General features: G+C 68.0%; 42 protein-coding genes and 2 pseudogenes. 23 read left to right on the top strand and 21 right to left on the bottom strand.

The features are described 5' to 3' along the window. Positions 1-19: 19 nt before the first annotated feature. Positions 20-979, bottom strand: coding sequence for a LysR family transcriptional regulator (locus PMI12_RS10270; RefSeq protein WP_007831791.1), 960 nt, complete (start codon positions 977-979; stop codon positions 20-22). A 148-nt stretch (positions 980-1127) separates the two neighbouring features. On the opposite strand from PMI12_RS10270, the gene PMI12_RS10265 reads away from it, so the two are divergent. From PMI12_RS10265 to PMI12_RS10220, 10 genes are all read left to right on the top strand, one after another. Next, positions 1128-2582: an aldehyde dehydrogenase family protein gene (locus tag PMI12_RS10265; protein ID WP_007831789.1), complete on the top strand. Its 1455-nt coding sequence runs from the start codon at positions 1128-1130 to the stop codon at positions 2580-2582. A 50-nt stretch (positions 2583-2632) separates the two neighbouring features. Then, positions 2633-3598 carry an ABC transporter substrate-binding protein gene (locus PMI12_RS10260; RefSeq protein ID WP_007831786.1) on the top strand — a complete coding sequence of 322 codons (966 nt, stop codon included), beginning with the start codon at positions 2633-2635 and terminating at the stop codon, positions 3596-3598. A 12-nt stretch (positions 3599-3610) separates the two neighbouring features. Continuing rightward, positions 3611-4681 (top strand): multiple monosaccharide ABC transporter substrate-binding protein, encoded by a 1071-nt coding sequence (chvE, locus tag PMI12_RS10255; protein WP_007831785.1) that lies wholly within the window; start codon positions 3611-3613, stop codon positions 4679-4681. Positions 4682-4707: 26 nt separating this feature from the next. Then, the gene (gene mmsA / locus PMI12_RS10250) at positions 4708-6234 is read left to right on the top strand and encodes a multiple monosaccharide ABC transporter ATP-binding protein (protein WP_042673160.1); all 1527 of its coding nucleotides are present in this window, start codon (positions 4708-4710) and stop codon (positions 6232-6234) included. Further along, complete coding sequence (gene mmsB, locus PMI12_RS10245; protein WP_007831782.1) at positions 6221-7432, top strand: multiple monosaccharide ABC transporter permease; 1212 nt, start codon at positions 6221-6223, stop codon at positions 7430-7432. Before mmsA ends, mmsB begins: the two co-directional genes overlap by 14 nt. A gap of 6 nt (positions 7433-7438) precedes the next feature. Beyond that, on the top strand, positions 7439-8962 hold the full coding sequence (locus PMI12_RS10240; RefSeq protein ID WP_007831780.1) for a sugar ABC transporter ATP-binding protein: 1524 nt from the start codon (positions 7439-7441) through the stop codon (positions 8960-8962). Between the two features lie 117 nt (positions 8963-9079). Then, positions 9080-10114, top strand: coding sequence for an ABC transporter permease (locus PMI12_RS10235; protein WP_007831778.1), 1035 nt, complete (start codon positions 9080-9082; stop codon positions 10112-10114). After that, positions 10111-11142 carry a galactofuranose ABC transporter, permease protein YjfF gene (yjfF, locus tag PMI12_RS10230; protein ID WP_007831774.1) on the top strand — a complete coding sequence of 344 codons (1032 nt, stop codon included), beginning with the start codon at positions 10111-10113 and terminating at the stop codon, positions 11140-11142. Before PMI12_RS10235 ends, yjfF begins: the two co-directional genes overlap by 4 nt. 4 nt (positions 11143-11146) lie before the next feature. Next, positions 11147-12883 carry an IlvD/Edd family dehydratase gene (locus PMI12_RS10225; protein ID WP_007831767.1) on the top strand — a complete coding sequence of 579 codons (1737 nt, stop codon included), beginning with the start codon at positions 11147-11149 and terminating at the stop codon, positions 12881-12883. 23 nt (positions 12884-12906) lie between these two features. Next, positions 12907-13824 carry a dihydrodipicolinate synthase family protein gene (locus PMI12_RS10220; RefSeq protein ID WP_007831766.1) on the top strand — a complete coding sequence of 306 codons (918 nt, stop codon included), beginning with the start codon at positions 12907-12909 and terminating at the stop codon, positions 13822-13824. Between the two features lie 94 nt (positions 13825-13918). On the opposite strand, the pseudogene PMI12_RS29385 reads toward PMI12_RS10220, so the two are convergent. Beyond that, positions 13919-14173, bottom strand: a pseudogene (locus tag PMI12_RS29385) (LysR family transcriptional regulator); the annotation flags it as partial. A 38-nt stretch (positions 14174-14211) separates the two neighbouring features. Here PMI12_RS29385 and PMI12_RS28110 point away from each other — a divergent pair. Continuing rightward, a pseudogene (locus PMI12_RS28110) lies at positions 14212-14355 on the top strand (short-chain dehydrogenase); the annotation flags it as partial. 26 nt (positions 14356-14381) lie between these two features. Here the strand turns inward: PMI12_RS28110 and PMI12_RS10210 are convergent. The 5 genes from PMI12_RS10210 to PMI12_RS10190 form a co-directional block, all read right to left on the bottom strand. Then, complete coding sequence (locus PMI12_RS10210; RefSeq protein WP_007831762.1) at positions 14382-14636, bottom strand: hypothetical protein; 255 nt, start codon at positions 14634-14636, stop codon at positions 14382-14384. Positions 14637-14769: 133 nt separating this feature from the next. Then, a complete protein-coding gene (locus tag PMI12_RS10205) occupies positions 14770-15249 on the bottom strand; it encodes a hypothetical protein (RefSeq protein ID WP_007831761.1) in 480 nt (159 codons plus the stop codon). Between the two features lie 68 nt (positions 15250-15317). Further along, positions 15318-15728, bottom strand: coding sequence for a hypothetical protein (locus PMI12_RS10200; RefSeq protein WP_007831760.1), 411 nt, complete (start codon positions 15726-15728; stop codon positions 15318-15320). 157 nt (positions 15729-15885) lie between these two features. Further along, a complete protein-coding gene (gene cphA / locus PMI12_RS10195) occupies positions 15886-18453 on the bottom strand; it encodes a cyanophycin synthetase (RefSeq protein WP_007831759.1) in 2568 nt (855 codons plus the stop codon). Then, entirely contained in the window at positions 18450-20702 is a 2253-nt protein-coding gene (locus PMI12_RS10190; RefSeq protein ID WP_237726067.1) for a cyanophycin synthetase, read from the bottom strand. Before PMI12_RS10190 ends, cphA begins: the two co-directional genes overlap by 4 nt. Before the next feature lie 139 nt (positions 20703-20841). Here PMI12_RS10190 and PMI12_RS10185 point away from each other — a divergent pair, with 139 nt between their 5' ends. Next, a complete protein-coding gene (locus tag PMI12_RS10185; RefSeq protein ID WP_042673152.1) occupies positions 20842-23157 on the top strand; it encodes a cyanophycin metabolism-associated ABC transporter in 2316 nt (771 codons plus the stop codon). Beyond that, positions 23154-23633, top strand: coding sequence for a cyanophycin metabolism-associated DUF1854 family protein (locus PMI12_RS10180; RefSeq protein WP_007831749.1), 480 nt, complete (start codon positions 23154-23156; stop codon positions 23631-23633). Before PMI12_RS10185 ends, PMI12_RS10180 begins: the two co-directional genes overlap by 4 nt. A 3-nt stretch (positions 23634-23636) precedes the next feature. On the opposite strand, the gene PMI12_RS10175 is transcribed toward PMI12_RS10180, so the two are convergent. The 3 genes from PMI12_RS10175 to PMI12_RS10165 all read right to left on the bottom strand — a co-directional run bounded on the left by PMI12_RS10175 (position 23637) and on the right by PMI12_RS10165 (position 27465). Next, positions 23637-24308 (bottom strand): hypothetical protein, encoded by a 672-nt coding sequence (locus PMI12_RS10175; protein WP_237726066.1) that lies wholly within the window; start codon positions 24306-24308, stop codon positions 23637-23639. 113 nt (positions 24309-24421) lie between these two features. Further along, positions 24422-25954, bottom strand: a complete 1533-nt coding sequence (locus PMI12_RS10170) for an alkaline phosphatase (protein WP_007831747.1) — start codon at positions 25952-25954, stop codon at positions 24422-24424. Positions 25955-25986: 32 nt separating this feature from the next. Continuing rightward, on the bottom strand, positions 25987-27465 hold the full coding sequence (locus PMI12_RS10165) for an alkaline phosphatase (protein ID WP_007831746.1): 1479 nt from the start codon (positions 27463-27465) through the stop codon (positions 25987-25989). A gap of 233 nt (positions 27466-27698) precedes the next feature. Between PMI12_RS10165 and queC the strand changes: the two genes are divergently transcribed. Then, complete coding sequence (gene queC / locus PMI12_RS10160; RefSeq protein WP_007831740.1) at positions 27699-28403, top strand: 7-cyano-7-deazaguanine synthase QueC; 705 nt, start codon at positions 27699-27701, stop codon at positions 28401-28403. Here the strand turns inward: queC and PMI12_RS10155 are convergent. Together PMI12_RS10155 and PMI12_RS10150 are read right to left on the bottom strand one after the other, a co-directional pair. Beyond that, positions 28385-30175 carry an ABC transporter ATP-binding protein/permease gene (locus tag PMI12_RS10155; protein ID WP_007831739.1) on the bottom strand — a complete coding sequence of 597 codons (1791 nt, stop codon included), beginning with the start codon at positions 30173-30175 and terminating at the stop codon, positions 28385-28387. The genes queC and PMI12_RS10155 overlap by 19 nt on opposite strands. A gap of 109 nt (positions 30176-30284) precedes the next feature. Then, positions 30285-30845 (bottom strand): phosphonate degradation HD-domain oxygenase, encoded by a 561-nt coding sequence (locus tag PMI12_RS10150; RefSeq protein WP_007831738.1) that lies wholly within the window; start codon positions 30843-30845, stop codon positions 30285-30287. 187 nt (positions 30846-31032) lie between these two features. On the opposite strand from PMI12_RS10150, the gene PMI12_RS10145 reads away from it, so the two are divergent. The 6 genes from PMI12_RS10145 (at position 31033) to PMI12_RS10120 (ending at position 38378) form a co-directional block, all read left to right on the top strand. Further along, a complete protein-coding gene (locus PMI12_RS10145; RefSeq protein WP_007831737.1) occupies positions 31033-32067 on the top strand; it encodes a putative 2-aminoethylphosphonate ABC transporter substrate-binding protein in 1035 nt (344 codons plus the stop codon). Positions 32068-32185: 118 nt separating this feature from the next. After that, positions 32186-33268 carry an ABC transporter ATP-binding protein gene (locus tag PMI12_RS10140; RefSeq protein WP_007831736.1) on the top strand — a complete coding sequence of 361 codons (1083 nt, stop codon included), beginning with the start codon at positions 32186-32188 and terminating at the stop codon, positions 33266-33268. Between the two features lie 3 nt (positions 33269-33271). Then, complete coding sequence (locus PMI12_RS10135) at positions 33272-34987, top strand: putative 2-aminoethylphosphonate ABC transporter permease subunit (protein WP_007831733.1); 1716 nt, start codon at positions 33272-33274, stop codon at positions 34985-34987. Continuing rightward, positions 34987-36117 (top strand): TIGR03364 family FAD-dependent oxidoreductase, encoded by a 1131-nt coding sequence (locus PMI12_RS10130; protein WP_007831732.1) that lies wholly within the window; start codon positions 34987-34989, stop codon positions 36115-36117. The genes PMI12_RS10135 and PMI12_RS10130 overlap by 1 nt, the downstream gene beginning before the upstream one ends. Before the next feature lie 49 nt (positions 36118-36166). Next, positions 36167-37000 carry a phosphonoacetaldehyde hydrolase gene (gene phnX, locus PMI12_RS10125; protein WP_007831730.1) on the top strand — a complete coding sequence of 278 codons (834 nt, stop codon included), beginning with the start codon at positions 36167-36169 and terminating at the stop codon, positions 36998-37000. Positions 37001-37112: 112 nt separating this feature from the next. Beyond that, positions 37113-38378, top strand: coding sequence for an MFS transporter (locus PMI12_RS10120; protein WP_007831727.1), 1266 nt, complete (start codon positions 37113-37115; stop codon positions 38376-38378). Here the strand turns inward: PMI12_RS10120 and PMI12_RS10115 are convergent. Next, positions 38326-39744, bottom strand: a complete 1419-nt coding sequence (locus tag PMI12_RS10115) for an aminotransferase-like domain-containing protein (RefSeq protein ID WP_007831725.1) — start codon at positions 39742-39744, stop codon at positions 38326-38328. The two genes, PMI12_RS10120 and PMI12_RS10115, sit on opposite strands and share 53 nt — an antisense overlap. 99 nt (positions 39745-39843) lie before the next feature. Here PMI12_RS10115 and PMI12_RS10110 point away from each other — a divergent pair, with 99 nt between their 5' ends. From PMI12_RS10110 to PMI12_RS10100, 3 genes are read left to right on the top strand one after another with little or no spacing between them, the layout of a single operon-like run. Beyond that, the gene (locus tag PMI12_RS10110; RefSeq protein WP_042673158.1) at positions 39844-40032 is read left to right on the top strand and encodes a DUF2970 domain-containing protein; all 189 of its coding nucleotides are present in this window, start codon (positions 39844-39846) and stop codon (positions 40030-40032) included. Continuing rightward, positions 40029-40745 carry a c-type cytochrome gene (locus tag PMI12_RS10105; RefSeq protein ID WP_007831721.1) on the top strand — a complete coding sequence of 239 codons (717 nt, stop codon included), beginning with the start codon at positions 40029-40031 and terminating at the stop codon, positions 40743-40745. Before PMI12_RS10110 ends, PMI12_RS10105 begins: the two co-directional genes overlap by 4 nt. Positions 40746-40758: 13 nt before the next feature. After that, the gene (locus tag PMI12_RS10100; RefSeq protein WP_007831720.1) at positions 40759-42042 is read left to right on the top strand and encodes a c-type cytochrome; all 1284 of its coding nucleotides are present in this window, start codon (positions 40759-40761) and stop codon (positions 42040-42042) included. A gap of 18 nt (positions 42043-42060) precedes the next feature. On the opposite strand, the gene PMI12_RS10095 is transcribed toward PMI12_RS10100, so the two are convergent. The 8 genes from PMI12_RS10095 to PMI12_RS10060 all read right to left on the bottom strand — a co-directional run bounded on the left by PMI12_RS10095 (position 42061) and on the right by PMI12_RS10060 (position 52506). Beyond that, positions 42061-44070: a lipoxygenase family protein gene (locus tag PMI12_RS10095; RefSeq protein WP_007831718.1), complete on the bottom strand. Its 2010-nt coding sequence runs from the start codon at positions 44068-44070 to the stop codon at positions 42061-42063. 174 nt (positions 44071-44244) lie between these two features. Beyond that, entirely contained in the window at positions 44245-45639 is a 1395-nt protein-coding gene (locus PMI12_RS10090) for an 8-oxoguanine deaminase (RefSeq protein ID WP_007831716.1), read from the bottom strand. A gap of 20 nt (positions 45640-45659) precedes the next feature. Continuing rightward, on the bottom strand, positions 45660-47930 hold the full coding sequence (locus PMI12_RS10085; protein ID WP_007831714.1) for a phosphocholine-specific phospholipase C: 2271 nt from the start codon (positions 47928-47930) through the stop codon (positions 45660-45662). 20 nt (positions 47931-47950) lie between these two features. Beyond that, entirely contained in the window at positions 47951-48148 is a 198-nt protein-coding gene (locus PMI12_RS10080; protein ID WP_007831712.1) for a hypothetical protein, read from the bottom strand. Positions 48149-48354: 206 nt separating this feature from the next. Beyond that, positions 48355-49254 carry a 5'-nucleotidase gene (locus tag PMI12_RS10075; RefSeq protein WP_007831710.1) on the bottom strand — a complete coding sequence of 300 codons (900 nt, stop codon included), beginning with the start codon at positions 49252-49254 and terminating at the stop codon, positions 48355-48357. Between the two features lie 15 nt (positions 49255-49269). Beyond that, positions 49270-49845, bottom strand: a complete 576-nt coding sequence (locus PMI12_RS10070; protein WP_007831709.1) for a DUF7822 domain-containing protein — start codon at positions 49843-49845, stop codon at positions 49270-49272. 16 nt (positions 49846-49861) lie between these two features. Beyond that, the gene (gspF, locus tag PMI12_RS10065) at positions 49862-51100 is read right to left on the bottom strand and encodes a type II secretion system inner membrane protein GspF (protein WP_007831708.1); all 1239 of its coding nucleotides are present in this window, start codon (positions 51098-51100) and stop codon (positions 49862-49864) included. A 14-nt stretch (positions 51101-51114) separates the two neighbouring features. Further along, positions 51115-52506, bottom strand: a complete 1392-nt coding sequence (locus tag PMI12_RS10060) for a GspE/PulE family protein (protein WP_042673156.1) — start codon at positions 52504-52506, stop codon at positions 51115-51117. Between the last annotated feature and the right edge of the window lie 139 nt (positions 52507-52645).

Genomic DNA, 52645 nt, shown 5'->3' with positions numbered 1-52645 from the left:
AGTGCGCGAAGACTGGGGGTTAGTCCAGTTCCAGCTTCCGCCCGTACACGCTCACAGCCGCCGTCTTCAGCGCCTTCATCATCACCTTCGCCGCCGGCGACGGCAGCCGGTCGGTGCGCGTGATGATGCCGAAGGCGTCCATGTGGCAGGGCATGTCCAGCGGCAGCAGCGACACGATGCCGTGCGCGGCGTAGTAGCGCGCCACGTCGGTCGCCAGCACCGCCACCATGTCGCTCTGCTGCAGCATGCGCGTGATGAAGAGCAGCGCCGGGCTCTCGATGGTGTTGGTCGGCGGCGCCAGGCCTTCTTCCTGGAACATCAGCTCGAAGCGGTGCCGCAGCACGCTGCCCGCGGGCGGCACGATCCAGCCTGCGCTCACCACGTCGCGCAGCGTGAGCCCGCTCACGCCCAGCAGCGGATGGCCCGGCCGCACCAGCGCGCACACCGGCTCTTCGCTCAGTGCTTCGTAGCGCAGCTGCGACTTGTCGTGCTCGGCGAAGAGGCGTGCCACCAGGATGTCGAGCTTGCCCTGCTCGAGCCGCTCGATCAGCACCGGGCTGGTCTCGATCTCCAGCGACACGCGCAGATCGGGCTGCTCGCGCTTGACCATGGCCACGGCCGGTGGCAGCAGTGTGAGCCCGGGCGCGGTGATGGCGCCCACGCTCACCTGGCCGAAGCGCCCGGCCTTGAGCGCGGTGAGCTCGTCGTGCGCCTGGTTCAGGCTCGCGAGCGCCACACGGGCGTGGCGGATCATGGTCTCGCCGTACCAGGTGGGGCGCATGCCGCGCGGCAGGCGGTCGAACAGCGGCACCTCCAGCACGTCTTCCAGGTCCTTCAGCAGCTTGGAGGCGGCGGGCTGCGTCATGTTGAGCACCTGCGCAGCGCGGTGGATGTTGCCTTCCTCGGCCAGGGCCACGAGCAGCAACAGCTGCCGGGTCTTGAGGCGGGCGCGGATGAACCAGTGGTTGTAGTTGGTCATGTCTCTTTGACTTGAAACGAAGGACTGATCGGGTTTTCCAGAATCCAATGATCGATATCCATTTTGCTTAAAAAACAATTGGATTGATATCAATTTTGTTTCTAGACTCGCCGCACATCCAGAACTACAGAGACAAGGCCCCCGCCCGGTGATTCACGGCGAGCTCCATCAGAACGTGCGGCAGTACATCAATGGCCGCTGGGAAACCAGCGCGACCACGGGTGTGAGCGCCAATCCCTCGGACACCAGCGAAGTGGTGGCCGAGTACGCACGCGCCGATCGCCGCCAGGCCGAGGCCGCCATCCGGGCGGCCACCGAGGCCTTTCCTCATTGGAGCCACAGCACGCCGCAGCGGCGCGCCGACGTGCTCGACCGCATCGGCGCAGAACTGCTCGCACGCAAGGACGACCTGGGCCTGCTGCTGGCACGCGAGGTGGGCAAGACCCTGCCGGAGGCGGTGGCCGAAGTGGCGCGGGCGGGCCAGATCTTCAAGTTCTTCGCGGGCGAGGCCCTGCGTGGCGGCGGCGGCGAGAACGTCGCCTCGGTACGCGCGGGCGTGCAGGTCGACGTCACGCGCGAGCCGGTCGGCGTGGTCGGGCTCATCACGCCGTGGAACTCGCCGTTCGTCATCCCGGCATGGAAGATCGCGCCCGCGCTGGCCCACGGCAACAGCGTGGTGTTCAAGCCGGCCGAACTGGTGCCGGCCTGCGGCTGGGCGCTGGCCGAGATCATCAGCCGCGCCGCCTTGCCGGCCGGCGCCTTCAACCTCGTGATGGGCAGCGGCCGTGAAGTGGGGCAGGCGCTGGTCGACAGCGCGCTGGTCGATGCGCTGAGCTTCACAGGCTCGATGGCCAACGGCGAGCGCATCCTGCAGGCGGCAGCTTCGCGCCGCGCCAAGGTGCAGCTCGAGACCGGCGGCAAGAACGCGCTGGTGGTGCTGGCCGATGCCGACCTCGACCGCGCCGTCGACTGCGCGGTGCAGGGCGCCTATTTTTCCGCCGGCCAGCGCTGCACCGCGTCGAGCCGGCTCATCGTCGAGGCAGCGGTGCACGACGCTTTCGTGGCCAGGCTGCGCCAGCGGCTCAGGACGCTGAAGATCGGCCATGCGCTGGAGCGCGGCGTCGACATCGGCCCGGTGGCCGACGAGGAGCGCCTCGCGCAGAACCTCGCCTGGGTCGAGGTGGCGCGCGAAGAGGGCGCCGAGCACGTGTGGGGTGGCGAAGCGCTCGAACGCGCCACCGCCGGCCACTACATGAGCCCCGCGCTGTTCCTGGCCAAGCCGGCGCACCGCATCGCGCGCGAGGAAATCTTCGGCCCGCTGGCCTGCGTGCTGCGCGCCGACAACTACGATGAAGCACTCGCGCTGTGCAACGACACGCCCTTCGGCCTGTGCGCGGGCATCTGCACCAATTCGCTGAAGCACGCGATGCATTTCAGGCGCCATGCCGTGGTCGGCATGACGATGGTCAATCTGCCGACCGCAGGGGTGGATTTCCACGTGCCCTTCGGCGGCCGCAAGGGGTCGGGCTACGGGCCGCGCGAACAAGGGCGCCACGCCGCGGAGTTCTACACGACGGTGAAGACCGGCTACATGCTGGCCTGAACCACAAAAAAACCGTTCTCAACAAGCAAGTCAACAGAAGGAGACATCCCATGACGATGAATCGCCGCACGCTCAACACTGCACTGGCCGCCGCCGCCCTCGGCGGGCTGCTGCCCGCTTCCGCGCTCGCGCAGAAAAAACTCGTGCTCGGCTTCGCGCAGGTGGGCGCCGAGAGCGAATGGCGCACTGCCAACACCGAGTCGATCAAGTCGTCCGCGAAGGACGCCGGCATCGAGCTCAAGTTCTCCGATGCGCAGCAGAAGCAGGAAAACCAGATCAAGGCCATCCGCTCGTACATCGCGCAGAAGGTCGACGTGATCGCGTTCTCGCCCGTGGTCGAGTCGGGCTGGGAAACCGTGCTGCGCGAAGCCAAGGCCGCCAAGATCCCGGTGGTGCTGACCGACCGCTCCGTCAACACCAAGGACGACTCGCTCTACGTGACCTTCATGGGCTCGGACTTCACTGAAGAAGGCCGCAAGGCCGGCCGCTGGCTGGTCGAGAAGATGAAGGACCAGAAGGGCGACGTGAACATCGTCGAGCTGCAGGGCACCGTGGGTTCGGCGCCGGCCATCGACCGCAAGAAGGGCTTCGAGGAAATCATCAAGGCCGACCCGAAGTTCAAGATCATCCGCTCGCAGACCGGCGACTTCACGCGCGCCAAGGGCAAGGAGGTGATGGAAGCTTTCCTGAAGGCCGAGGGCAAGAAGATCAACGTGCTCTTCGCGCACAACGACGACATGGCCATCGGTGCGATCCAGGCCATCGAAGAGGCCGGCCTGAAGCCCGCGAAGGACATCACCATCATCTCCATCGACGGCGTGAAGGGTGCGTTCGAAGCGATGATCGCGGGCAAGCTCAACGTGTCGGTCGAATGCAGCCCGCTGCTCGGCCCGCAACTGATGAGCGCCGTGAAAGACATCAAGGCAGGCAAGACGCTGCCCAAGCGCATCGTGACCGAAGAAAGCATCTTCCCGATGGAAGTCGCTGCCAAGGAATTCCCCAACCGCAAGTATTGAGAGCCCACACCCATGAAACGCAAATTCCTCAAAGCATCGCTCGCGGGCATCGCATTCGCCATCGTCGGCTTCACGCCGCTGGCCAATGCGCAGGACAAGGGCCTGATCGCGATCTCGATGCCCACCAAGTCGTCGGCCCGCTGGATCGCCGATGGCGCCAACATGGTCAAGTACTTCAAGGACAAGGGCTACAAGACCGACCTGCAGTACGCCGACGACGACATCCCCAACCAGCTCGCGCAGATCGAGAACATGGTGACCAAGGGCTCGAAGGTGCTGGTCATCGCGGCCATCGACGGCACCACGCTGTCCGACGTGCTGCAAAAGGCAGCCGACAAGGGCGTGAAGGTCATCGCGTACGACCGGCTCATCAAGGGCTCGAAGAACGTCGACTATTACGCCACCTTCGACAACTTCCAGGTTGGCGTGCTGCAGGCGCAGTCGATCGAGAAGGCGCTCGACCTGAAAAGCGGCAAGGGCCCGTTCAACATCGAGCTGTTCGGCGGCTCGCCGGACGATAACAACGCCTTCTTCTTCTACAACGGCGCGATGTCGGTGCTCGACCCGTACATCAAGAGCGGCAAGCTCGTGGTGCGCAGCAAGCAGATGGGCATGGACAAGGTCGGCACGCTGCGCTGGGACGGCGCGGTGGCGCAGGCGCGCATGGACAACCTGCTGTCGGCCTACTACACCAAGGACCGCGTCGACGCGGTGCTGTCGCCGTACGACGGCCTCTCCATCGGCATCCTCTCGTCGCTCAAGGGCGTGGGCTACGGCTCGGGCTCGCAGCCGATGCCGGTGGTGTCGGGGCAGGACGCCGAGGTGCCTTCGATCAAGTCGATCCTGCGCAAGGAGCAGACCTCGACCGTGTTCAAGGACACGCGCGAGCTGGCCAAGGTGACGGTGGCCATGGCGGACGCCATGCTCTCGGGCAAGCAGCCCGAGGTGAACGACACCAAGACCTACAACAACGGCATCAAGGTCGTGCCCTCGTACCTGCTGAAGCCGGTGAGCGTGGACGCGTCGAACTGGAAGCAGGTGCTGGTCGACAGCGGCTACTACAAGGAAAGCCAAGTCAAGTGAGTCAAGGCGAACGCACGATCCTCGAAATGCGCGGGATCACCAAGACGTTTCCGGGGGTGAAAGCCCTCAGCAACGTCAACCTCGCCGTGCGCGCGGGGGAGATCCACGCGGTGGTCGGCGAGAACGGCGCGGGCAAGTCGACGCTCATGAAAGTGCTGAGCGGCGTCTACCCGTGCGACTCGTACACCGGCGAGATCCATTTCGAGGGCGAGCTTCGCCGCTTCAAGGGCATCGCCGACAGCGAGAAGCTCGGGATCATCATCATCCACCAGGAGCTCGCGCTGGTGCCGCTGCTCTCGATTGCCGAGAACATCTTCCTCGGCAACGAGATTGCGAACGGCGGCGTGATCGACTGGTTCGCCGCCTATGCGAAGACGCGAGAGCTGCTTGCCAAGGTGGGCCTCAAGGAGTTGCCCACCACGCTCGTGACCGACCTCGGTGTCGGCAAGCAGCAGCTGGTGGAAATCGCCAAGGCGCTGGCCAAGGAGGTCAAGCTCCTGATCCTCGACGAGCCGACCGCGAGCCTGAACGAGAACGACAGCGATGCGTTGCTGATGCTGCTGCTGGAGCTCAAGCGCCAGGGCATCGCGTCGATCCTCATCTCGCACAAGCTCAACGAGATTTCCAAGGTGGCCGATTCGGTCACCGTGCTGCGCGACGGCGCGACGGTCGAGACCATGGACTGCCGCGGCCAGCCGATCAGCGAGGACCGCATCATCCGCGGTATGGTGGGGCGCGACATGGCGCACCGCTATCCGCAGCGCCATCCGAAGATCGGCGAGACCGTGTTCGAGGTGCGCGACTGGCGCGTGCACCATGCGCTGCACGCCGACCGCGAACAGATCAAGGGCGTGAACCTGAACGTGCGCAAGGGCGAGATCGTCGGCATCGCGGGCCTCATGGGCGCGGGGCGCACCGAGCTCGCCATGAGCGTCTTCGGCAAGTCCTACGGCCAGCGCATCAGCGGCTCCGTGCTCATGCACGGCAAGCCGGTGGACGTGGGCACGGTGCGCAAGGCCATCGACCACGGCATCGCCTACGTCACCGAGGACCGCAAGGGCCTGGGGCTGGTGCTGGAGGAAGACATCCGCAAGAACATCAGCCTGGCCAACCTCGATGCGATCGCCGATTCGTCGGTCATCGACAACGGGCGCGAATTCAAGGTGGCCAACGAGTACCGCAAGGCACTCAACATCCGCTGCTCGGGCATCGAGCAGCTGGTGGTCAATCTGTCGGGAGGCAACCAGCAGAAGGTGGTGTTGAGCAAGTGGCTCTTCACCAAGCCGGAACTGCTGATCCTCGACGAGCCCACGCGCGGTATCGACGTGGGCGCCAAGTACGAGATCTACACCATCATCGACCAGCTTGCGAGCGAGGGCAAAGGCATTCTCATGATTTCTTCGGAACTGCCGGAACTGCTCGGCATGTGCGACCGCATCTACGTAATGAACGAGGGGCGCTTCGTCGCCGAATTTCCGGTGGCCGAGGCCTCGCAGGAACGCATCATGCACGCCATCGTGAGCTCGGGGAGTTCGATCCATGTCGCAGCCTGAAGTCAACGCGGTGAAGGCCGCCGTTCCCGCCTCCGAGGCGCCGAAGCTGCATGTCGGCTTCCTGAAGAACAACCTGCGCGAATACGGCATGCTGATCTCGCTGGTCGCGATCATGGTGCTGTTCCAGGTGCTGACCGACGGCACGCTGCTGCGGCCGCTGAACCTCACCAACCTGCTGCTGCAGAACAGCTACGTGGTCATCATGGCGCTGGGCATGCTGCTGGTGATCGTGGCGGGGCACATCGACCTGTCGGTGGGCTCGGTCTGCGGCTTCATCGGGGCGCTTGCAGCGGTGCTGATGGTCGAGTACGAATGGCACTTCGTGCCGACGGCGATCGTGAGCATCCTCGCGGGCGCGGTCATCGGCGCCGCGCAGGGCTGGTTCGTCGCGTTCCGCAAGATCCCGTCGTTCATCGTCACGCTCGCGGGCATGCTGGTGTTCAAGGGGCTCACGCTGGCGCTGCTGGCGGGGCAATCGGTGGGCCCGTTCCCGGTGGAATTCCAGCGGCTCAGCTCGGGCTTCATTCCCGATCCGCTGGGCGGCGACGCATTGCGCACCACCTCGCTGGTCGTGGGCGCGCTGGCCGCCGCGGCGCTGGTGTTCTTCAAGTTGCGCGGGCGCGCCAAGCTGGCGGCGCACGGCATGGAGCAGGAGCCCTACGCCTTCTTCCTCGTGAAGAACCTGTTCTTCGCGGCCATCATCCTGTTCTTCAGCTACCTGCTGTCGACCTACAAGGGCCTGCCCAACGTGCTGATCGTGATGGCGGTGCTGATCGTGGTGTACGACTTCGTCACCAACCGCACCACCGTCGGCCGGCGAATCTATGCGCTGGGCGGCAACGAGAAGGCGGCGCGGCTGTCGGGCGTGAAGACGCAGCGGCTCGCCTTCCTCACCTTCGTGAACATGGGCGCGCTGGCGGCGCTGGCCGGGCTGGTGTTCGCGGCGCGGCTCAATACCGCGACGCCGAAGGCCGGCCTGGGCTTCGAGCTCGACGTGATCGCGGCCTGTTTCATCGGCGGCGCCTCTGCCTCGGGCGGCGTGGGCCGCGTGATGGGCGCGGTGATCGGCGCCTTCATCATGGGCGTGATGAACAACGGCATGTCGATCCTGGGCATCGGCATCGACTACCAGCAGGTCATCAAGGGCCTGGTGCTGCTGGCCGCGGTGTTCATCGACGTCTACAACAAGAACAAGTAGCCGCGCATGACAGACGGCAGCCTCAGCCCCGTGCTCGAGCTTCGGGGCATCCACAAGCAGTTCGGCAGCATCCAGGTACTGCGCGACGTACGGCTCAACCTGTACCCGGGCGAGATCCATGCGCTGATGGGGCAGAACGGCGCGGGCAAGTCGACGCTGATCAAGGTGCTGACGGGCGTGCTGCCGTCGAGCGGCGGCGAGATGTTCCTCGACGGCCAGCCGATCCAGCCGCACTCGCCGCTCGACGCGCAGAAGCTGGGCATCAGCACGGTCTACCAGGAGGTGAACCTGTGCCCGAACCTGTCGGTGGCGGAGAACGTGTTCGCGGGGCGCTATCCGCGTTGCGGCGCGGCGCAGGGCTTTCGCATCGACTGGGCCGCGGTGAACCGCCGCGCCGAAGAGCTGCTGGGGCGCATCGGGCTCGACATCGACGTGACGCGGCTGCTGTCGAGCTACTCGGTGGCGGTGCAGCAGATGGTGGCGATTGCGCGTGCGCTGGGCGTGTCGTCGAAGGTGCTGATCCTCGACGAGCCGACGTCGAGCCTGGACGACGACGAGGTGGAAAAGCTGTTCGAGGTGCTGCGGCGCCTGCGCGGCGAAGGGCTGGCCATCGTCTTCGTGACGCACTTTTTCAACCAGATGTATGCGGTGTCGGACCGCATCACGGTGCTGCGCAACGGCAGCTGGATCGGCGAGTGGCGTGCCGCAGACCTGGGGCCGCAGGCGTTGATCGCAGCGATGCTCGGGCGTGAGCTGGCGGCGCAGTCGGCGCGTCCCGCCGCCTTGCCTTCGTTCGATGAGGCCGCACCCGCATTGCTGCAGACCGAAGGATTGGGGCAGGCGGGCCAGTTGCAGGCGACGGATTTGCGTGTGCGTGCCGGCGAAGTCGTCGGCATCGCGGGCCTGCTGGGCGCGGGCCGCACGGAACTCGCAAGGCTGCTGTTCGGGCTGGAGTTGCCGGACCGCGGCGTGCTCAAGGTCGATGGCCGCACCATGAGCTTCTCGAACCCGGCCGATGCCATTCGCGAAGGTCTTGCGCTGTGTCCCGAAGAACGCAAGACCGATGGCATCGTTGCCGAGCTGTCGGTGCGCGAGAACATCGCGCTGGCGCTGCAGGCGCGCCTGGGCACGCGGCGCTTCCTGTCGCATGCCGAGCAGACCGAGATGGCCGAGCGCTTCGTGAAGTCGCTCGGCATCAAGGCCGCGAGCGTCGAAACGCCCATCGGGCTGCTGTCGGGCGGCAACCAGCAGAAGGCCATGATCGCGCGCTGGCTCGCGACCGAGCCGCGCCTGTTGATCCTCGACGAGCCCACGCGCGGCATCGACGTGGCGGCCAAGCAGGAGATCATGGAAGAGATCCTGCGGCTCGCGAAGGCGGGCATGGCGGTGATCTTCATCTCGTCGGAAATGAGCGAGGTGGTGCGCGTGGCGCACCGCATCGTGGTGCTGCGGGATCGGCAGAAGGTGGGCGAGCTGCCGGGCGGCTCGACGGAGGACGAGGTCTACGAAATGATTGCAGCGACAACATGACTCTCCCCCAGTCTTCGCGCACTTCGTGTCGCTTCGCCAACCCCCTTCCGGGGGCGACACCAGCGGCCCGGCAAAGCCGGTTCCGCGGTATCTCCCGCATCAAAGAAGCGCTTTGACATGAACCGCCTTTCATCCTTCATGAGCCACCGCCTCGCCTGGCCTCTCGTCACATTGTTCCTGCTGCTCGCGGTGAACATCGCCTTCAACACCAGCTTCCTGCATCTCGAATGGCGCGAAGGCCATCTGTACGGCAGCCTGATCGACATCCTGAACCGCGCGGCGCCTCTGGTGCTCGTGTCGCTGGGCATGACGCTCGTGATCGCGACGCGCGGCATCGACATCTCGGTGGGCGCGGTGGTGGCCATCGCGGCGGCGCTCGCGGCCTGGATGATCGGCGGCTCGGTGGCCAATGACGTGAGCCGCTTCCCGATGCCGCTCGCCATCCTCGCGGCCATCGGCATCGCATTGCTGTGCGGGCTGTGGAACGGGCTGCTGGTCGCCAAGGTCGGCATGCAGCCGATCATCGCGACGCTGATCCTCATGGTGGCGGGGCGAGGCATCGCGCAGCTCATTGCCGACGGGCAGATCATCACGATCTACTACAAGCCCTTCTTCTTCCTCGGCAGCGGCTACCTTCTCGGGCTGCCGTTCTCGCTGTTCATCGTGGCGGCGGTGTTCGTGCTGCTGTACCTGGCGATCACGCGCACGGCGCTGGGCCTGTTCATCCAGGCAGTGGGGATCAACCCGACGGCGGCGCGCGTGGCGGGCGTGCAGGCGCGGCGGCTGATCGTCGGTGCGTATGCGTTCTGCGGTGCCTGCGCGGGTGTGGCGGGCTTGCTCATCAGCTCCAACGTGAAGAGCGCGGACGGCAACAACGCGGGGCAGCTCATCGAGCTCGACGCGATCCTGGCGGTGACGCTGGGTGGCACGGCGCTGACCGGCGGGCGCTTCAGCCTCGTGGGCAGCGTGATCGGCGCGCTGATCATCCAGACGCTGACCTATGCGATCTATTCGCTGGGGGTGCCGCCGGAGATCAACCTTGTCGTGAAGGCGGGTGTGGTGTTTGCCGTGATGCTGCTGCAGTCGCCGGAGTTCAGGTCGCAAGTGCGGGCGCTGGCGCAGCGGCCGGTGCATGAAGAGGGGCGGGCATGAGCGCGGTGATCGATACGGGACCCTCACCCCAGCCCTCTTCCGCAAGCGGGAGAGGCGGCAAGAGGGGAGGGCTCAATCCAAAGTACCTGCCGTTGGCGGCGACGATTTCGCTGTTCGTGCTGGTGGCTACGCTGGGTTCTGTTTTCTACGATGGCTTCTTCTCGGCGCAGGTGTTCCTCAACCTGCTGATCGACAACGCCTTCCTGATCGTCGTGGCCGTGGGCATGACCTTCGTGATCCTTTCGGGCGGCATCGATCTGTCGGTGGGCTCGGTGATCGCGCTGACCACCATGGTCTCGGCCTCGCTGGTCGAGAAGCACGGCTGGAGCCCCGGCATCGTGATTCCGCTGGTGCTGGCGATGGGCACGGCTTTCGGCGCGTTCATGGGGCTGCTCATCGAGCGCTTCCGGCTGCAGCCTTTCATCGTCACGCTGGCCGGCATGTTCCTGGCGCGGGGGCTGTGCTACCTGATCAGCATCGACTCGATCAGCATCACCAACGAGTTCTACTCGGAGGTCTCGCAGATCCGCATTCCGATCTGGGGCGAGGCCTCGGTGTCGATCAGCGCGGTGATCGCCGTCGTGGTGCTGCTGGCGGCGATCTTCATCGCGCATTGCACGCCCTTCGGCCGCGCGGTGTACGCCATCGGCGGCAGCGAGAATTCGGCGATGCTGATGGGCCTGCCGGTACGCCGCACGCTGGTCGGCGTGTACACGCTCTCGGGCTTCTGCTCGGCACTGGCGGGCGTGATCTTCACCTTCTACATGCTCTCGGGCTACGGGCTGCATGCCATCGGGCTGGAGCTCGACGCCATCGCGGCGGTGGTGATCGGCGGCACGCTGCTCACGGGCGGCGTGGGCTATGTGGCGGGCACGCTGTTCGGCGTGCTGATGCTCGGGATCATCCAGACCCTCATTTCATTCGACGGCACGCTGAGCTCGTGGTGGACCCGCATCGTGGTCGGCGCGCTGCTGTTCGTTTTCTGTTTGTTGCAACGCTTTTTCACCTCGCGCACTCCGCGCCGCTGACTCAATGACAAAAAAACTGCGCTCGACCGAATGGTTCGGCTCCGCCGACAAGAACGGCTTCATGTACCGCAGCTGGATGAAGAACCAGGGCATCCCGGACCATGAGTTCGATGGCCGCCCGATCATCGGCATCTGCAACACCTGGTCGGAACTCACGCCGTGCAACGCGCACTTCCGCAAGATCGCCGAGCACGTGAAGCGCGGCATCTCGGAGGCGGGCGGCTTTCCGGTGGAGTTCCCTGTTTTCTCCAACGGCGAGTCGAACCTGCGGCCCACCGCGATGCTCACGCGCAACCTCGCGAGCATGGACGTCGAAGAAGCCATCCGTGGCAACCCCGTCGACGCGGTGGTGCTGCTCACGGGCTGCGACAAGACCACGCCCGCGCTGCTGATGGGGGCGGCGAGCTGCGACATCCCTGCCATCGTGGTCACGGGCGGGCCGATGCTCAACGGCAAGCTCGAGGGCAAGAACATCGGTTCGGGCACGGCCGTGTGGCAGCTGCACGAGTCGCTGAAAGCGGGCGAGATCAACCTGCACCAGTTCCTCTCGGCCGAGGGCGGCATGTCGCGCTCGGCGGGCACCTGCAACACGATGGGCACGGCCTCGACGATGGCCTGCATGGCCGAGGCGCTCGGTACCTCGCTGCCGCACAACGCGGCGATTCCGGCGGTCGATGCGCGGCGCTACGTGCTCGCGCAGATGTCGGGCATGCGCGCGGTGGAGATGGCGAAGGAGGGGCTCACGCTGTCGAAGATCCTCACGCGCGAGGCCTTCGAGAACGCCATTCGCGTGAACGCGGCCATCGGCGGATCGACCAATGCAGTGATCCACCTGAAGGCGATCGCGGGGCGCATCGGCGTCGAGCTGGAGCTGGAGGACTGGACGCGCATCGGCAGCAATACGCCGACCATCGTCGACCTGATGCCTTCGGGGCGCTTCCTGATGGAAGAGTTCTACTACGCCGGCGGCCTGCCCGCCGTGCTGCGCCGGCTCGGCGAGAATGGTCTGTTGCCGCACCCCGCTGCGCTCACCGTCAACGGCCAGTCGATCTGGGACAACGTGCGCGATGCGCCCAGCCTCGACGACGAGGTGATCCGCCCGCTCGACAAGCCGCTGATCGCCGATGGCGGCATCCGCATCCTGCGCGGCAACCTGTCGCCGCGCGGCGCGGTGCTCAAGCCCTCTGCCGCATCGCCGGAGCTGCTGAAGCACCGTGGGCGCGCTGTGGTGTTCGAGAACCTGGAGCACTACAAGGCACGCATCGTCGATGAAGACCTCGACATCGACGCAAGCTGCGTGATGGTGCTGAAGAACTGCGGTCCCAAGGGCTACCCCGGCATGGCCGAGGTCGGCAACATGGGGTTGCCGCCCAAGCTGCTGCGCCAGGGCGTGAAGGACATGGTGCGCATCTCCGATGCGCGCATGAGCGGCACGGCCTACGGCACGGTGGTGCTGCACGTCGCGCCCGAGGCGGCCGACGGCGGGCCGCTGGCGGCGGTGCGCGACGGCGACTGGATCGAGCTCGACTGCGATGCGGGGCGATTGCACCTCGACATCAGCGACGAGGAACTGGCGGCGCGCCTCGCTTCGCTGTCTTCTTCGGATGCACAACCGATGAGCACGCGCGGCGGCGGCTACCAGAAGCTCTACGTCAACCACGTGCTGCAGGCCGACGAAGGCTGCGACTTCGACTTTCTCGTCGGCTGCCGCGGCTCGGCCGTGCCGCGCCATTCGCATTGAACCCACGCAAGCAACGAAACATCATGACCCCCAGATACCGCGGCATCTTCCCGGTGGTGCCTACCACCTTCACCGAACAGGGCGAACTCGACCTGGAGAGCCAGAAGCGCTGCGTCGATTTCATGATCGACGCGGGTTCGGACGGCCTGTGCATCCTTGCCAATTTCTCGGAGCAGTTCGTGCTGTCCGACGAGGAGCGCGAGGTGCTCACGCGCACCATGCTCGAACACGTGAAGGGCCGCGTGCCGGTCATCGTGACCACCACGCACTACAGCACCAAGGTGTGCGCCGAGCGCAGCCGCCGCGCGCAGGACATGGGCGCGGCCATGCTGATGGTGATGCCGCCCTACCACGGCGCGACCTTCCGCGTGCCCGAGCCGCAGATCTTCGAGTTCTACGCACGCCTGTCCGATGCGGTGGACATCCCGATCATGATCCAGGACGCGCCGGCCAGCGGCACAGTGCTGTCGGCGCCGTTCCTCGCGCGCATGGCGAAGGAGATCGAGCAGGTCGCGTATTTCAAGATCGAGACGGCCGGTGCGGCCGCTAAGCTGCGCGAGCTGATCCGCCTGGGCGGCGAGGCCATCGAAGGCCCGTGGGACGGCGAAGAGGCGATCACGCTGATGCCCGACCTGGACGCCGGCGCGACCGGCTCGATGACCGGCGGGGGCTATCCGGACGGCATTCGCCCGATCATCGAGGCGCACCGTTCGGGCGACCGCGACAAGGCCTTCGCGCTGTACCAGCAGTGGCTGCCGCTCATCAACTACGAGAATCGGCAGGCGGGCCTCCTGGCCTGCAAGTCGCTCATGAAGGAGGGCGGCGTGATCGCTTGCGAGGCGCCGCGGCATCCGCTGCCCGCGATGCACCCCGCGACGCGCGCCGGCCTGATCGAGACGGCGAAGCGGCTCGATCCGCTGGTGCTGCGCTGGGGGAGATAGCCGGTTCGCCGTCCCGGGCGAAGTAGGCCGCGAGGATCTCGGTCAGCCAGTTCATCACGGCGAGCACGCGCGGCGCGAGGTGGCGGCGGTTGACGTACACCAGCGACACCGGCATTGCGCGGGCGGTGAACGCCGGCATCACCTGCACGAGCGAGCCGGCCGCAAAGCACGGCAGGAGGCCGCCGATCGGCGCCTGGATCAGCCCGAGGCCCGCGACCGCCGCGGCGTTGCAGGCGTCGGTGCCGTTCACCGAGACGATGGAGCGCATCGGCTGTATCCGGTAGCGGCCCTGGGCGTCGAAGTGTTCCCAACCCGCGTCGTGCGGCGAGAGGGTCTGTGCGAAGTGCACGATGCGGTGCTGCGCGCGTAGGCATGCACACGAACTTCGACGCGATGGTCGCGGGCTTTACGGCGCTCGGACGCGCGGGCAAACCCGACGACATCGGCGGTGTGATCGCGGGCTTGCTCGGGGAGGGGAGTCGCTGGGTGAATGCCCAGCGCATCGAGGTGTCGGGTGGGATGCTGATCTGAACACGCGGGGGGTGCCCCCGCGGACTTCAGCTTTTCTCGAGTTCGGTGACTTGCAGCGACAGGTCGAACAGCTTGGACTTGCTGGCGTAGTAGCGGTCGAGCCGCCATTCCTTCAGGATGTCCATCGCGAGCTCGAAGCTCTTGTAGTCGAGGTTGTAGAGCGTGACCAACTCGAAGCTGCGTTCGGACTCGAGAGCCAACACGAGCTGGGCCAGGATCTTGGCCGATTCGTTGGCCGGGTCCGTTTCGATGAATCGGCGAGCGACCTTGATGGCATTCATGGGAAAGGATTCCTCGGTAGGCAGGGACCGAGAACTATAGCTAGCAGGCCTGCGCCTTTTATGACAGTACTGTGACAGTAAGGGCATCGCCAGCCGCCGGCAGCGCCTGGCGATGCTTCTTCAGCGAAGACGCTCAGCGCAGGGGCGCGGGCATCGGCCGGGGCATGGGCATCGGCTCGGGCATCGGGGCCGGCATCGGTTCCGGCGCCATCGCCGGTGCGGGCATCACGATGGTGGTGACCGATTCGCGGATCACGCCCCCACCCATCACGCTGCCGTCGACGCTGGCCGTGCTGTTGCCGCTGCTGCCGAGCACGCGGGCCTCGCAGGCGCTGCGGTCGGCCGGCTGCTGCAGGCCGCAGCGGGCGAGCGCATTGGCGCGGTAGTCGGGTGCGCTGGTCAGGCCCCCGCGCGCGGCTTCCAGGCGCGCAGCGCCGGCTTCGCGGATGCAGGCGGCGCGGTCCTGCTCGTTGTGGCCGCAGACAGCCAGTTCCTGCTGGTAGGTGCCCGAGGCTGCTGCGCCGCGCGGCGACGCTGCCGAGGCGATGCTGCCGGCTGCAAGCCCGCCGGCGGCGAGCATGGTGAAGATGATTGAGCGAGTGGTGCTTTTCATGGATGGCTCCTTGAAGCGAGCTTGAAAACCTGGGAAATATTGGAAGCGCCCGAGGAGGGCGGGTTCCTTCAGCGTGCCGGCATGGTCTGTGGCGCCAGCGGCGTCACGGTTTCGCGGATCACGCCGCCGCCCATCACGCTGCCGTCGGTGGTGGTGCGTGCGCCGCCCTCGATGCGGGCTTCGCAGTCGGGCCGCTCGGCGGCCGGCAGTTCGCCGCAGCGGGCGAGGGCGTTGACCTGCTCCCGGACCGGGCTCGGACTGGTAAGGCCGCCGCGGCTCGCTTCCTGGCGGGCCGCGCCGGCTTCGCGCAGGCAGGCGGCGCGGTCCTGCTGTACACCGTCGCAGGTGGCGCGTTCCTTCTGCATGCGGGCGTCAGACCCCGGCGCCTGCGCGCCGGCGGTCTGTGCGCCGAAGGCCATGAAGCCGCTGGCGGCGAGGCATGCCGCTGCGGACAGGATGGAACGAACTGTTGTTGTCATGCGGGCTCCTTGGTGAAAGCACGCCCTCCCTGCAATGAGGTGCGTGACAGGAGCCTTAGTCTGGCGTGGCCGGGGGCTGCGGGTCTGTGGGACAGCCGCGCCCGTCGACCGGGCCGGACGCGCCCCTGCATGTGGGACGTGTCCGGCAAGAGGGGCTTCAGCCCGCTGCGATGCGCTGTGCCAGGTGAGCGAGCGCTTCCTCGACCTGGTCCACCAGGATCAGGGACAGGTCGCCCGGCTGCAGGCGGGCCAGCGCGGCGTCGATCGCGACGAACTCGCCGCGGATCTCGTCGATCTGGCGGGTGCGGGCCGCACCCTGCAGGCCCTGGCGCAGCAGTGCCATCACTTCGCCGTCGGCGCGGCCGCGCTGTGCAGCATCCTGATAAAGGATCACGTCGTCGAAGGCTTCGCCGAGGATGGCCGTCTGGTCGCGGATGTCCGAGTCGCGCCGGTCGCCCGCGCCGCTGATCACCACCGAGCGCTTCTTCGCCGGCATCGTGTCCACCGCCGACACCAGTGCGCGCATGGCGTCGGTGTTGTGGCCGTAGTCGGCGATCACGGTGGCGCCGCGGTAGTCCATGACGTTGAAGCGCCCCGGCACGCCGGCCGCGTCGTTCATGAAGCTCGCGAGGCCGCTGCGGATGGTGTCCCAGTCGAGGCCCACGGCCCAGGCCGCGGCCACGGCGGCCATCACGTTGTCGACCTGGAAGCCGATGGTGCCGCCGCGCGTGATGGGCACGTCGCGCAGCGCAATGCGCTCGCGCCACGAGCCTTCGGCCGCGACCAGCGTGTCCTGGTCGACGTACACGGTGCGCTTGCCCTGCGCGCGGTGCGTGGCCATCACCGGGTGCATGCGGTCGGCGGTGAAGAAGATCACGTGGCCGGGGCAGCCGGCCGCCATGGCGGCGACGTTCACGTCGGCCGCGTTGAGCACCGCGTAGCCGTCGGCGGCCACATTGCGCACGATCACGCGCTTCAACACCGCGAGGTCTTCGACGGTGGTGATGTAGTTCAGGCCCAGATGGTCGCCGCTGCCGATGTTGGTGACCACTGCCACCTGACAGCGGTCGAAGCCGAGGCCTTCGCGCAGCACGCCGCCGCGCGCCACTTCGAACACGGCCGCGTCGACATCGGGGTGCATCAGCACGTTGCGCGCGCTCTTCGGGCCGCTGCAGTCGCCACTGTCGGTCTGGCGGCCGTCGACGTACACGCCGTCGGTGTTGGTCATGCCGGTGCGCAGGCCGCTCGATGCGAGCAGGTGGTTGATGAGGCGGGCCGTGGTGGTCTTGCCGTTGGTGCCGGTGACGGCGACCACGGGAATGCGGCCGTCGTCGCCGTGGGCGTACAGGGTGTCCATCACCGCTTCGCCGACCGCGCGGCCGCGGCCGAACGAGGGCGAGATGTGCATGCGCAGGCCGGGCGCTGCGTTCACCTCGACCACGCCGCCGTGCTGTTCCTCGAGCGGGCGCAGCACGTTCTCGCAGACCATGTCGACGCCGCAGATGTGCAGGCCGACCATCTGCGCCGCATCGACGGCGCGCGCCGCGACTTCGGGGTGCACCGTGTCGGTCACGTCGGTGGCGGTGCCGCCGGTCGACAGGTTCGCGTTGTTGCGCAGCACCACGCGCTGGCCGCGCGCGGGCACGCTGTCGGGCGTGAGGCCCTGGGCCTCGAGCCGGCCGATGGCGATGTCGTCGAGGCGAATCTTCGTGAGCGAAGTGGCATGGCCCTCGCCGCGGCGCGGGTCAAGGTTCACGGTGTCGACCAGCTGGCGCACCGTGGCGCTGCCGTCGCCGATCACCTGTGGCGGATCGCGCCGCGCGGCGGCCACGAGGCGGTCGCCCACCACCAGCAGGCGGAAGTCGAAGCCGGGCAGGAATTTCTCGACCATCACCTCGCCGTAGACGGCGGCCGAGTCGTAGGCCGCGAACAGTTCTTCGCGCGAGTTGATGTTGACGGTGACGCCCTTGCCCTGGTTGCCGTCCTGCGGCTTCACCACGACCGGCAGGCCGATCTCGTTGGCAGCAGCCCAGCCGTCTTCGGCGCTGGCCACGGGGCGGCCCAGCGGCACCGGCACGCCGGCGGCGTTGAGCAGCTGCTTGGTCAGTTCCTTGTCCTGCGCGATCGATTCGGCCACGCCGCTGGTGCTGTCGACTTCAGCGGCTTGAATGCGGCGCTGCTTGGAGCCCCAGCCGAACTGCACCAGGCTGCCGCTGGTCAGCCGGCGATACGGAATGCCGCGCGCCACGGCGGCATCGACGATGGAGCCGGTGCTCGGGCCCAGGCGCTCGGATTCGTCGAGGTCGCGCAGCTCGGTGATGGCGGCGTTGGCGTCGAAGGCAGTGTCGGCCAGGGCGGCCTCGATCAGCTGCTCGGCCAACTCGATCGCACGGCGGCCGACGGCTTCTTCGCTGTACTGGAACACGACCTGGTAGACGCCTTCTTCCACGGTGGGCGAGGTGTGGCCGAAGTTGACGGCGCAGCCGGCCTGCGCCTGCAGCGCCACGGCGGCGTTCTCAAGCACATGGGCCAGCGCCAGCGGTTGACCCAGCACCATCGGGTGCAGTTCGCCGATGGTCGGGAAGCGCGCGCGCAGGCGGGCTTCGAAGCCGGCCAGCTTGCTGATGGCGTTCTCGTCGCCTTGGCAGGCAACCACCGCTTCGATGGCAGTGTGGCGGCTCCAGAGATTGGGGCCGCGAAGGGCTCGGATGCGGGTGACTCTCATGCGAATTGCTGTTGGGGGTGTTGCGACGAGAGCGGCTGGGTCTGCGACAGCTGCAGCGAGGCGAGCGCCGCCTGCAGGTCGGCCTCGAAGGCCTCCACGCCGGCGCCGATCAGGTTCAGCGGAATGCCCATTGCCCAGGCGGCGGCCACGGCGGCCAGCAGGCTTTCGAGGCTCACGCCGGCATGGGTGGCGCGCCACACGGTCAGCCGGCCGAGGCCGGGCAGGAACGATTCGCTGTTGCCGTTGGCCAGCACCACACGGTCCTGCCGCACCAGCACGGCCTTGCCGCCGGCGCGCTGATGCGCCGTGAGTTCGGCCGCCTGCGGGTCGGCCGAATAGAGGATGACGGCGCCGTCGCACAGCGGCGCGAGGCCGGCCACGCGCGGGTCGCCCGCATTCAGCACGGCCGTGCCTTCGGACAGCACCACGTCGACCTGCGTGCGCAGCACCTTGACCATCTGGTCGCTCTCGGTGATGTCGTAGTCGGCCAGGGCTTCGAAGCCGTCGAGATCGGTGACGATGCCGACTTCGCAGCGGTCGTAGGGGAGACCGTCGCGCAGGATGGTTTCGGCGCCGTTCTCGATCACCACGGCCTGCACGGCGCGGTTCACGAGCAGGCGGTGGCCGGCGTCCCAGTTGGCGCTGTCGCGCGCATCGACGCGGCGGCGTTCGAGGAACAGGCCGTCGCGGCAGGCGAGGCCGGTCTGGCGCCCGCCCAGGCCGATCAGCCAGGCCACGAGGCGCGCCAGCACGGCGGTGTCGCGCGAGCCGGCCACGCCGACCACGGGAATGCGCCCGGGCGCGTCGTTGGGGAACAGGTGGTCGCAGATGGCGCGGCCCACCGGGCGCGGCGAACCGACGGCCGGCTTCAGGTGCATCAGCAGGCCGGGGCCGGCATTGACTTCGACGATCGCACCGCGCTGCGGGCCCAGCGGCTTGGAAATGTCCTGCGCCACGAGGTCGATGCCCGCGATGTCAAGGCCCACCACGCGCGCGGCGAGCACGGCGGCGTGCGCGACTTCGGGGTGGACCTGGTCGGTGCAGTCGTTGGCCATGTTGCCGTTGCGCTGGATCGTGACCACGCGGCCGGCGGCCGGCACGGCGTTGGCGTCCAGCTCCTGGCGCTTGAGCTCGAGCTGCAGCTTGGCGTCGCTGTCGATCACGATCACGTCGAGCGGAAACTCTTCCTCGGCGCCGCGGCGCGGGTCGCTGTTGAGCTGCTTGTCGATCAGGTCGCGCACGCTGCTCTGGCCGTCGCCGGTCACGGTGATGATCTCGCCGCGCGCGGCCGCCACCACTTCGCCGCCCACCACCAGCAGACGGTGCTCGTGGCCTCGGATGAAGCGCTCGACCATCACGTCGCTGCCCTCGGGCTCGGCGACCGCAAAGGCGGCCATGACTTCTTCACGCGTTGTCAGTTCGAGCGACACGCCGCGGCCGTGGTTGGCGTCGGAAGGTTTCACGGCCACCGGCAGGCCGATGTCCTCGGCGGCTTCCCAGGCTTCTTCGGCGTTGGCGACCACCTGGCCTTCGGGCACCGGCACGCCGCAGCTCGCGAGCAGGGACTTGGTCAGCTCCTTGTCGCTGGCGATCGATTCGCCGATGGCGCTGGTGTAGTCGGTCTCGGCGGTCCAGATGCGCTGCTGGTTGGCGCCGTAGCCCAGCTGCACGAGGTTGCCGCTGTTCAGGCGCATGTGCGGAATGCCGCGGTCGGTGGCGGCGGCCACGATGGCCGCGGTGCTCGGGCCGAGGTAGCAGTCTTCCACCTTGGCCTTGACCGCGTCGACGGCCTTCTGCACGTCGGCGGCGCTGAACGGGTCGTTGTTGATGGCCGCCATCAGCAGGCGGTGGCCCTCGGCCAGCGCCACGCGGGCGACCTGCTCGTCACGGGCGCGGAACACCATGCGGTAGACGCCGTGCTCGGAGGTGCTGCGGGTCTGGCCGAAGCCGGTCGGCATGCCGGCGAGGTTCAGCAGTTCGATGACCACGTGCTCCAGCACGTGGCCGGACCACGTGCCCTCGGTCAGGCGCTGGATGAAGCCGCCGCGCTCGCCGACGCCGCAGTGGTGCTCGATGAGCGCCGGCAGCAGGCCGGTCAGGCGGTCGGTGAAGCCGTCGATCTTGTTGGAGGGGAAGTCTTCCAGCTGGCCCAGGTCGAGCCAGACTTCGAGTACCGGACGGTAGGTCCAGAGGTTCGGACCGCGCAAATAGTTGATGCGCAGCAGGCGGATGTCGTCGAAACGGGTCATGCAAACGTTCGAAGTGCTTTGGCCGAGCACCACGGCGCCTTCAGGCGCGCCCATGGCAATCGGTCAGAATCGGCGCCCGACCAAGGGCGCCATGACGCGGTCCATGCGGCCCGCGACGGGCAAGAGTCAGAGAAACACAATGCAACATCACGATCCAGTCGGCACCCGGGAGGGCGAAACAGAGGCGGCTTCAGACGCGCTGAAAAACCGGCTCGCAGTCGCGGAAAACGTTCTGGTAATACTGTCGGTTGACCTCGACGACCAACTTCGCTTCGCTTGCGGCCTAGTCGCGCTGACTGACCAGAGGCTGATCGCGCTCGAACCGGGCGGCGAATGGCGTGAGTGGCCGCTAACCGATGCAGCCCTGGAACTGCGCCTGTCCGACCACTCGGGGGTGGGAACCCTCGATTTGACGGGGCCTTCGGGCCGTTTGGCCCGCTGGCGCTACACCCTGGCCGGACAGGTCGCGGCGCTGCGCCTGCTCAAGTTGTTCGGCCAGCGAACGGCCGGTGTCGCCAAGGAGACAGCGGGGGCCGTCGAGGTTGCCGACGGCGAAGAGGGCACCCCCGACGCCGAACTCCAGACCCCGCCATCGACCTGGGTGCTGCTGCGCCTGGGCCGTTTCGCCGGCCCGTACCGCAAGCAGCTGATCCTGGGATTCGTACTCACCCTGATCTCCACCGCCGCCACGCTGGTGCCGCCGTACCTGACCATCCCGTTGATGGACGACATCCTGATCCCGTTCCAGAACGGGCAGAAGATCGACACCATGCGCGTGGGCCTGTACCTCGGCGGCCTGCTGATCGCGGCGCTGGTCGGCTGGGGGCTGGGCTGGGCGCGCACCTACCTGCTGGCGCTGGTGTCCGAGCGCATCGGCGCCGACCTGCGCACCACCACCTACGAGCACCTGCTGACCCTGCCGCTCGACTATTTCGGCGGCAAGCGCACCGGCGACCTGATGGCGCGCATCGGCTCCGAAACCGACCGCATCAACGTCTTCCTGTCGCTGCACGCGCTCGATTTCGCCAACGACGTGCTGATGATCGTCATGACGGCGGCCATCCTGATCTCCATCAACCCGCTGCTCGCGGTGGTTACGCTGGTGCCGCTGCCCTTCATCGCCTGGATGATCCACGTCGTGCGCGACCGCCTGCGCACCGGCTTCGAGAAGATCGACCGCGTCTGGTCCGAGGTGACCAACGTGCTGGCCGACACTATTCCCGGCATCCGCGTGGTCAAGGCCTTCGCGCAGGAGCGCCGCGAGGCCGAGCGCTTCCGCGTCGCCAACACCTACAACCTGCAGGTCAACGACAAGCTCAACCGCACGTGGTCGCTGTTCACGCCGACCGTGTCGCTGCTCACCGAAATCGGCCTGCTCGTGGTGTGGGCCTTCGGCATCTGGCAGGTGGCGCGCGGCAGCATCACGGTGGGTGTGCTCACGGCCTTCATCGCCTACATCGGCCGCTTCTACACGCGGCTCGACTCGATGAGCCGCATCGTCTCGGTCACGCAGAAGGCCGCCGCGGGCGCCAAGCGCATCTTCGACATCCTCGACCACGTGAGCAATGTGCCCGAACCGGCAAAGCCGGTTCCTGTCGGCCTTCCGGCCAAGCCGGGGGAGGTGCCGCGCGTGCAGGGCCGCATCGAGATGAGCGGGCTGGGCTTTCGCTACGGCTCGCGCGCCGTGATCCACGACCTCGACCTGACCATCGAGCCCGGCGAGATGATCGGCCTCGTGGGCCACAGCGGCTCGGGCAAGAGCACGCTGGTCAACCTCATCTGCCGCTTCTACGACGTGACCGACGGCGCCATCAAGGTCGACGGCACCGACATCCGCCGCTTCGCCGTGGCCGACTACCGGCGCCACGTAGGGCTGGTGCTGCAGGAACCCTTCCTGTTCTTCGGCACCATCGCGCAGAACATCGCCTACGGCAAGCCCGACGCCACGCGCGAAGAGGTGGTTGCCGCGGCCCGCGCGGCCCATGCGCACGACTTCATCCTGCGGCTGACGCACGGCTACGACTCGCTCGTGGGCGAGCGCGGGCAGGGCCTGTCGGGCGGCGAGCGCCAGCGCATCAGCATTGCGCGCGCGCTGCTGATCGATCCGCGCATCCTGATCCTCGACGAGGCCACCTCGGCCGTGGACACCGAGACCGAGAAGGAAATCCAGAAGGCCTTGGACAACCTCGTGCAGGGCCGCACCACCATCGCCATCGCGCACCGGCTGTCGACATTGCGCAAGGCCGACCGGCTCGTGGTCATGGACCGCGGCGAAGTGGTCGAGGTCGGGCCGCACGATGCCTTGATGGCGAAGCAGGGCGCCTACTGGCGGCTCTACCAGGCGCAACTGCGCCAGGGCGACGACGATGCGAGCGAAGGCGCCGCCAATGAGCGCGCCAGTGCGCAAGCCCCCCTGGCCATCAGCCACGCAGCACATCCGGCGGGCGACGCATGACCGAACTCAACACCCCATCTTTCGAACTCGAACGCGACGCCTTCGGCCGCCTCGTGCTGACCGACGCGCAGGGCGAGCGCCATGTGGGCGTCACGCCCGTGCGGGCCTTTCCGCTGAGCGCGCCGGGCCATGGCGTGTCGCTGGTCGGCAGCGAAGGCCGCGAGCTGGTCTGGATCGACAGCGTCGACCAACTGCCGGCGCAGGCCAGGGTGCTGCTCGCAGAAGAACTCGCGGTACGCGATTTCGCGCCCACGCTGCTGCGCCTGCACGGCGTGTCGAGCTTCGGCGTGCCCAGCACCTGGACCATCAGCACCGACCGCGGCGACACCAGCTTCGTGCTCAAGGCCGAGGAAGACATCCGCCGGCTCGAAGGCGGCGCGCTGCTCATTGCGAGCGCGCACGGCGTGCAGTTCCGCATTCCCGACGTGAAGACGCTCGACCGCGCGTCGCGCAAGCTGCTCGAGCGTTTTCTCTAGCGCTCAGTCCAGCAAGTCGGAATACTCGCCGCGCTCGTAGGCGTCGGCGGTCTTCCACGGCAGTGTCTTCGGCGCCGCGATGGCCGAGGCGGTCATCACGTTGAGCGAGGTGCCGTGCGCATTGCGTTGCTCGATCTTGCGCGCATAGCGGCCGACCGTGTCCCACTCGATGCGCAGCGTGCTCTCGCCCTGCTGCACTTCGTAGCGCTGCACGCCCCTGCCAGCCGCGCCGAGCGGCTTCATGCGCGGCAGGCTCGCCGGATCGACCAGCCAGTAGGCATTCGCCCACGAGCCGCCATAGCCGACGTTGCCGTAGTCGGCGGCGTCGACCTCGATCACCTTGCGCTGCTCGCGCAGCACCATGCCCACCTGCACCTTGCCGGCCGCATCGCGGCGCAGCCACAGCGGCGCGGCCGTGTTGTCGGCGTGCGAGTGGCCGATGTGCACCTTGCCTTCGCGGGCCTCGTGGTCATGGTCGGCGCGCAGCACGGGCGGCAGCTCGCGCTCGACCCACACGGTGCCGGCGCGGCGGAACATCAGGTCGGCATAGCGGCTGTCGCGCTGCACGCCGTCCTTGCCGATCGACATCACGTGGTGCTGGATGCGCAGGTTCTGGTCGGGCGCCTCGGCATCGCCGGCGGCGCTGGCCGCCAGCGGAAGGCTCAGAGCGGCCATCAGCACCATGCCAGGGATACCGCGGAACCGGCTTCGCCGGGCCGCAGGTATCGCCCTCTGCAAGAGGGTTTCCGAAGCGACACGAAGTGCGCGAAGGCTGGGGGTGTGCTTGATCACAGTCCGGCCGCTTCCTTGACCTTGTTGAACACCTTGATGTTCTCCATGGTGCCCTTGAAGCTCTTCGAGCCCGCGCCGCCGGCGAACAGCATCACGTCGCCGCCGCCGTGCGTTTCCGCGCCGGGCGTGCCGAGGTTGATGCCGACTTCCTGCAGGAAGTTGTCGTCCGTGGTGTCCATCGCGGTCTGGTCGTCGCGATCCGTGTCGCGTTTGGGTGCAATCCACGGCCTGTTGCCGTCCTCGGGGTTGGTCTGGCTGGCGAGCGTTGCATTGGGGCGGCCGCCGTTACCGAACACCAGCGTGGTGTAGGGCTTGCCATCGGCCGCCTTCAAGGGCTTGCCGTCGGCGTAGCCATTGACGAGGCCGAGGATCGGGTTGCCGATTTTCGGGTAGCCGTTGAAGGCGATCGCATGGTCATGGTCAGCCGTGACCACCACCAGCGTGTTCTGCAGGCCCGGGTCCTTCCTGTTCATGTAGTCGAGCGCCGTCTGGATGGCCGCGTCGAAGGCCAGCGTGTCTTCCAGCGCGCGCTTGGCATTGGTGCCGTGCAGCGCGTGGTCGATGCGCCCGCCTTCGACCATCAGGAAGAAGCCCTTGTCGTTCTTGCTGAGCACGCCGAGCGCTTTCTCGGTCATGTCGGACAGGCTCGGCTGGTCGAGGCTCTGCTTGACGCGGTCCAGCTCGTAGGCCATTTCGCTCTGCGAGAACAGGCCCAGCAGCTTGCCCGTGGCGGCCGTGTCGACGGCCTTGAGCTTGGTGCCCGTGTCGACGTAGGTGTAGCCCTTGGCCGTCATCGCGGCCACCAGGTCCACGTTGTCGGTGCGCTTGCTTTGCGCATTGGTCGACTTCGGCAGGTAGTTGCGCTGGCCGCCGCCGAGCAGCACGTCGACGCCGTCGAGCAGCTTGGGGTTGTAGTTCGGGTGGCCCGGAACGCTCTGCTCTGCGATGGTGTTGTAGCCGTTGCGGTTGCAGATGTGCGCGTAGGTGGTGGCCGGCGTGGCATGGCCGACGCGCGTGGTCGACACGGCGCCGACCGCGCGGCCCTTGGCCTTGGCGAGCTCGAGCAGCGTGTCGGCCGCCTTGCCGTTGGTCGACGGGCAGGTGGTGTCTTCGCCGTTGATGTACTGCTTGCCGGTGCTGTCGACGGCGGTGGTGTCGCTCGACATCGAGATCACCTCGTTGCGCATCTTCACACCGGTCATGTAGGCCGCCATCGAGGGCGCGCTGTCGGTGGTCTGGCCGTCGAGCGAGAAGGTCTTCACGCGCGCCGCGTAGGGCAGCGACTGCATGACGAGGTTGGCGCGCTCGGGGCTCACGAGCGAGCCGGGCTTGGCGGCCAGTTGCTTCTCGCCCTTGTAGATGCGCGCGGCGGTCACGGTGACAGGGCCCATGCCGTCGCCGAGGAAGAAGATGACGTTCTTGGCTTCGCCGGCGGCGTAAGCGTTGCCGGCCAGGGTGCCGGCGGCGGCGCAGACGAGGGCGGCGGCCAGACGGGTTTTGCGAGTGATGCGGTTCATGGTCGTGTTCATGGTTGTGCTCATCGGTGCGTGCGGGGTGCCCCTCACAGGCCGACCGCCTTCTTGATCAGGCCGAACACGTCGGTGTTGGTGATGACGCCGGAGAAGTTGTCGGCGCCCAGGCCCTGAGCACCGAGGAAGACGTCGGCGCCGCCATGGGTTTCGGAGTCGCTGGCCGCATCCATCGGCACGACGGCTTCCTGCTTGTAGTCCTTGCTTTCCAGTTCGGCGTCGCTGATCGGGCCGCGCGTGGCGAGACGGCGCGGGCCATTGCCGAAGCCGATGATGGTGTAGGGGTTGCCGCCCACGTCCTTGCTGGTCTTGCTGGTGTCTACATAGTCCTTCACCAGGCCGAGCACGCCCGGCTTGCCGGCCTCGGTCTTGCCGGTGCGCGCGGCATAGCCGTTGAGCTGCAGCGTGTGGTCGTGGTCGGCCGTGACCACCACCAGCGTGTTCTTCAGGCCCGGATCGATCGCCTGCATCTTGTCGAGCGCGAGCTTGATGGCGTCGTCGAAGGCGCCGGTGTCCTGCAGCGCACGGCGCGCGTTGGTGGCGTGCAGCGCGTGGTCGATGCGGCCGCCCTCGACCATCAGGAAGAAGCCCTTCTTGCGCGCCGCCAGTGCATCGATGGCCTTGCCGGTCATCTCTGCCAGGCTCGGTTCCTTGGTGGCGTCACGGTCCAGGTCGTAGGCCATGTGGCTCTTGGTGAAGAGGCCGGCGATCTTGGTGGCGCCGTCTGCAGGCAGCTTGTCGAACTCGCTCTTGCTGCCGGCATAGCTGTACTTGGCAGCCTTCAGTTCGGCGATCAGGTTGCGCTTGTCGTTGCGCTTGCCGCCGTCTTCCTTGGCGGTGAAGTAGTCGGTGCCGCCGCCGAAGAACACGTCGACGCCGTCACCGAGCTTGCCGTTGTAGCCCGCGCCGCCCGGCACCAGCGCCGCGGCGATGGTGTTCTCGGCGTCGCGGTGGCACACATGCGAGTAGGTGGCGGCGGGCGTGGCGTGCGTGATGCGCGTGGTGGTCACCACGCCGGTCGCATAGCCCTTGGCCTTGCTCTGCTCGAGCAGCGTCTCGACGGCCTGGCCGTTGCCCGAGGGGCAGGTGCTGTCGAAGCTGACGTGGTAGGCCTTGCCCGAGGCGTCGGTGGCCTTGGTCTCGGGGCTCATCGAGATGACTTCGTTGTTCATCTTGACGCCGGTCATGTAGGCCGACATCGAGGGGGCGCTGTCGGTCACCTGGGCGTCGTTCGAATAGGTGTGGACGAAGGCCGTCTCGGGCAGTGTGTCCATTGTCAGGTCGCCGTCCTCGCCGACCTTGTAGATGCGCGCGGCGGTCATCGTGGTGATGCCCATGCCGTCGCCCAGGAAGAACAGCACGTTCTTCTGGGGTTGCGCGGCCGGGGGCGCAGTGGTCGGCGGCGGGATCAGCGGCAGCAAGGAAAAGCCGTTGCTGTTGCCGCTGCCGCCGCAGGCGGTCAGCAGCAGCGAGAAACCCAGCAGTGCTGGGGCAATGAAGCGTTGGGTCATGCGACTCCCTCAGGTGGTTGTTCGACCGGTGCGCATGACGCGCACCGTTTCTGGGAGTGAAATCTAAAGACGTCAGATGACTCGGCGGTGACGATGCACATCCGCCGAGAAAGTTCAGCCCATTTCAAAAAAGAAAGGCGGCGGAATTCGCCGGCGTGTCATGCCCGGCTGCCAGCGGGCGCGGCCTGCGAAAATCGCGTCTTTGGACTACAGCGGCCTCGCCGTTGACGGATATGCCCCTGCACACCACCGCCCTCGTTCTGTTCTCCGGCGGCCAGGACTCGGCCACCTGCCTCGCCGATGCGCTCTCGAAGTACCAGCGCGTCGAAACCCTGGGCTTCGACTACGGGCAGCGCCACCGCGTCGAGCTCGACGTGCGCGGCACCGTCCTCGCGAAGATGCGCGAGCGTTTCCCCGTCTGGGCGCCCCGCCTCGGCGAAGACCACGTACTCACGCTCGCGGCGCTGGCGCAGCTCGGCGGCTCCTCGCTGACCGAAGAGGTCGCCTTCGCCATGCAGGCCGACGGCCTGCCCAACACCTTCGTGCCCGGGCGCAACCTGCTGTTCCTCACGCTGGCCGGCGCGCTGGCGTACCGGCGCGGGCTGCAGGTGATCGTCACCGGCGTCTGCGAGACCGACTTCTCGGGGTACCCCGACTGCCGCGACGACACCATGAAGGCGATGCAGCTCGCGCTCTCGCTCGGGCTGGAGCGCCGCCTCGTCATCGAGACGCCGCTCATGTGGATCGACAAGGCCGAGACCTGGGCCATGGCCCACCGCCTGGGCGGCGAGCCGCTGGTGGAGCTGATCGTGGAAGAGACGCACACCTGCTACCTGGGCGACCGCGTGCACCGCCAGGCCTGGGGCTACGGGTGTGGCGAATGCCCCGCCTGCGAGCTGCGCAAGAAGGGCTGGGAGCGCTACGCCGCGGCGGGTTGAGCCGCCGAGATGTTCAGCCGGTAGCGCGCGCCGCCCGCCGTTGCTTCTTCCTGCGGCACCAGCGTCCAGCGCTGGTTGTGGAAGTCTCCGACGGCTGCGCGGTGCGCGATCGACACCATCGCGCCGCCCGCTGCATGGACCATGTCCGACAACCGCTTGTAGAGCACACCCTCGGCCTGCGCATCGAGTGCGCTGGTGACCTCGTCGGCGAAGAGCCATGCCGGTTTCTTCAGCAGTACGCGTGCGATGGCCAGGCGCTGCTGCTCGCCGCCGGAGAGTTTCTGGCTCCATGAATCGCTGTCGTCCAGGCGGCTGGCCAGGTCGGGGAGGAGGGCGTCGGTCAGGGCCTTGCGAAGCTGCTCGTCGGTGAAATCGGCGGCGGGGTTCGGGTAGGTCAGCGCGTCGCGCAGCTTGCCGTCGGGCACGTAGGGGCGCTGCGGCATGAACACCGCGCCGTCTGGCATCTTCACGTGCCCGCTCGCGAACGGCCAGATGCCGGCGAAGGAGCGGAACAAGGTCGACTTGCCGCTGCCCGAGGAGCCCTGCAGCAGCACGCTGTCGCCGGGTTTCACGGCCAGCGCGGCGCCGCTCAGCAGCGAAGTGCCGTTTGGCAGCGCCACAGAGAGGTCGTCGCTGCGCAGATCGGCCGCCTCCCCGCGTTGCAGCGGCATGGCCTGCGCAGCGTGGGCGCGCATCGCGTCGTCGAAGCTGGTCAGACGGTCGGTGGTGGCGCGCCAGACCGCGACCTTGTCGTAGTTGTCGACGAACCAGCTCAGCGAGTCCTGCACCTTGCCGAATGCAGACGAAATCTGCATCAGCTGGCCCAACTGGATCGCGCCGCTGAAGAAGCGGGGCGCGGCCACCACGAACGGGAAGATCACCGCGGCCTGCCCGAAGAACGAGGTGAAGGTGATCAGGTTCTTCTGCTGCTTGATGAGCAGCAGGTAGTTGCGCAGCACGCTGCCAAAGCGCATGTCGAGCTGGCCGTGCTCGACCTTCTCGCCCCTGTCCAGCGCGATCGCCTCGCTGTACTCGCGCACCCGCACCAGGTGATGCCGGAAGTCGGCCTCGAAGCGCTGCTGGCGGAAGTTGGTGCCGATCAGCGGGCGGCCGATGAAATGCGTGATGACGGTCCCGACCACGCAGTACGCGATCGCCAGCCACACCATGGCGCCCACGATCTGGTAGGTGGTGCCGCCCATCGAGAATTCGACGCTGCCCGACAGCCCCCAGAGGATGCCGACGAAGCTCACCAGCGTGACCACCGCATTCAGCAGGCCCATCGACAGCGTCATCGTGTAGTCGGTGAAAAGCTGCATGTCTTCCTGGATACGCTGGTCGGGGTTGTCCGGTGTCTGGCCGTCCTTGTTCGCGTAGCGCGCGAGTTCGAGGTGATAGAAGGTGCGGTTGGCCATCCAGCGCGTCATGTAGTCGCGCGTCATCCAGCTGCGCCAGCGCAGCTGCAGCAATTGCGTCACATAGAACTTGAGCACCTGCAGCGCGATGTTGAAAAAGGCCAGCACGACGAACACGCGGATCTCGCGCCAGAAGACCGCCGCATCCTTGTTCTGCAGCCCGTCGTAGAAGCGCCCGTACCACTGGTTGAAGAGCACCAGCGCGTAGACGTAGGCCAGGTTGAGCGCGACGATCGCCGCGAACATGGTCCTCGCGCGCCATTTCTCCTCGGACCTGAAATAAGGCGCCGCGAGCGCAAAGACGCGCCTCAGGACCTGGGCGAACGTGGCGGCTCGCGCCGTGACGGATGAAGACATGCAGGTTTCCTCGCAGGCGCAGGTGCGCCGGACATCATGAGGAAACCATAGTAGACAAATGTTTCTTAAACGGACCTGAAACCCGGCCGCCGGGCAAAAAAAGTACCCGTCAGCGCAGCAGGACCCGCGCAGTCGTCGAAAGAAAATGCGCCAGCGGCGGTGTCTTCAACCCCTCGACCTTCGCCTCTTCGTCCCAAAGCCTCAGCCGCACCGCATCGTCGGCCCAGCGATGCTCGGCAAAACGGGCCGCCGCTGCCGCATCCATCACGCCGCCCTGCAGTGCAAGGCTGCGCACGGAATCCGGCGAGAGCTTCGAGAAATAGTCCGGCCGCATCGCGCACAGATAGCGCTTGGCATCCACGTGCAGCCGTATCGGCTCGCGCACTTCCACGTCGAAGGCGCCGCGCAGCAGCGGCAGCGCGATGTATTGATGGCGATCGTCGATGCCCAGCTCGGTGGGCGATTGCGCGAGCGTCTGGTGCTCGGCGATCAGCAGGTGTCCAAGGTCGTGCAGCAGTGCGGCCGTGACCAGCGCGTCGCTCGCACCCGCCTGCTCGGCGAGCCATGCGCACTGCAGCGCGTGTTCGAGCTGCGAGACCGGCTCGCCCGCGTAGGCCACCCCGCCGCGTTCGGCGAACAGGCGTGCGATCTCGGCGAGGTCGAGTGTCATGGAGTTGAAACGAAGCAAACGCCAAGCGCGTGCGGCAGCCTGTGAAGCGTCGTCCCGCGCCATGACATCCGTGTGACGCATCTGACAAACCCCTGTCACACGGCACTGCGAGCATCGCCGCGTCCACGGCCGAGCCGTGCGTACTTTCGTCCGCGTACTTTCACTCCTTCCCGAGGGATCTCCCATCATGTCGTTCCGCTTCATCCGCCGCGTTGCCGTGCCCGCCGCGTTGTTCTCGCTGGCCTTCGCAGCCTCCGCGCAAGGCCGCACCGAGCTGCTGGTCTACACCGCGCTCGAAGCCGACCAGGTGCAGGCCTACAAGGCCGCGTTCGAAAAGGAAAACCCGGCCGTCGAACTGAAGTTCGTGCGCGACTCCACCGGCATCGTCACCGCCAAGCTGCTGGCCGAAAAGGCCAACCCGCAGGCCGACGTGGTGTGGGGCCTGGCCGCCACTTCGCTGATGCTGCTCGACAAGGAAGGCATGCTCCAGCCCTATGCGCCCAAGGGCCTGGACGCCGTGAAGGCCACCATGCGCGATCCGGCCAACCCGCCCAAGTGGGTCGGCATGGACGTGTGGTCGTCGGCCATCTGCTTCAACACCGCCGAAGCCACGAAGAAGAACCTGCCCAAGCCCACCAGCTGGGCGGATCTCACCAACCCGGTCTACAAGGGCCAGATCACCATGCCCAACCCCGCGGCATCAGGCACCGGCTACCTCATGGTGTCGGGCTGGATCCAGATGATGGGCGAGGAAAAAGCGTGGAAGTACATGGACGCACTGCACCAGAACATCGGTATCTACAGCCAGTCGGGCAGCAAGCCCTGCCGCCAGGCCGGCGCCGGCGAATTCGCGCTCGGCATGTCCTTCGAATACCGCGCCAACAAGACCAAGCGCGACGGCGCCCCCATCGACATCGTGCTGCCCAAGGAGGGCCTCGGCTGGGACATGGAAGCCACCGGCATCATCAAGACCAGCAAGAAGCAGGACGCCGCCAAGGCGCTGGCCGACTGGGCCGTCACCAAGCAGGCCAACGAGCTCTACGCGAAGAACTTCGCCGTGCTCGCGCTGCCGGGCATCCAGGAGAAGCTCGAATTCGTGCCGGGCGACGTCGAGAAGCTGCTCGCCAAGAACGACTTCACCTGGGCCGCCGCGAACCGCGACCGCATCCTCACCGAATGGTCCAAGCGCTACGAATCGAAATCCGAAAAGAAGCCGATGTGATGAGCTCGCCCCCAGTCTTCGCGCACTTCGTGTCGCTTCGCCAACCCCCTACCGGGGGCAACACCTGCGGCCCGGCGAAGCCGGTTCCGCGGTGTTCCTTGACTGACGGGCTTCGACCATGACCAGCTTTCTTTCTCTCCGCGGCATCGGCAAGTCCTTTGGCGCCACCCGCGTGCTCGACGGCATCGACCTGGACATCGAGCCCGGCGAATTCGTGTGCCTGCTCGGTCCCTCGGGTTGCGGCAAGACCACGCTGCTGCGCATCGTGTGCGGCATCGAGCGCGCCGACAGCGGGCAGATCCTGCTCGGCGGCCAGGACATCGCGGGCCTGCCGCCGGCGGCGCGCGGCTTCGGCGTGGTGTTCCAGTCGTATGCGCTGTTCCCCAACCTCACGGCGGCGCAGAACATCGCCTACGGCCTGCATCCCACCGGCGCACTGGCGCGCGAGATGGCCAAGCGCTCGCGCGAGATGCTCGACCTCGTCGGCCTCGCTGCGCACGCCGACAAGTACCCGGTGCAGCTCTCGGGCGGCCAGCAGCAGCGCATCGCACTGGCGCGTGCCCTCGCGCCGAACCCGCGCCTGCTGCTGCTCGACGAGCCGCTCTCCGCGCTCGACGCGCAGGTGCGCGCGAGCCTTCGCAGCGAGATCCGTTCGCTGCAAAAGCGCCTGGGCATCGTCACCATCATGGTCACGCACGACCAGGAAGAAGCCCTCTCGATGGCCGACCGCGTGGTGCTGATGCACAACGGCCGCATCGAGCAGGCCGGCACACCCGACGAGCTGTACCGCCAGCCGCGCACCCGTTTCGCGGCGGGCTTCGTCGGCCGCATGAACATGCTGCCCGCGACTGTGCTGGCCGAGGGCAAGGTGCGCGTGCGCGACAGCGAACTGTTCTGCACGCCGAGCAACCTCGGCACCCTGAGCGTGGGTTCGCAGGCCACCGTGGGCATCCGCCCCGAGCACGTGGTGGTCAAGCGCTTCGGCACCGAACTGGGCGCCAACAGTTTCGCGGCGCGCCTGCTCGACACGGAGTTCTTCGGCAACCGCACCTCGGCGCGGCTGGCCTGCGAGCCACTGGGCATCGAGATCGAGGCCGAGCTGCCGGCCGACGCGCGCTACGGCGGCGAGGAGCCGCTGGTGCCCAGCAGCATGGTGCACATCCAACTGCCCCTGAATGCGCTGTCCATCCTGGCGCACTGAGCCATGAGCAGTTCTCCCGATGCCATCGCCGTGCGGCCGATGGTGCTGCCGCGTGGCAGCGCGTTCGACCGCGAGCGCTGGCTGACCGGTGCGGCCGTCGCGTTGCTCGTGCTGCTGCTGGCCGTGATCGTCGCGCTGCCCGTCGGCGCGCTCGTGGGCCAGAGCTTTTTCGACCGCGCGGGCGCGTTCGTCGGCCCGGCGAATTTTGCGCGCTACCTCGACAGCCCGGCGCTCGTGCAATCGGCCTTCAACAGCCTGTGGCTCGCGGCGATCAGCGCGGTGATCTGCACGGCGATCGCCTATGTGTACGCCTATGCGCTGACGCTCTCCTGCATGCCGGCCAAGGGCGCGCTGCGCGCGATGGCGCTCATTCCGCTGCTCGCGCCCTCGCTGCTGCCGGCCATCAGCCTGGTCTACCTGTTCGGCAACCAGGGCCTCTTCAAGGGGCTGATGGGCGAGGCCTCGATCTACGGGCCGCTGGGCATCGTGCTCGGCTCGGTGTTCTGGACGCTGCCGCATGCGCTCCTGATCCTCACGACCGCCATGGCCACGTCCGATGGTCGGCTCTATGAAGCGGCGCAGACGCTCGGTGCCTCGCGCTGGCGCATCTTCCGCACCGTGACGCTGCCGGCCTCGCGCTACGGCCTCATCGTGGCCACGATGGTGGTGTTCGTGCTGGTCATCACCGACTTCGGCGTGCCCAAGGTGGTCGGCGGCCAGACGGGCGTGCTCGCGACCGACATCTACAAGCAGGTGGTCGGGCAGCAGAACTTCCAGATGGGCGCGGTGGTGGGGCTCGTGCTGCTGATTCCGGCGGTGCTCTCCTTTCTCGTCGAGCGGCGCGTGCGCAGCAGGCAGGCGGCGGCGCTTTCGGCGCGCGCCACGCCCTACCAGCCGGAGCCCGTGAAGACGCGCGACCGCGCGCTGCTCGTGTTCTGCGCCCTCACGGCCTGCGCCATCCTCGTGATGATCGGCATGGCGGTGTTCGCATCGCTCGCCACCTACTGGCCGTACAAGCTCGCACCATCGCTGAAGAACTACGACTTCAGCAACATGGATGGCGGCGGATGGGGCAGTTACTTCAACTCGCTGCGCCTCGCACTGTGCGCGGCGGTGGCGGGTGCACTCGTCACCTTCGTCTCGGCCTACCTGGTGGAGAAGCCGCGCCATTTCGGCCTCTTGCGCGAACTGCTCAACCTGCTGGCGAACCTGCCGCTCGCCGTGCCCGGGCTGGTGCTGGGCGTGGGGTACATCTTCTTCTTCAACTCGCCGTCGAATCCGCTGAACGGCCTGTACGGCGGCATGGCGATCCTCGTCATCTGCACGGTGGCGCATTTCTTCTCGGTGGCGCACCTCACCTCGCTCACCGCGCTGCGCCAGCTCGACCGCGAGTACGAGCTGGTGTCCGAGTCGATGGGCGTGCCGTTCTGGCGCACGCTCTGGCGCGTGCACCTGCCGGTGGCGCTGCCGACCGTGCTCAACGTGGGCGGCTACTTCTTCATCAATGCGATGACCACCGTGTCGGCCGTCGTGTTCCTCTACTCGCCGCAGACCACGTTGGCCGCCATCGCCGTGCTCAACATGGACGACGCCGGCGACGTGGCCCCCGCCGCTGCCATGGCCTCGCTGATCATGCTCACGGCTGCCGTCGGCCGCGGCGTGTTCGCACTGGCCGGGCACTGGGCGCTCGCGCGCACCCAAACCTGGAGAAACCGGTAATGCCCGGCACCCCCCAAGACAATTTCGACCTCATCGTCGTCGGCGCCGGCATCGTCGGCCTGGCCCACGCCTACACCGCCGCGCAGCGCGGGTTCAAGGTCTGCGTGGTCGAGCGCGATGCGGCCGCCATCGGCGCATCGATCCGCAACTTCGGCTTCATCACCATCACCGGCCAGGCGCCGGGCGACACCTGGCTCCGCGCGATGCATGCGCGCGAGGTCTGGCAGGCCGTCGCGCCGAAAGCCGGCATCGACATCGTGCACCGCAACCTCTGGCTCGCAGCCTACCGGCCCGAGGCGCACTCGGTGCTCGAGGCCTTCATGCGCACGCCGATGGGCGAGGCCTGCGAGCTGCTCGACGCGGCCGACGCGCAGGCCAAGGCGCCCGCGCTGAGCCTGGCCGACGCGCGCTCGGTGCTGTTCAGCCCGCACGAACTGCGCGTCGAGTCGCGCACCGCCATCGGCCTGCTCGCGAAATGGCTGGCCGAGGCGCATGGCGTCGTGTTCCGCTTCGGCGAGACCGTGCACGAGGTGGAAACGCCGCGCGTTCGCACCTCGCGCGGCGTTCTTCGCGGCGAGCGCGTGGTGGTCTGCACCAACACCGAGCTGCACGGCCTCTTCGCCGACCGCATCGCCGCGCACGCGCTCACGCTGTGCCGCCTGCAGATGCTGCGCGTGAAGCCCGAGGCGGGCTTCCGCCTGCCGGGCTCGGTGATGATGGACCTGAGCCTCGTGCGCTACGAGGGCTACAGCACGCTGCCCGAAGCCGCCGCACTGCGCGCGCGGCTGCAGCAGGAAGAGGCTGCGTCGCTCGAACACGGCATCCATCTCATCGTGGTGCAGAGCGCCGACGGCTCGCTCGTGGTCGGCGACTCGCACCACTACGGCGATGCGCCCGAGCCCTTCGCGATGGAAGAGGTCGACCAGCTCATCCTGCGCCACCTGCGCAGCACGCTCAACCTCGAAACCGCGCAGATCACCGAGCGCTGGACCGGCGTCTACCCCTCGTCCAGGACCACGCCCTGCGTGATCGACGCGCCCGACGACGCCACCCGCGTGGTGCTGGTCACCAGCGGCAGCGGCGCGAGCACCGGCTTCGGTATCGCGCACGACGTCTTCGACGCATGGTGACGCGCGCGCCGCGCCTTGTCTTGCACCCGATTCTTTCCATCCTTTCGCCATGAACGCCCACAACCGCTCCAAGCTCCAGGCCGTCGTCTTCGACTGGGCCGGCACCATCCTCGATTTCGGCTCCTGCGCACCCATGGGCGCCTTCGTGAAGCTGTTCGAGCAGTTCGGCGTGGACATCACCATCGCCGAGGCGCGCGGCCCGATGGGCATGGCCAAGTGGGACCACATCAAGGCGCTCGGCACGTTGCCGCGCATCGCCTCGCAATGGGAGGCCAGGCACGGCCGCGCCTTCGACGACGCGGACGTCGATCGCCTCTACGAAGTCTTCACGCCGATGAACGCCGCGAGCGTGCGCGACCACGCCGACTTCATTCCCGGCGCGATCGATGCGGTGAATGCGGCCCGTGAACGGGGCCTGAAGATCGGCTCGACCACCGGCTACAACCGCCCGATCATGGAAGTGGTCGTGCCCATCGCCGCGGCCGGCGGCTATGTGCCGGACAACCTCGTGTGTGCCGGCGACCTCGCCGCGGGCCGGCCGTCGCCGCTCATGATGTACCGCTGCTTCGCCGACCTGGGCGTGTGGCCGCCGCACACCGTGGTGAAGGTCGACGACACCGGCGTGGGCCTGCAGGAAGGCCTCAACGCGGGCACCTGGGCCGTGGGCCTCGCGGTCACCGGCAACGCGGTGGGGCTGACGCTCGCCGAGTGGACGGCGCTCGACGAGGCGCAGCAGCAGGCCTTGCGCGAGGTCGCGACCACGCAGCTGAAGGCTGCGGGCGCGCACTACGTGATCGACAGCGTGGCGGATCTGCCGAACGTGCTCGAGGACATCGAACGCCGGCTGAAGGGCGGCGAGCGTCCGGTCGTTTCGGTGAGCTGATCCGCGCCTTGCACGCGAAGGCGGCACCGTGCCGCCGGGGTTGCATGATCGGGCGTGATCGGGCGTGCCGGCATCTTCCCGCCGCGGGGTATCCTCGGCGAGGAGAAAAGCAATGAAGACATCCGAGACAACCGTCCACGCGGCGGATTCGCGCTACGCCATGTTCCGCCTCGGCCTCACGCTGCTGATCATGACGGTCGGCAGCAGCGGCATGTACGTGGTCTCGGTGATGTTGCCCGCGGTGCAGGCCGAGTTCGGCATCGACCGTGCCGATGCCTCGCTGCCCTACACGCTGCTGATGCTCGGGTTCGGCTTCGGCGGCGTCGTCATGGGCAAGCTCGCCGACCGCTTCGGTGTGATGTGGCCGCTCCTGATGGGCTCGGTGTTCCTCGGCGCGGGCTACATCGCCACCGGCATGTCGGGCGGCATCGTTTCATTCACCGTCGCGCAGGCGCTGCTGGTCGGCCTGCTCGGCAGCTCGGTCGCCTTCGCGCCGATGGTGGCCGACACCTCGCTGTGGTTCGTCAAGCGGCGCGGCATCGCGGTGGCGGTGTGCGCCAGCGGCAACTATCTTGCGGGCGCGGTGTGGCCGCCCGTCGCGCAGCACTTCGTCGAAACCGTGGGCTGGCGCCAGACCTACATCGGCATCGGCGTCTTCTGCGGGCTGGCGATGGCGCTGCTCGCGCTGTTCTTCCGCGCGCGCCCGCCTGCGCTCGTCCATGTGCCGCCTGTGAATGCATCGAGCGCGGCGGTCGTGCGCGACATGACGCGGCCCTTCGGCCTGAGCATGGGCGCGGCCCAAGGCCTGCTGTGCGTGGCCAGCGTGGCTTGCTGCGTGGCCATGGCGATGCCGCAGGTGCACATCGTGGCCTACTGCGGCGACCTGGGTTACGGGCCGGCGCAGGGCGCGATGATGCTGTCGCTGATGCTGGGCTTCGGCATCGTGAGCCGGCTGGTGTCGGGCGCCATCTGCGACCGCATCGGCGGGCTGCGCACGCTGCTGCTGGGCGGCGTGCTGCAGTGCGTGGCGCTGCTGCTGTTCCTGCCGTTCGACGGGCTGGTGCCGCTGTACGTGATCTCGGCGCTGTTCGGGCTGTTCCAGGGTGGCCTCGTGCCGTCCTACGCGATCATCGTGCGCGAGCACTTTCCGCCGAAGGAGGCGGGCGCGCGCGTGGGCACGGTGCTGATGTTCTCGCTGTTCGGCATGGCGCTGGGCGGGTGGATGTCGGGCAAGGTGTTCGACCTCACGGGCAGCTACCACGCGGCCTTCCTGAACGGCATCGGATGGAACCTGGTGAACGTGAGCATCACGGCGTTTCTGCTGTTCAGGACGCTTCGGCGGCCAGCCGGCCGAGTGTCCGCATCGCCTGCTCGCTGAGCCCGTTCCATGGGTGGCCGTAGTTCAGCCGCAGGCAGTTGGTGAAGGCGCGCGTGGCCGAGAAGATCGGTCCCGGCGCGACGCTGATGCCGAGTTCCAGCGCCTTGCGATGGATGTCGAGCGCGTTCACGCGTGGTGGCAACTCGACCCACAGGAAGTATCCGCCCAGCGGCCGCGTGGCGCGCGTGCCCGGCGGAAAGTGGTGGCCCACGGCCTGCGTGAAGGTGGCCTGCTGCATTGACAGCGTCTGCCGCAGCTTGCGCAGGTGCTTGTCGAAGGCACCCTTTTCGAGATAGCCCGCGAGCGCCAGCTGCGCGGGCGCCGAGGTGCTGAGCGTGGTCGTGAGCTTCTGTCGCGCCACCTTGCGCGCGAAGCGCCCGGCCGAGGTCCAGCCGATGCGATAGCCCGGCGCGAGGCATTTCGAGAACGACGAGCAGTGCAGCACCAGCCCCTGCGTGTCGAAGGCCTTGGCCGGTGCAGGCCGCCGCTCGCCGAAGTACAGCTCGGCGTACACGTCGTCCTCGATCAGCGGCAGTTCGTGCCGCGCGAGCAGGGCGACCAGTGCCTTCTTCTTCGCGTCCGGCATCAGGCTGCCGAGCGGATTCTGGAACGTGGTCATGAGCCAGCATGCCGCGGGCTTGTGTGCCGCGACGGCCAGCTCCAGCGCTGCGAGATCGATGCCTTCGCCCGGATGCGTCGGCACCTCGATGGCCCGCAGGCCCATGCGCTCCAGCGCCTGCAGCGCGGCATAGAAGGTGGGCGATTCGACGATCACGGCGTCGCCCGGCCGAGTCACGGCCGCGAGGCAGAGATTGAGCGCTTCGAGCGCGCCGTTGGTGATGACGATCTCGTCGGCCGGCACCGGCATGCCGTCGGCGAGGTAGCGCAGCGCGATCTGCCGGCGCAGCGCCGCGCTGCCGGGCGTGAGGTCGTCCACCGTGCTCCATGGGTCGAGCGACTTGGCGCTGGCGGCCATGAATTGCCCGAGCCGCGCCAGCGGAAACAGCAGCGGGCTCGGAAAGGCCGAGCCGAAGGGCACGACCGTGCGCGACATGCTGGCTTCGAGGATGTCGAACACCTGGTCGCTCACGTCGAGCGACTTCGGCCCGTCTACGGGACGCGAGGTCAGCGTGGATTCGGGGGGCGCATCACGCAGGCCGCCGCCCGCCACGTAGTAGCCTGAACGGTCCCGTGCACGCACGAGTCCGCGCGCTTCCAGCAGGTAGTACGCCTGGAACACGGTGGACGCGCTCACGCCCCGGCTCTGGCCCGTGTGGCGCACCGAGGGCAGGCGGTCGCCGGTCTTCAGGGTGCCGTTGCGGATCGAGGCCTCGATGTCGGCGGCCAGGGCTTCGTATCGCTTCATTGCGGCTTGCTCTTCATTCGGTCGCACTTTATCTGCACCGGTCGAATGGAGCCGATCTGCATCTGTTTTTTTGAGCCCGACTGGGCCAAACTCGGCCTCATGACGAATCTCATGCGCGCGGTGCGCGCCGTTCTGTGGAGTTTCATCGGGCTGGGTGGCCGCCGCGCCGATGCCGACAAGCGGACGGCACAGGTCGGCATCCTGCCGCTGATCGGCGTAGCGCTGGTGATGGTGCTGCTGCTGATCGCGGGGTTGCTCGCGTTGGCGCACTACGCTGCCGGCACATGAAGCTGCGCATTCGCTTCGCCGCCATCGGGCTGATGTTGTTCGCCACGCAGGGCATGGCGGGTGCCGCAACGCCCGCCACGGTGCCCGACACCATCGAGCAGCGCGCAGCCGCCTGCATCGCCTGCCACGGCCGCGAAGGCGCGACCACCAACGCCGGCTACTTTCCGCGCCTTGCCGGCAAGCCGGCCGGCTACCTGTTCAACCAGCTCGTGAGCTTTCGCGACGGGCGGCGCTTCAACAGCGACATGGCGTACATGGTGCAGCACCTGTCGGATGCGTACCTGCGCGAGATGGCCGAGTACTTCTCCGGGCTGCAACTGCCTTACCCGCCCATCGCCACCACCAGCGACGCGACGCCCGAGCAGTTGCAGCGCGGCCGCCAGCTCGTGCACGAAGGCGATGCGGCGCGCGGCGTGCCCGCCTGCGTGCAGTGCCATGGCGCGGCCCTCACCGGCGTGCAGCCGGCCATTCCGGGGCTCCTGGGGCTGCCGCGGCTGTACGTGTCGTCGCAACTCGGCGCATGGCTCACGAGCGAGCGGCATGCGCTGCCGCCCGACTGCATGGCCGACATTGGCCGGCGCATGACCACCGCCGACATCAACGCTGTAGCGAGCTGGCTGGCGGTGCAGCCGATGCCGGCCGACACGAAGCCCGCGGCCTCGCTGCCCGCGCCGCTGCCCGTGAACTGCGGCGGCATGCCGAAGTCGAAGTGACGGGGCCGCGATCATGAAACTGCGACGCCTGGGCTGGACGCTGCTGACGCTGATCGTGCTGGGGGCCGCGGCAGCGGGCACCATCGTCGCGATGAACCTGCGCGGCGAAGACCCGCTGCCCACGCAGGCCGAAGCCTTCGCGGCCACGCCGCAGCTGATCGAGCGCGGGCGCTATCTCGCATTGGCCGGCAACTGCGCGGGCTGCCACACCACGCGCGGCGGCCAGCCCTATGCGGGCGGGCTGCCCCTGGAGACGCCCTTCGGCACCATCTTTTCGAGCAACCTCACGCCCGACGGCAAGAGCGGCATCGGCAGCTGGAGCAGCGCGCACTTCTGGCGCGCGATGCACAACGGCCGCAGCAAGGACGGGCGGCTGCTGTACCCGGCGTTTCCGTATCCCAACTTCACGCAGGTGACGCGCGAGGATTCGGATGCGATCTACGCCTACCTGCGCAGCCTGCCGCCCGCGCCGGAGCCCAACAGGGCGCACCTGCTGCGCTTCCCCTACGACACGCAGGCGGCGCTGGCCGTGTGGCGTGCGCTGTCGTTCAAGCCCGAGCCCTTCGTGGCCAATGCCGGCAAGCCCGCTGAATGGAACCGGGGCGCGTACCTGGTCAACGGCCTCGGCCATTGCATTGCGTGCCACGGCAGCCGCAACTCGCTTGGCGCGACGGAAACGAGGCTTGGCCTTTCGGGCGGCCTGATCGCCGTGGAGAACTGGTATGCGCCCTCGCTCAACGACCCGCACGAAGCCGGCGTTGCCGGCTGGCCCGCGGCCGACGTGGTGTCGCTGCTCAAGAGCGGCGTCGCGCCGCGCGGCTCGGTCATGGGGCCGATGGCCGACGTGGTGTTCCGCAGCACGCAGTACCTGAGCGACGCCGACCTCACGGCCATGGCGAGCTACCTGAAGGACCTGCCCGATGCACCGAAGCCCGAGGCTGCGGCCATCGCGAAGACCCCGATCCGCCGCGACGCCGCCACGATGACGCGCGGCGCGAAGATCTACGACCAGCGCTGTGCCTACTGCCATGGCGACCAGGGGCAGGGCGCCGTGGGCGCCTATCCGCCGCTCGCCGGCAACCGCGCTGTCAACATGGCGCGGCCCACCAACCTGATCCAGGTGGTCGCGCACGGCGGCTTCCTGCCCTCGACGCCCGGCAATCCACGGCCCTACGGCATGCCTCCGTTCGGGCAGACGCTGGATGCCGCCGAGGTCGCAGCCGTGCTCACCTATGTGCGCGGCTCCTGGGGCAACGACAGCGCGCCCGTCACGCAGCTCGACACGATGCGGCGCTGAGCGGCGCCTGAGCTTGCTTCAGATGTTCGTGCTCGAGGGAATGCGGCTCGGCAGCAGGTGCTCGTAGGGCCGCGTGCGCGTGGTGTTGCGCTGGCGGATGGTGGCCTCGATGCCGGCCAGCGCATTGCGGAAGCGCTCCAGCGGCCCGCCCGGTCCTGCGATGGCCGGGTCGATCAGCACCGGCAGGTGCGGGAACACGTTGTCCTTGTACTCGCCCAGCGGCCGGTAGTACACGCCGCCGAGGATGTGGAACAGCAGGATCTGCTCCTGCGCCGCCAGCCGCGACGGCAGCATCTGCGACCAGCTCGCTTCGCTCTGCCCCGCACTGCCCGTCGGTGCCGGCATGCCGCCCGTGCCCGCGCTGAAGGGCGCATACGTCATCACCGAGTACTGCGGAAAGTTCACCGCCGCGTGCTGCGCGCTGGCGTTGAAGATGATCGCGGTCAGCACGTCGACGAGCTGCGCGCGTGTGGTGATGGGGCGCAAGCCGTGCACCTTGCCGCTGGTCGCGAGCTCGGTGGCCCAGGCCTTGAGCTCGTAGTCGCCGGTCACGTCGCCGTCGCTCAAGTAGTAGGTGGCCACGTAGTCGCCGACCCATTGCGCGATGGCGTTCCACACCAGCAGCCCGTCGTCGCGGTACGGGTAGTCGGGCAGCGCCGCCGTGTCGTCCACGCCGCGCGTGCGCAGGTCGTTGGGCAGCATCATGCGGTCCTGGAAGTCGTAGGCCAGCCGGTCGCGGCCGCACGCGCTCTGCAGCGTCTCGATGGGCGCGGCGAGGATCACGTCGCCCGTGGTCAGCGGCGCCATGATGATCAGCGTCGCGGCCTCGTTGATGAACATCGCGCCCTCGAGGTGCGGCGACAGCAGCCGGCTCAGCGGATGCGCGGTCGCGAACTGGCGCTGAGTGGCCATCGCGAAGGCCTCCGACATCAGGTGCGTGCGGCCCAGGTGCACGAACATCTCGTGGTAGTTGAAGTCGGCCACCTGCACGGCGGTCTTCGCCGATTGCCAGGCCCACCAGGCTTCGGCGTTGGCGGTGTCGTCCACGCGCAGGAAGATCGGGGCGAGTGTCGGCTCCTGTGCGCACTGGATCGCGACCGGCACCAGCGAGCGGCCGGTCTTCGGCCGTGCGAACAGCGCGATGGGCGCGTGGATGTAGCCCGTGCCCGTGAGCGGCTTGGCCTGCGGGCCGGCCGGCGCCATGTCGCCCAGGCCTTCGTAGTCGAGGAGGTAGAGGCGGCCCGAGGCCGCCGCGTCGGCGAGGCTGTCGCCGGCGCCCATCACCTGGCGGTACTGGGCGTCGCTCAACGGGAACTTGGCCGGCAGCGCCGTCGCCCGCTGGATCAGCGTCGGGTTGGGGCCGGCCACACGCATGGCCGCGAACAGGTCGTTGTCGTGCAGCAGCTGCGAGATGGCCGGCTTCTCGATGGTGACGAACAGCGCGTCGTACTGCGCCACCGTCTTCGGTCCGTTCAATGCGCCCAGCGGGCCTTGCGAGAGCAGGTCGTGATGGATCTGCCTGAGCTGCGTGCCGATGTCGCCTGCCGTGCTGGTGAGAGTGGCAAGCAGGTTCAACACCGTCGCGGGCAGCGTGAGCAATCCGCCGTTGGCGGCCAGCAGTTGATCGAAGCTGGCCTGAAGCCCCGCGAGGCGCGTGCGCAGGTTGTCGAGCGACTGCAGGCTGCCCGAGGCCAGCGCGCTGGTGGCGAACGAGGCCGCGAAATTGGTGACGGCTTCGATCGCCTTCGAGAGGGTCGCGAGCTGGTGTTCGAGCGCCGGCAGTTCGCCCGGCGGCACCACCGCACCCATCGGTACGCCAGCCAGGTTGATGTGCGATTCGGTCCAGAGGTAGGTCGACTGCCGCCCCACCAGTTCGAGGCGCCGCAGCGTGGCGCTGATCGGGTCGATCTTTTGCGGCAGCGTGGGCTTGGGCACCGGCAGGGCCGCCGAGGCGGTGGAAGGCCTGCCGGCCAGCAGGCCCAGGCCACCCGCCGAGGCCGACCATTTGAGGATGTCTCTGCGTTTCATCGGGGGCGTTCCCTGTTGTGGTGAGTCTGGGGAAAGGCCGAGGAGGGGTTCGGCCACCAAATAGAACGCTCGTTCTATTTGGTGGGCGGATTCTGCGGAGGGGCTCTGGCGCTGGCAATGAGGGTTGGTGCCTAGCCCGCAGGCGCGCTCCCGGTGCTAGCGCGAGCGCTGGCGTCAGGCCGTATGCGGGTGCCGTGCGCCGTCGTAGAGCGTGCGTGCCAGGTCGCGGTGCCTTGCCAGCAGCGGTGCGAGCGCCATGCCGGTGAACTCTCCGTCGCGGATGCGAACCGCCCCATTGATCACGCTCAGCGACACCGCCCCCGGCGTGCAGAACACCAGCGCCGCCACCGGGTCGTGCTCCGCACCCGCATGCGCCACGCCGCGCAGGTCGAAGGCCACGATGTCGGCCGACATGCCCGGCGCGATCGTGCCGATGTCGTCGCGCCCGAGCACGCGCGCACCGCCCAGCGTGGCGATCTCCAGCGCCTCGCGCGCCGTCATCGCCGCCGGGCCGTAGCCCACGCGCTGCAGCAGCAGGGCCTGCCGCGCTTCACCGAGCATGTGCGCGCCGTCGTTCGATGCGCTGCCGTCCACGCCCAGCCCTACGGGAACGCCTGCGCGGCGCATCGCACCGATCGGCGCGATGCCCGAGGCCAGCCGCATGTTGGAGCAGGGGCAGTGCGCTACGCCCGTCCCGGTGCGGCCGAACAGCGCGATGCCGGCCTCGTCGAGTTTCACGCAGTGCGCGTGCCACACGTCGCGGCCGACCCAGCCCAGGTCTTCGGCGTATTCGGCCGGCGTCATGCCGAACTTCTCGCGCGAGTACGCCACGTCGTTGTCGTTCTCGGCCAGGTGCGTATGCAGCGACACGCCGCGCTCGCGCGCCAGCTCGGCCGACAGGCGCATCAGGTCGCGCGACACCGAGAACGGCGAGCAGGGCGCGAGCACGATGCGGCGCATCGAATGGCGGCTGGCATCGTGCCAGCGGCCGATGAGCCGCTCGCTGTCGCGCAGGATGGCTTCCTCGGTTTCCACCACCTCGTCGGGCGGCAGGCCGCCGGTGCTGCGGCCCACGCTCATGCTGCCGCGCGCCGCATGAAAGCGCATGCCCATGGCATCGGCCGCCTCGATCGAATCATCGAGCCGCGAGCCGTTGGGAAACAGGTAGAGATGGTCGCTGGTGGTGGTGCAGCCCGAGAGCATCAGCTCGGCCATCGCAGTCTGCGTCGAGACGCGGATCATCTCGGGCGTGAGGCGCGCCCACAGCAGGTACAGGTTGGTGAGCCAGCCGAACAGCTCGGCGTCCTGCGCCTCGGGCACGGCGCGGGTGAGGCTCTGGTACATGTGGTGGTGCGTGTTGACCAGGCCGGGCATCACGACGTGGCCGTGCATGTCGATGGCCTCGGCCTGGCCGTTGCGCAGGGCGTCGAGGTAGACGATGGGCAGCTCGGCGGCGGGGCCCACCCAGGCTATCGCGGGGCCATCGCACACCACGGCGCCGTCGGCGATCTCGCGCCGCGCGGCGTCCATGGTGACCAGAACGTCGGCATGTCGAAGGATCTTCAGCATGCCGGCATTCTTGCCCGCGCTCAGAGGTCGGGCAAGCCCATCGCCGGATCGCTCACCGTGTGCCTGCCGGTTTCCACGCGGCCCGCAAAGCGGCGGTAATAGGCCGGGTCGGCATCGCAGGTGACTGCGAAGTCGTACCACTGACCGCTGCTCGCGAGTTCCCAGTGCTGATCGGTGGTGGCGCCGCCGTTCACTGTCGCGGTCCACGGGCCGTCGTTGCGATAGGCCTTGGCAGTGACGGTGAACCTGCAGGCCGCCTTGCCGTCGTTGCGCATGCTCAGGTAGACATTGCCGTTGGTGATGTCGTAGCACACGCGAACCTCGGGCGCCGCGGCGTCGCCGGCGCGCAGCGTGCCGAGGTTGCCTTTGAAGTGGCGATGGAAGCCGCTCGGCCCGAGCACCCACAGGTCGTAGCGCCCGCCATCGTCGGCCATCGCGGCCCAGGTGTCGTCGAGCTGCTTTCCTGCTTCCACCATGTAGCGGCGCGGCAGGCGGTCGAGGTGCAGCTTGTCGTACACGTGGAACACCGCCGCGGCCTTGCCGGTGTTGGCGAACAGCAGCTGCAGCTTGCCGTTGACCGCATCGGCCTTGGCGCTGGTGTGCAGTTCATACGGCAAGGCGCGCGAGGGGCGCGTGCCCGTGGCCTGCTGCGGCAGCGCGGGCGTGAGCGGCAGCGGCACCTGCGCGAGCGCTTGCTGGTCGGCGCGCAATTGGTCGGCCTGGGCCTTGGTGCGGCGCCCGGCGAGCGTGGGCAGCACTTCGTTGTTGGGCGTGGCGAAGTTGAAGGCGCTCGTGAGGTCGCCGCACACCGCGCGCCGGAACGGGCTGATGTTCTTCTCCACGACGCCAAATCGCGCCTCGAGGAAGCGCAGCACCGAGGTGTGATCGAACACCTGCGAGTTGACCCAGCCGCCGCGGCTCCACGGCGAGATGACGTACATCGGCACGCGCGGGCCCGGGCCATAGACGCGGCCGTCCGCAGGCGCGACGGTGGTGCCCACGAGAGGGTATGTGTGGCGCTCGAAGGCGATGTCGCTGTCGGACAGCGTGGTCTTGCCCGCGGCGCTCTTCGGGTCGGCGGGGTCGGCCAGCGAAGGCGCCGAGGGCGACGGCACGTGGTCGAAGTAGCCATCGTTCTCGTCGAAGTTGACGATGAAGACCGTCTTGCTCCACACATCGGGCGATGCGGTGAGCGCGTCCAGCACCTGCTGGATGTACCACGCGCCCTGCACCGGGCTCGAAGGACCGGGGTGCTCGGAGTAGGTGGCGGGCGCCACGATCCACGACACCTGCGCCAGCTTGCCGTTGAGGACGTCCTGCTGGAACGTTCCCAGCAGGCCGCCGTCGGGCATGGTGTTGGCGATGCCCTTGTAGAGCGGATTGCCGGCATCGTCGCTGGCGGGGTCGTAGGCCGGCAGCGTCACGCCGTCGGGCGGGCTGGCGTCGCCGTCGTAGCGCATGTCGTTCTTGCCCGAGGCCTTGTTGGCCGCACGGTACTGCTGGAAGCCTGCCAGCGGGTTGTCGGTGAAGTTGTCGGGCAGGTTCTGGTAGAGCATCCAGCTGACCTTGGCGTCCTGCAGGCGCTCCGGATATGTCTTCCAGTTGCAGCCGTAGGTGGTCGAGTCGACACCTGGGTTTTTTACCGGGTCCCATGGAAACCGGAGGTTCTCCCACGTGTTGTCTATCGACGAGAGGCCCGCGAGGCCGGCGCCCGTTTCGCCCGATGGGCCGTTGGTGCCGCTCCAGTGGAACAGGCGGTTCGAGTTGGTGCCGGTGTGCATGCCGCAGTGGTAGCTGTCGCACACGGTGAAGGCGTTGGCCAGCGCGTACTGGAACTGCACTTCGGCTTCCTGGAAGTAGCCCATCGAAGCGGTGGTCTTGTACCTGGGCCATTGGCTGAGGCGGCCGCCGTCCCAGGCGTTCTGCGCGTCGTTCCACGAGTGCGGCGTGCCGCTCACGCGCTGCGCGTTGCCCTTGGTCTGGTCGAGGTGATAGGGCAGCACCAGCTTGCCGGCGGCATCGCTCTGCTGCCACACGCTGCGCCCGCCGGGCAGCGGAATGGTGAAGCGGTCGCCGAAGCCCCGCACGCCCATGAGTGTGCCGAAGTAATGGTCGAAGGAGCGGTTTTCCTGCATCAGGATCACGACGTGCTCGACGTCCATGATCGTGCCGGTCTTGTTGTTGGCGGGAATGGCGAGCGCGCGGCGGATGCTTGGCGGAAAGGCATTGAGCGCGGCGGCGGCGATGCCGGTGGTGGCGGCGCCTGTGAGGAATTTGCGGCGGGTGGTCATGGTGTTGTTCCTGGCAATGCTCACGGTGCGCAGCGCATCTCGGGCTTCACGGTGTTGTCGGGTGGGGTGGGCGTCGTGGGTGTAGGCGTGGCCGGGGTCGTCGGCGTGCCGCCGAAGAAGCCGCCGCCGCCACCGCCGTTGCCGCCCCCGCAGGCCGAGAGCGCGCAGGCCAGCAACAGCACGGGCGCAAGCCGCGTGCCGGGGAAAAGAAGTCGCATGGAATCGGTCCTTTGTTATGTGGTTCTGGAAGGCGCGACAGGAGCGCGCATCCGGGCCCACAAGACTAGGGAGAACCCGTTACCGGGCGGTTAACTTGCAGTGACGCAGCGAAGTCAGGCGCGTGACAACGCACCGCCGGGCGGGCGCTTTCGGCAACGGCGGAACGACGGTGTGGCGCGGCCTGGCGCCGCGTTCGAGCCCGGGCTCAGGGCTCGTTGCTGATACCGCTGGACACATGTCCGGCGGGCACGTGCCGCGAGGCCGCGTCGACGTGGCCGGTCTGGTCGTCGAAGAAGAAATCGGGCTCGAACTCGCGCAGGAATTCGCCCTTGGGCAGGCCGCCGAGGAACATGGCCTCGTCGACGCGGATGTTCCACTTCATCAGCGTGCGAATGGCGCGCTCGTGCGCCGGTGCGCTGCGCGCGGTGACCAGCGCGGTGCGAATGCGCATCTGCGCGTTGCCGGCCATCTGCAGCCGGTGCAGCGCCATCAGCAGCGGCTTGAAGGGACCTTCGGGCAGCGGCAGGTCGGCCTTGCTGAGTTCGTGCGCCTGGAAGGCGTCGAGCCCCTCGGCCTGGAACACGCGCTCGGCCTCGTCAGAGAACAGCACCGCGTCGCCGTCGAAGGCAATGCGCACTTCGTTCGGCCAGGCGTCGCTGGCCTTTACCGATTCGACCAACACCCGCGCGGCCGGAAAGCCCGCGATGAGCGCCTCGCGCACGTCCTGACCGTTGACCGACAGGAACAGGTGCGCGCGCAGCGGGCGCAGGTAGCCGAAGGGCGGGCGGCCCTGCGTGAACACGCCGCGCTGCAGCTTGATGTCGGCGGCCGCGCTCGACTTGAAGATGCGCATGCCCGAGACCGGATCGTTGCGCGAAAGAATCACCACCTCGACGCGCTGCACGCCGTCTTCGTTGAAGCGCAGCAGCTTCCGGATCAGCGAGTAGGCGATGCCGGGCGCGGCCGGCACGTCGATGCGGTCGAGCTGCAGCTTCATGTAGCCCTCGTTGTCCCCGGCCTCGAAGATCTTGTTTTCTTCTTCGAGGTTGAACAGGGCGCGCGAGGAGATCGCGACCACGAGCTTGTCTTCGAGGGTGACTGGCATGAGCGTGCGGTGGGTTCAGGTCGCCTGGTCGGGCGCGTAGTAGAGCGTATCCGACCAGTAGCCCAGGCCCAACTCGCGCAGCGGCGCCTCGATGCTCTCCTGGGACGGCGTGAAAACGCGCTGCCAGAAATTCTTCTTCTTCGGCGCGAGCTCGGCCACGGCGGCTTCGATCTCGGCGTCGATGTTCTGCACGTCCTTCAGCAGGTCGGCGGCCTGCTCGCCGAGCGGCGCATCGCCCATGTCGAGGATCTCGGCGCACTCCAGCACGAAGTAGCCGCTGCGGTCGGCGTGGTTGCTCAGGAAGTCGAGTGCCTGCTTGCACAACGGCGCAACCGCCGGATGGTCGATGCGCGCGAGAAGCTGCTGCAGCCGGTCGATGCCCGCGCCGGCGCGGCCCGCGAGCGCGGTGGGTTCGGGCAGGTTCCAGATCATCGAGCGGCACAGCCGCACGTCCGCGGACACCAGCAGCCGGTAGACCAGCGGAATGGCGTAGCTGCGCTCCGAGATGCCCTTGACCTGCCGTGGATCGTCCTTCTCGGGATCGGCTCCCGGCACGAAAGGACTGGCGAACAGGTAGCTTCGATTGGCCATGGCGGCGAGGCTCCCGCTATTTGACGAACTGGTTCAACTGGATGATCGGCAGCATCACGGCCAGCACGATCAGCATCACCACGCCGCCCATTGCCACGATCAGCAGTGGCTCGAGGATGGTGGCCAGGTGCATCGCGCGGCGCTGCACCTCGGCGCCGAGTTGGTTGGCCGCGCGCTGCAGCATCAGCGGCAGCGTGCCGGTCTGCTCGCCCAGGCGCGCGAACATCGACACGAGGCCCGGAAAGCGCTTCTTCTGCGCGAGCGCCGAAGCGAGCGGCGCGCCTTCGCGCACGAGCACCAGCGCGTCGAGCGCGTCGGCGCGCATCGCGCGGTTGCCCAGCGTCTCGGAGGCGGCCTGCAGCGCGCGCAGGATCGGCACGCCGGCGGTGGCCAGCATGGCGAGCGTGCTGGCGAAGCGCGCCGCGTTGTAGCCGCGCGCGAGCTTGCCGACCAGCGGCAGCTTGAGCCAGGCCGCATCGAATTTCAGGCGCAAGGCTTCCTGCGCCAGCGCCAGCCGCGCGCCGACGGCCGCGAGCACCACTGCGCCCAGCATCCACCAGCCGTAGTTGCGGACGCCCGCGCTCAGCGACAGCATCACGGTCGTGAGAAAAGGCAGCGAGCGCTTGGTGCCCGCGAACACCTGCGCCACCTGCGGCACCACGTAGCTCACGAGGAAGATCACGATCACGATCGCCACCAGCGTGACGATGGCCGGGTACAGCGCCGCGCCGATCAGCTTCTGCTGCAGCGCCTGGCGTTCTTCCAGGTCGTCGGCAAGGCGGTCGAGCACGAGTCCGAGGTTGCCGCTTTGTTCACCGGCACCGATCACGGCGGTGTAGATGGGCGAGAACTCGCGCGCGTGCGCCGACAGCGCGCGCGCAAACGGCGAGCCCGCGTTGACCTCGGCGCGCAGCGAGGCGACGAGGTTGCGCTGCGGCTCCGATTCGGCCTCGTCAGTGAGCGCCGTGAGCGCGCGTTCCAGCGGCAGGCCCGACGAGACGAGCCCTGCGAGCTGCCGCGTCCACACAGCGAGGCCGGTGGAATTGAAGACGCGCTTGCCGCCGCCGAGCCAGCGGCCGAGGCCGCTGCGCTGGCCGGTGCCGTTGACGTGGTCGCTGCCGACCGGCTTGACTGACAGCGGAATGAGCGCCTGCGCCCGCAGCAGGCTGCGCGCGCTGCGGGCAGTGTCGGCCTCCAGCACGCCTTCGCGCGACTGGCCGCTGGCGTCGATGGCTTCGAAGGAATAGGCGGGCATGGCGGAGCGGGAGCCTAGTCCCGTGTGACGCGCAGCAACTCGGCGCGCGAGGTGATGCCGGCCTGCACCAGCCGCTCGCCGTCCTCGCGCATCAGGCGCAGGCCGCCGCGCGCGCCGGCCTGCAGCAGCTCGCTCTCGGCCGCCTTGCTGTGGATCAGGCCCTGCACGGTCTCGTCGGCCACCAGCAGTTCGAAGATGCCGGTGCGGCCCTGGTAGCCGGTCTGGCCGCACGCCTCGCAGCCTGCCCCGGCACACACCGTGCAGACCTTGCGCACGAGGCGCTGCGCGAGCACGCCGAGCAGCGAGGAGCTCAGCAGGAAGGGCTCCACACCCATGTCGGTCAGGCGTGTGACGGCGCTGACCGAATCGTTGGTGTGCAGCGTGGCCAGCACGAGGTGGCCGGTCAGCGAGGCCTGGATGGCGATCTGCGCGGTCTCGAAGTCGCGGATCTCACCGATCATGATCACGTCCGGGTCCTGCCGCAGGATGGCGCGCAGGGCCTTGGCGAAGGTGAGCTCGATCTTGGCGTTGATCTGCGTCTGGCCCACGCCCGGCAGCTCGTACTCGATCGGGTCTTCCACCGTCATGATGTTGCTGCGGCTCGCGTCGAGCCGGGCCAGCGCGGCGTACAGCGTGGTGGTCTTGCCTGAGCCCGTGGGCCCGGTCACGAGGATGATGCCGTGCGGCTGCGCAATGAGCTTCTCGAAGCGCGCGAGCGTGTCGCCCTGCATGCCCACCGATTCGAGCGTGAGCTTCGACTCGCTCTTGTCCAGCAGGCGCAGCACTGCGCGCTCGCCGTGCGCACTGGGCAGCGTCGACACCCGCACGTCGACCGCGCGCGTGCCGATGCGCAAGCTGATGCGCCCGTCCTGCGGCAGCCGCTTCTCCGAGATGTCGAGGTCGGCCATGATCTTCAGGCGCGAGATCAGCGCGGCGTGCAGCGCGCGGTTGGGCTGTACCACCTCGCGCAGCGTGCCGTCGATGCGAAAGCGCACGGACGACGTGCGCTCGTAGGGCTCGATGTGGATGTCGCTGGCGCCGTCGCGCGCGGCCTGCGTGAGCAGCGCGTTCAGCATGCGGATGATGGGCGCGTCGCCCGCGCTCTCCAGCAGGTCTTCGACCGCTGGCAGCTCCTGCATCATGCGTGAGAGGTCGGCGTCGCTCTGCACCTCGCTCACCACCGCGGCGGCGCTCGATTCGCCCTGCGCGTAGGCCGCGCTGATGCGCTGTGCCAACGGGCCGTCGGCCAGCACCTCGAAGGCCTGCACGCCGTACTTGCGCGACACCTCGCCGACCGCGCTGCGCGCCGGGTGGCTCGACATCCACAGCGTGTAGCGGCCGTCGTCGGACTCCTCGAGCAGCAGTTGCTGGGTGCGTGCGAACGCGTAGGGAAGCGGGTAGCGCATGGACATCAAGGCAGTTCGCGTGCGCTGACCGGGTCGGCCGTCGGCGGCAGGGCGCCGCGCAGCGGGCTCGGGGCCAGCTTGCGGTTGTCGGAGAGCGGCTGCGGCGGCGGAATGAGCTGCGTGCCTTCCATGCGGGTGC

The sequence above is a fragment of the Variovorax sp. CF313 genome (assembly GCF_000282635.1).
Taxonomy (GTDB): domain Bacteria; phylum Pseudomonadota; class Gammaproteobacteria; order Burkholderiales; family Burkholderiaceae_C; genus Variovorax.
Note: the sequence above shows the minus strand (reverse complement) of the source record. Positions and strands in the feature narration are given on the sequence as shown.

What these genes read in the sequence shown, in the direction of transcription:
- PMI12_RS10145 (WP_007831737.1), top strand. Translation starts at nt 31,033, where the DNA reads ATGTCGTTCCGCTTCATCCGCCGCGTTGCCGTGCCCGCCGCGTTGTTC.
- PMI12_RS10190 (WP_237726067.1), bottom strand. Translation starts at nt 20,702, where the DNA reads ATGACCCGTTTCGACGACATCCGCCTGCTGCGCATCAACTATTTGCGC.
- mmsA (WP_042673160.1), top strand. Translation starts at nt 4,708, where the DNA reads ATGCGCGGGATCACCAAGACGTTTCCGGGGGTGAAAGCCCTCAGCAAC.
- mmsB (WP_007831782.1), top strand. Translation starts at nt 6,221, where the DNA reads ATGTCGCAGCCTGAAGTCAACGCGGTGAAGGCCGCCGTTCCCGCCTCC.
- PMI12_RS10235 (WP_007831778.1), top strand. Translation starts at nt 9,080, where the DNA reads ATGAACCGCCTTTCATCCTTCATGAGCCACCGCCTCGCCTGGCCTCTC.
- PMI12_RS10220 (WP_007831766.1), top strand. Translation starts at nt 12,907, where the DNA reads ATGACCCCCAGATACCGCGGCATCTTCCCGGTGGTGCCTACCACCTTC.
- cphA (WP_007831759.1), bottom strand. Translation starts at nt 18,453, where the DNA reads ATGAGAGTCACCCGCATCCGAGCCCTTCGCGGCCCCAATCTCTGGAGC.
- PMI12_RS10085 (WP_007831714.1), bottom strand. Translation starts at nt 47,930, where the DNA reads ATGACCACCCGCCGCAAATTCCTCACAGGCGCCGCCACCACCGGCATC.
- chvE (WP_007831785.1), top strand. Translation starts at nt 3,611, where the DNA reads ATGAAACGCAAATTCCTCAAAGCATCGCTCGCGGGCATCGCATTCGCC.
- PMI12_RS10115 (WP_007831725.1), bottom strand. Translation starts at nt 39,744, where the DNA reads ATGAAGCGATACGAAGCCCTGGCCGCCGACATCGAGGCCTCGATCCGC.
- PMI12_RS10080 (WP_007831712.1), bottom strand. Translation starts at nt 48,148, where the DNA reads ATGCGACTTCTTTTCCCCGGCACGCGGCTTGCGCCCGTGCTGTTGCTG.
- PMI12_RS10225 (WP_007831767.1), top strand. Translation starts at nt 11,147, where the DNA reads ATGACAAAAAAACTGCGCTCGACCGAATGGTTCGGCTCCGCCGACAAG.
- PMI12_RS10095 (WP_007831718.1), bottom strand. Translation starts at nt 44,070, where the DNA reads ATGAAACGCAGAGACATCCTCAAATGGTCGGCCTCGGCGGGTGGCCTG.
- PMI12_RS10185 (WP_042673152.1), top strand. Translation starts at nt 20,842, where the DNA reads ATGCAACATCACGATCCAGTCGGCACCCGGGAGGGCGAAACAGAGGCG.
- PMI12_RS10150 (WP_007831738.1), bottom strand. Translation starts at nt 30,845, where the DNA reads ATGACACTCGACCTCGCCGAGATCGCACGCCTGTTCGCCGAACGCGGC.
- PMI12_RS10170 (WP_007831747.1), bottom strand. Translation starts at nt 25,954, where the DNA reads ATGAACACGACCATGAACCGCATCACTCGCAAAACCCGTCTGGCCGCC.
- PMI12_RS10100 (WP_007831720.1), top strand. Translation starts at nt 40,759, where the DNA reads ATGAAACTGCGACGCCTGGGCTGGACGCTGCTGACGCTGATCGTGCTG.
- PMI12_RS10210 (WP_007831762.1), bottom strand. Translation starts at nt 14,636, where the DNA reads ATGAATGCCATCAAGGTCGCTCGCCGATTCATCGAAACGGACCCGGCC.
- queC (WP_007831740.1), top strand. Translation starts at nt 27,699, where the DNA reads ATGCCCCTGCACACCACCGCCCTCGTTCTGTTCTCCGGCGGCCAGGAC.
- yjfF (WP_007831774.1), top strand. Translation starts at nt 10,111, where the DNA reads ATGAGCGCGGTGATCGATACGGGACCCTCACCCCAGCCCTCTTCCGCA.
- PMI12_RS10075 (WP_007831710.1), bottom strand. Translation starts at nt 49,254, where the DNA reads ATGCCAGTCACCCTCGAAGACAAGCTCGTGGTCGCGATCTCCTCGCGC.
- PMI12_RS10135 (WP_007831733.1), top strand. Translation starts at nt 33,272, where the DNA reads ATGAGCAGTTCTCCCGATGCCATCGCCGTGCGGCCGATGGTGCTGCCG.
- gspF (WP_007831708.1), bottom strand. Translation starts at nt 51,100, where the DNA reads ATGCCCGCCTATTCCTTCGAAGCCATCGACGCCAGCGGCCAGTCGCGC.
- PMI12_RS10060 (WP_042673156.1), bottom strand. Translation starts at nt 52,506, where the DNA reads ATGCGCTACCCGCTTCCCTACGCGTTCGCACGCACCCAGCAACTGCTG.
- PMI12_RS10240 (WP_007831780.1), top strand. Translation starts at nt 7,439, where the DNA reads ATGACAGACGGCAGCCTCAGCCCCGTGCTCGAGCTTCGGGGCATCCAC.
- PMI12_RS10090 (WP_007831716.1), bottom strand. Translation starts at nt 45,639, where the DNA reads ATGCTGAAGATCCTTCGACATGCCGACGTTCTGGTCACCATGGACGCC.
- PMI12_RS10120 (WP_007831727.1), top strand. Translation starts at nt 37,113, where the DNA reads ATGAAGACATCCGAGACAACCGTCCACGCGGCGGATTCGCGCTACGCC.
- PMI12_RS10165 (WP_007831746.1), bottom strand. Translation starts at nt 27,465, where the DNA reads ATGACCCAACGCTTCATTGCCCCAGCACTGCTGGGTTTCTCGCTGCTG.
- PMI12_RS10155 (WP_007831739.1), bottom strand. Translation starts at nt 30,175, where the DNA reads ATGTCTTCATCCGTCACGGCGCGAGCCGCCACGTTCGCCCAGGTCCTG.
- PMI12_RS10140 (WP_007831736.1), top strand. Translation starts at nt 32,186, where the DNA reads ATGACCAGCTTTCTTTCTCTCCGCGGCATCGGCAAGTCCTTTGGCGCC.
- PMI12_RS10130 (WP_007831732.1), top strand. Translation starts at nt 34,987, where the DNA reads ATGCCCGGCACCCCCCAAGACAATTTCGACCTCATCGTCGTCGGCGCC.
- PMI12_RS10205 (WP_007831761.1), bottom strand. Translation starts at nt 15,249, where the DNA reads ATGAAAAGCACCACTCGCTCAATCATCTTCACCATGCTCGCCGCCGGC.
- PMI12_RS10110 (WP_042673158.1), top strand. Translation starts at nt 39,844, where the DNA reads ATGACGAATCTCATGCGCGCGGTGCGCGCCGTTCTGTGGAGTTTCATC.
- PMI12_RS10105 (WP_007831721.1), top strand. Translation starts at nt 40,029, where the DNA reads ATGAAGCTGCGCATTCGCTTCGCCGCCATCGGGCTGATGTTGTTCGCC.
- PMI12_RS10175 (WP_237726066.1), bottom strand. Translation starts at nt 24,308, where the DNA reads ATGGCCGCTCTGAGCCTTCCGCTGGCGGCCAGCGCCGCCGGCGATGCC.
- PMI12_RS10270 (WP_007831791.1), bottom strand. Translation starts at nt 979, where the DNA reads ATGACCAACTACAACCACTGGTTCATCCGCGCCCGCCTCAAGACCCGG.
- PMI12_RS10200 (WP_007831760.1), bottom strand. Translation starts at nt 15,728, where the DNA reads ATGACAACAACAGTTCGTTCCATCCTGTCCGCAGCGGCATGCCTCGCC.
- PMI12_RS10070 (WP_007831709.1), bottom strand. Translation starts at nt 49,845, where the DNA reads ATGGCCAATCGAAGCTACCTGTTCGCCAGTCCTTTCGTGCCGGGAGCC.
- PMI12_RS10260 (WP_007831786.1), top strand. Translation starts at nt 2,633, where the DNA reads ATGACGATGAATCGCCGCACGCTCAACACTGCACTGGCCGCCGCCGCC.
- phnX (WP_007831730.1), top strand. Translation starts at nt 36,167, where the DNA reads ATGAACGCCCACAACCGCTCCAAGCTCCAGGCCGTCGTCTTCGACTGG.
- PMI12_RS10180 (WP_007831749.1), top strand. Translation starts at nt 23,154, where the DNA reads ATGACCGAACTCAACACCCCATCTTTCGAACTCGAACGCGACGCCTTC.